Source organism: Streptomyces sp. NPDC057137 (genome assembly GCF_042670825.1).
Taxonomy (GTDB): Bacteria; Actinomycetota; Actinomycetes; order Streptomycetales; family Streptomycetaceae; genus Streptomyces.
This window is the reverse complement of sequence record NZ_JBHUUW010000011.1, coordinates 110,529-166,001: the sequence shown is the minus strand read 5'-3', so window position 1 is coordinate 166,001 and position 55,473 is coordinate 110,529. Positions and strand designations below refer to the sequence as shown.

General features: G+C 71.4%; 50 protein-coding genes, 2 tRNA genes and 2 pseudogenes (2 of these 54 running past the window's edge). 36 read left to right on the top strand and 18 right to left on the bottom strand.

Translation table 11 applies throughout. The annotated features are described in order from the left end of the window. Positions 1–476: the 5' portion of a TetR/AcrR family transcriptional regulator gene (locus ACFT9I_RS12695; RefSeq protein WP_382563466.1), read on the bottom strand. It extends 136 nt beyond the left edge of the window; the window shows 476 of its 612 coding nt (coding positions 1–476); the start codon lies at positions 474–476; its stop codon lies off the left edge, out of view. Positions 477–597: 121 nt separating this feature from the next. On the opposite strand from ACFT9I_RS12695, the gene ACFT9I_RS12690 reads away from it, so the two are divergent. The 6 genes from ACFT9I_RS12690 (at position 598) to ACFT9I_RS12665 (ending at position 8,056) form a co-directional block, all read left to right on the top strand. Beyond that, positions 598–2,229, top strand: coding sequence for a carboxyl transferase domain-containing protein (locus ACFT9I_RS12690; RefSeq protein ID WP_382563465.1), 1,632 nt, complete (start codon positions 598–600; stop codon positions 2,227–2,229). Between the two features lie 58 nt (positions 2,230–2,287). Next, entirely contained in the window at positions 2,288–4,279 is a 1,992-nt protein-coding gene (locus ACFT9I_RS12685) for an acetyl/propionyl/methylcrotonyl-CoA carboxylase subunit alpha (protein ID WP_382563517.1), read from the top strand. Further along, positions 4,276–5,211, top strand: a complete 936-nt coding sequence (locus tag ACFT9I_RS12680; protein WP_382563464.1) for a hydroxymethylglutaryl-CoA lyase — start codon at positions 4,276–4,278, stop codon at positions 5,209–5,211. The genes ACFT9I_RS12685 and ACFT9I_RS12680 overlap by 4 nt, the downstream gene beginning before the upstream one ends. Before the next feature lie 2 nt (positions 5,212–5,213). Next, positions 5,214–6,368 carry an acyl-CoA dehydrogenase family protein gene (locus tag ACFT9I_RS12675; protein ID WP_382563463.1) on the top strand — a complete coding sequence of 385 codons (1,155 nt, stop codon included), beginning with the start codon at positions 5,214–5,216 and terminating at the stop codon, positions 6,366–6,368. A 174-nt stretch (positions 6,369–6,542) separates the two neighbouring features. Continuing rightward, complete coding sequence (locus ACFT9I_RS12670; RefSeq protein WP_382563461.1) at positions 6,543–7,325, top strand: DUF899 family protein; 783 nt, start codon at positions 6,543–6,545, stop codon at positions 7,323–7,325. An 86-nt stretch (positions 7,326–7,411) separates the two neighbouring features. Next, the gene (locus ACFT9I_RS12665; RefSeq protein ID WP_382563515.1) at positions 7,412–8,056 is read left to right on the top strand and encodes a DNA alkylation repair protein; all 645 of its coding nucleotides are present in this window, start codon (positions 7,412–7,414) and stop codon (positions 8,054–8,056) included. Positions 8,057–8,079: 23 nt separating this feature from the next. Here the strand turns inward: ACFT9I_RS12665 and ACFT9I_RS12660 are convergent, their stop codons facing one another. Further along, positions 8,080–8,433 carry a VOC family protein gene (locus ACFT9I_RS12660; RefSeq protein ID WP_382563459.1) on the bottom strand — a complete coding sequence of 118 codons (354 nt, stop codon included), beginning with the start codon at positions 8,431–8,433 and terminating at the stop codon, positions 8,080–8,082. A 151-nt stretch (positions 8,434–8,584) separates the two neighbouring features. Between ACFT9I_RS12660 and ACFT9I_RS12655 the strand changes: the two genes are divergently transcribed. Together ACFT9I_RS12655 and ACFT9I_RS12650 are read left to right on the top strand one after the other, a co-directional pair. Continuing rightward, positions 8,585–9,616 carry an ABC transporter substrate-binding protein gene (locus ACFT9I_RS12655; protein ID WP_382563457.1) on the top strand — a complete coding sequence of 344 codons (1,032 nt, stop codon included), beginning with the start codon at positions 8,585–8,587 and terminating at the stop codon, positions 9,614–9,616. A gap of 3 nt (positions 9,617–9,619) precedes the next feature. After that, positions 9,620–10,477 (top strand): siderophore-interacting protein, encoded by an 858-nt coding sequence (locus tag ACFT9I_RS12650; RefSeq protein ID WP_382563455.1) that lies wholly within the window; start codon positions 9,620–9,622, stop codon positions 10,475–10,477. A gap of 9 nt (positions 10,478–10,486) precedes the next feature. Here ACFT9I_RS12650 and ACFT9I_RS12645 read toward each other — a convergent pair whose 3' ends face one another. The 3 genes from ACFT9I_RS12645 to ACFT9I_RS12635 form a co-directional block, all read right to left on the bottom strand. Then, positions 10,487–11,167 carry a lysophospholipid acyltransferase family protein gene (locus ACFT9I_RS12645; RefSeq protein ID WP_382563454.1) on the bottom strand — a complete coding sequence of 227 codons (681 nt, stop codon included), beginning with the start codon at positions 11,165–11,167 and terminating at the stop codon, positions 10,487–10,489. Positions 11,168–11,320: 153 nt separating this feature from the next. Then, positions 11,321–11,548 carry a hypothetical protein gene (locus tag ACFT9I_RS12640; RefSeq protein ID WP_382563452.1) on the bottom strand — a complete coding sequence of 76 codons (228 nt, stop codon included), beginning with the start codon at positions 11,546–11,548 and terminating at the stop codon, positions 11,321–11,323. A gap of 124 nt (positions 11,549–11,672) precedes the next feature. Further along, positions 11,673–13,469 (bottom strand): beta-N-acetylhexosaminidase, encoded by a 1,797-nt coding sequence (locus ACFT9I_RS12635; RefSeq protein ID WP_382563450.1) that lies wholly within the window; start codon positions 13,467–13,469, stop codon positions 11,673–11,675. A gap of 141 nt (positions 13,470–13,610) precedes the next feature. Between ACFT9I_RS12635 and ACFT9I_RS12630 the strand changes: the two genes are divergently transcribed. The 3 genes from ACFT9I_RS12630 (at position 13,611) to glmS (ending at position 16,836) form a co-directional block, all read left to right on the top strand. Then, positions 13,611–14,504 carry a DUF4429 domain-containing protein gene (locus ACFT9I_RS12630; protein WP_382563448.1) on the top strand — a complete coding sequence of 298 codons (894 nt, stop codon included), beginning with the start codon at positions 13,611–13,613 and terminating at the stop codon, positions 14,502–14,504. A gap of 135 nt (positions 14,505–14,639) precedes the next feature. Continuing rightward, positions 14,640–14,921: a hypothetical protein gene (locus tag ACFT9I_RS12625; RefSeq protein ID WP_382563447.1), complete on the top strand. Its 282-nt coding sequence runs from the start codon at positions 14,640–14,642 to the stop codon at positions 14,919–14,921. An 85-nt stretch (positions 14,922–15,006) separates the two neighbouring features. Further along, on the top strand, positions 15,007–16,836 hold the full coding sequence (gene glmS / locus ACFT9I_RS12620; protein WP_382563445.1) for a glutamine--fructose-6-phosphate transaminase (isomerizing): 1,830 nt from the start codon (positions 15,007–15,009) through the stop codon (positions 16,834–16,836). Positions 16,837–16,858: 22 nt separating this feature from the next. On the opposite strand, the gene ACFT9I_RS12615 is transcribed toward glmS, so the two are convergent. Continuing rightward, positions 16,859–17,380, bottom strand: a complete 522-nt coding sequence (locus ACFT9I_RS12615) for a universal stress protein (RefSeq protein WP_023541541.1) — start codon at positions 17,378–17,380, stop codon at positions 16,859–16,861. A 366-nt stretch (positions 17,381–17,746) separates the two neighbouring features. On the opposite strand from ACFT9I_RS12615, the gene ACFT9I_RS12610 reads away from it, so the two are divergent. From ACFT9I_RS12610 to ACFT9I_RS12575, 8 genes are all read left to right on the top strand, one after another. Beyond that, positions 17,747–18,085, top strand: coding sequence for a hypothetical protein (locus ACFT9I_RS12610; RefSeq protein ID WP_382563443.1), 339 nt, complete (start codon positions 17,747–17,749; stop codon positions 18,083–18,085). A gap of 386 nt (positions 18,086–18,471) precedes the next feature. Further along, complete coding sequence (locus ACFT9I_RS12605; RefSeq protein WP_382563441.1) at positions 18,472–19,695, top strand: GlxA family transcriptional regulator; 1,224 nt, start codon at positions 18,472–18,474, stop codon at positions 19,693–19,695. Positions 19,696–19,705: 10 nt separating this feature from the next. Further along, positions 19,706–20,299 (top strand): oligoribonuclease, encoded by a 594-nt coding sequence (orn, locus tag ACFT9I_RS12600; RefSeq protein ID WP_382563439.1) that lies wholly within the window; start codon positions 19,706–19,708, stop codon positions 20,297–20,299. Between the two features lie 161 nt (positions 20,300–20,460). Beyond that, a tRNA-His gene (locus ACFT9I_RS12595) sits at positions 20,461–20,533 on the top strand. A 141-nt stretch (positions 20,534–20,674) separates the two neighbouring features. Then, entirely contained in the window at positions 20,675–22,048 is a 1,374-nt protein-coding gene (locus tag ACFT9I_RS12590) for an ABC transporter substrate-binding protein (RefSeq protein ID WP_382563437.1), read from the top strand. Positions 22,049–22,053: 5 nt separating this feature from the next. Next, positions 22,054–23,079, top strand: coding sequence for a carbohydrate ABC transporter permease (locus ACFT9I_RS12585; RefSeq protein WP_382563513.1), 1,026 nt, complete (start codon positions 22,054–22,056; stop codon positions 23,077–23,079). Beyond that, on the top strand, positions 23,076–23,942 hold the full coding sequence (locus ACFT9I_RS12580; protein ID WP_382563435.1) for a carbohydrate ABC transporter permease: 867 nt from the start codon (positions 23,076–23,078) through the stop codon (positions 23,940–23,942). The genes ACFT9I_RS12585 and ACFT9I_RS12580 overlap by 4 nt, the downstream gene beginning before the upstream one ends. 66 nt (positions 23,943–24,008) lie before the next feature. Beyond that, positions 24,009–25,433, top strand: a complete 1,425-nt coding sequence (locus ACFT9I_RS12575; protein WP_382563434.1) for a glycoside hydrolase family 1 protein — start codon at positions 24,009–24,011, stop codon at positions 25,431–25,433. Between the two features lie 204 nt (positions 25,434–25,637). On the opposite strand, the gene ACFT9I_RS12570 is transcribed toward ACFT9I_RS12575, so the two are convergent. Beyond that, a complete protein-coding gene (locus tag ACFT9I_RS12570; RefSeq protein WP_382563433.1) occupies positions 25,638–27,041 on the bottom strand; it encodes a sensor histidine kinase in 1,404 nt (467 codons plus the stop codon). Further along, the gene (locus ACFT9I_RS12565; RefSeq protein ID WP_382563431.1) at positions 27,038–27,769 is read right to left on the bottom strand and encodes a response regulator transcription factor; all 732 of its coding nucleotides are present in this window, start codon (positions 27,767–27,769) and stop codon (positions 27,038–27,040) included. Before ACFT9I_RS12565 ends, ACFT9I_RS12570 begins: the two co-directional genes overlap by 4 nt. A 50-nt stretch (positions 27,770–27,819) precedes the next feature. On the opposite strand from ACFT9I_RS12565, the gene ACFT9I_RS12560 reads away from it, so the two are divergent. Continuing rightward, complete coding sequence (locus tag ACFT9I_RS12560; RefSeq protein WP_382563429.1) at positions 27,820–28,386, top strand: hypothetical protein; 567 nt, start codon at positions 27,820–27,822, stop codon at positions 28,384–28,386. A gap of 44 nt (positions 28,387–28,430) precedes the next feature. Here the strand turns inward: ACFT9I_RS12560 and ACFT9I_RS12555 are convergent, their stop codons facing one another. Together ACFT9I_RS12555 and ACFT9I_RS12550 are read right to left on the bottom strand one after the other, a co-directional pair. Next, a complete protein-coding gene (locus ACFT9I_RS12555; RefSeq protein WP_382563428.1) occupies positions 28,431–29,315 on the bottom strand; it encodes a spermidine synthase in 885 nt (294 codons plus the stop codon). A gap of 93 nt (positions 29,316–29,408) precedes the next feature. Beyond that, on the bottom strand, positions 29,409–29,861 hold the full coding sequence (locus ACFT9I_RS12550) for a hypothetical protein (protein WP_382563426.1): 453 nt from the start codon (positions 29,859–29,861) through the stop codon (positions 29,409–29,411). Positions 29,862–30,146: 285 nt separating this feature from the next. Between ACFT9I_RS12550 and ACFT9I_RS12545 the strand changes: the two genes are divergently transcribed. Next, complete coding sequence (locus ACFT9I_RS12545) at positions 30,147–31,535, top strand: tetratricopeptide repeat protein (RefSeq protein WP_382563424.1); 1,389 nt, start codon at positions 30,147–30,149, stop codon at positions 31,533–31,535. Between the two features lie 32 nt (positions 31,536–31,567). Here the strand turns inward: ACFT9I_RS12545 and ACFT9I_RS12540 are convergent, their stop codons facing one another. Continuing rightward, the gene (locus tag ACFT9I_RS12540; RefSeq protein ID WP_382563422.1) at positions 31,568–32,164 is read right to left on the bottom strand and encodes a histidine phosphatase family protein; all 597 of its coding nucleotides are present in this window, start codon (positions 32,162–32,164) and stop codon (positions 31,568–31,570) included. Between the two features lie 234 nt (positions 32,165–32,398). On the opposite strand from ACFT9I_RS12540, the gene ACFT9I_RS12535 reads away from it, so the two are divergent. The 7 genes and pseudogenes from ACFT9I_RS12535 (at position 32,399) to ACFT9I_RS12505 (ending at position 39,014) form a co-directional block, all read left to right on the top strand. Further along, a complete protein-coding gene (locus ACFT9I_RS12535; protein WP_382563420.1) occupies positions 32,399–33,400 on the top strand; it encodes a phosphatase PAP2 family protein in 1,002 nt (333 codons plus the stop codon). After that, positions 33,300–34,538, top strand: coding sequence for a hypothetical protein (locus ACFT9I_RS12530; RefSeq protein WP_382563419.1), 1,239 nt, complete (start codon positions 33,300–33,302; stop codon positions 34,536–34,538). The genes ACFT9I_RS12535 and ACFT9I_RS12530 overlap by 101 nt, the downstream gene beginning before the upstream one ends. Continuing rightward, positions 34,529–36,079 (top strand): annotated as a pseudogene (locus tag ACFT9I_RS12525) (hypothetical protein); the annotation flags it as partial. The gene ACFT9I_RS12530 and the pseudogene ACFT9I_RS12525, both read left to right, overlap by 10 nt. Before the next feature lie 188 nt (positions 36,080–36,267). Next, positions 36,268–37,614, top strand: a complete 1,347-nt coding sequence (locus ACFT9I_RS12520) for an AAA domain-containing protein (RefSeq protein ID WP_382563511.1) — start codon at positions 36,268–36,270, stop codon at positions 37,612–37,614. A gap of 92 nt (positions 37,615–37,706) precedes the next feature. Continuing rightward, positions 37,707–38,054, top strand: coding sequence for a hypothetical protein (locus tag ACFT9I_RS12515; RefSeq protein ID WP_382563417.1), 348 nt, complete (start codon positions 37,707–37,709; stop codon positions 38,052–38,054). 128 nt (positions 38,055–38,182) lie between these two features. Continuing rightward, positions 38,183–38,950: pseudogene (locus tag ACFT9I_RS12510) on the top strand (hypothetical protein). Beyond that, a tRNA-Lys gene (locus ACFT9I_RS12505) sits at positions 38,941–39,014 on the top strand. The pseudogene ACFT9I_RS12510 and the gene ACFT9I_RS12505 overlap by 10 nt, the downstream one beginning before the upstream one ends. Positions 39,015–39,083: 69 nt before the next feature. Here the strand turns inward: ACFT9I_RS12505 and ACFT9I_RS12500 are convergent. After that, complete coding sequence (locus ACFT9I_RS12500) at positions 39,084–40,358, bottom strand: M6 family metalloprotease domain-containing protein (RefSeq protein ID WP_382563509.1); 1,275 nt, start codon at positions 40,356–40,358, stop codon at positions 39,084–39,086. A 315-nt stretch (positions 40,359–40,673) separates the two neighbouring features. Here ACFT9I_RS12500 and ACFT9I_RS12495 point away from each other — a divergent pair, with 315 nt between their 5' ends. Next, positions 40,674–42,626, top strand: a complete 1,953-nt coding sequence (locus tag ACFT9I_RS12495) for a putative bifunctional diguanylate cyclase/phosphodiesterase (RefSeq protein WP_382563415.1) — start codon at positions 40,674–40,676, stop codon at positions 42,624–42,626. An 18-nt stretch (positions 42,627–42,644) separates the two neighbouring features. On the opposite strand, the gene ACFT9I_RS12490 is transcribed toward ACFT9I_RS12495, so the two are convergent. The 3 genes from ACFT9I_RS12490 to ACFT9I_RS12480 form a co-directional block, all read right to left on the bottom strand. Beyond that, positions 42,645–43,706 (bottom strand): LLM class flavin-dependent oxidoreductase, encoded by a 1,062-nt coding sequence (locus ACFT9I_RS12490; protein ID WP_382563413.1) that lies wholly within the window; start codon positions 43,704–43,706, stop codon positions 42,645–42,647. Between the two features lie 113 nt (positions 43,707–43,819). Beyond that, positions 43,820–44,539: a decarboxylase gene (locus tag ACFT9I_RS12485; RefSeq protein ID WP_382563411.1), complete on the bottom strand. Its 720-nt coding sequence runs from the start codon at positions 44,537–44,539 to the stop codon at positions 43,820–43,822. Continuing rightward, positions 44,536–45,522 (bottom strand): decarboxylase, encoded by a 987-nt coding sequence (locus tag ACFT9I_RS12480; protein ID WP_382563409.1) that lies wholly within the window; start codon positions 45,520–45,522, stop codon positions 44,536–44,538. Before ACFT9I_RS12480 ends, ACFT9I_RS12485 begins: the two co-directional genes overlap by 4 nt. A 130-nt stretch (positions 45,523–45,652) precedes the next feature. Between ACFT9I_RS12480 and ACFT9I_RS12475 the strand changes: the two genes are divergently transcribed. Further along, positions 45,653–46,603, top strand: coding sequence for a D-2-hydroxyacid dehydrogenase (locus ACFT9I_RS12475; protein ID WP_382563408.1), 951 nt, complete (start codon positions 45,653–45,655; stop codon positions 46,601–46,603). After that, positions 46,596–48,005, top strand: coding sequence for an amidase (locus ACFT9I_RS12470; RefSeq protein WP_382563406.1), 1,410 nt, complete (start codon positions 46,596–46,598; stop codon positions 48,003–48,005). The genes ACFT9I_RS12475 and ACFT9I_RS12470 overlap by 8 nt, the downstream gene beginning before the upstream one ends. Positions 48,006–48,082: 77 nt before the next feature. Here the strand turns inward: ACFT9I_RS12470 and ACFT9I_RS12465 are convergent, their stop codons facing one another. Continuing rightward, entirely contained in the window at positions 48,083–48,583 is a 501-nt protein-coding gene (locus tag ACFT9I_RS12465) for a DUF3830 family protein (RefSeq protein WP_382563404.1), read from the bottom strand. A gap of 173 nt (positions 48,584–48,756) precedes the next feature. Between ACFT9I_RS12465 and ehuB the strand changes: the two genes are divergently transcribed. The 5 genes from ehuB (at position 48,757) to ACFT9I_RS12440 (ending at position 52,975) form a co-directional block, all read left to right on the top strand. Beyond that, positions 48,757–49,689, top strand: a complete 933-nt coding sequence (gene ehuB, locus ACFT9I_RS12460) for an ectoine/hydroxyectoine ABC transporter substrate-binding protein EhuB (RefSeq protein ID WP_382563402.1) — start codon at positions 48,757–48,759, stop codon at positions 49,687–49,689. Then, complete coding sequence (gene ehuC, locus ACFT9I_RS12455) at positions 49,686–50,435, top strand: ectoine/hydroxyectoine ABC transporter permease subunit EhuC (protein WP_382563400.1); 750 nt, start codon at positions 49,686–49,688, stop codon at positions 50,433–50,435. Before ehuB ends, ehuC begins: the two co-directional genes overlap by 4 nt. Continuing rightward, positions 50,435–51,085: an ectoine/hydroxyectoine ABC transporter permease subunit EhuD gene (ehuD, locus tag ACFT9I_RS12450; protein WP_382563399.1), complete on the top strand. Its 651-nt coding sequence runs from the start codon at positions 50,435–50,437 to the stop codon at positions 51,083–51,085. The genes ehuC and ehuD overlap by 1 nt, the downstream gene beginning before the upstream one ends. 88 nt (positions 51,086–51,173) lie before the next feature. Beyond that, on the top strand, positions 51,174–51,929 hold the full coding sequence (gene ehuA, locus ACFT9I_RS12445; RefSeq protein ID WP_382563506.1) for an ectoine/hydroxyectoine ABC transporter ATP-binding protein EhuA: 756 nt from the start codon (positions 51,174–51,176) through the stop codon (positions 51,927–51,929). A 287-nt stretch (positions 51,930–52,216) separates the two neighbouring features. Then, positions 52,217–52,975: an IclR family transcriptional regulator gene (locus tag ACFT9I_RS12440; protein ID WP_382563397.1), complete on the top strand. Its 759-nt coding sequence runs from the start codon at positions 52,217–52,219 to the stop codon at positions 52,973–52,975. A 147-nt stretch (positions 52,976–53,122) separates the two neighbouring features. On the opposite strand, the gene ACFT9I_RS12435 is transcribed toward ACFT9I_RS12440, so the two are convergent. Both ACFT9I_RS12435 and ACFT9I_RS12430 read right to left on the bottom strand, forming a co-directional pair. Further along, a complete protein-coding gene (locus ACFT9I_RS12435) occupies positions 53,123–53,716 on the bottom strand; it encodes a lytic polysaccharide monooxygenase (RefSeq protein ID WP_382563395.1) in 594 nt (197 codons plus the stop codon). Positions 53,717–53,943: 227 nt separating this feature from the next. Then, a protein-coding gene (locus ACFT9I_RS12430) for an SPFH domain-containing protein (RefSeq protein WP_382563393.1) crosses the window boundary here: on the bottom strand, positions 53,944–55,473 show its 3' portion. It continues 648 nt past the right edge of the window; the window shows 1,530 of its 2,178 coding nt (coding positions 649–2,178); the start codon falls outside the window, past its right edge; the stop codon is at positions 53,944–53,946.

Sequence of the window (55,473 nt, the reverse complement as noted above, 5' to 3'; positions counted from 1 at the left end):
CCGAAGACGGCGTGCACGGCGCCGCGGGCGACCGGCTCGGGAAGGTCCTGGTGGATCTCGCGCACGACGCCGACCCACAGCTCCACGTACTGCCGCTGGAGCTGCCGTACGAGCTTGCGGTCGCTGTCCCTGAGCCGGTCCAGTTCGCGGTCGTGGAGCGTGATCAGCGGGCGGTCGTCCAGGGCGAAGTCGATATGGCCGTCGATCAGCGAGGCGAGCACGGCCGCCGGATCGCCGGTCGAGGCCGCCACGCGCTTCCTGCCGCCGTCCAGCAGTCGGCCGCTGATGCCGACGAGCAGTTCGGCGAGCATGGCGTCCTTGCCCGCGAAATGGCGGTACAGGCCCGGCCCGCTGATACCGACGGCCGCCCCTATCTCGTCGACGCCCACCCCGTGGAAACCGCGCTCGGCGAAAAGCCTGGCGGCCTCGTTGAGGATCTGCTCGCGGCGCGTCGGTGCCGCGGTCCTGGTGCTCATGGAAATCCATTCTAGACAGGACGGTTAGCGGTCGTTAACCTGAGACCGAAACGTTAACGCTCACTAACCACGCGTGGTGAACGGGCGGGACCGGGAAAGACGGAGCGAGGGAGCTCGACCGATGCAGCAGGCACCCGTGCTGGCGAGCGCCGCCGACCCGGCGTCCGAGGCCTGGCGCGCCAACGAGGCGGGGCATCAGGCGCTCTCGGACGCCCTGCGCGACCGGCTCGCCGCCGCCCGGCTCGGCGGCGGTGAGAAGTCCCGCGCCCGGCATGTGGCGCGCGGGAAGCTGCTGCCCCGCGACCGGGTGGACACCCTGCTGGATCCCGGCTCGCCCTTCCTGGAGCTGGCCCCGCTGGCGGCGGAGGACATGTACGGCGGCCAGGCGCCGGCGGCCGGGGTGATCGCCGGGATCGGCCGGGTCAGCGGCCGCGAGGTGGTCGTGGTCGCCAACGACGCCACGGTCAAGGGCGGGACGTATTACCCGATGACGGTGAAGAAACATCTGCGCGCCCAGGAGGTCGCGCTGGAGAACAGGCTGCCGTGCGTCTATCTCGTGGACTCGGGCGGCGCCTTCCTGCCGATGCAGGACGAGGTCTTCCCCGACCGTGACCACTTCGGCCGGATCTTCTACAACCAGGCGCGGATGTCCGGCGCCGGTGTCCCGCAGATCGCGGCCGTCCTCGGTTCCTGCACGGCGGGCGGCGCCTACGTGCCCGCGATGAGCGACGAGGCCGTGATCGTCCGCGACCAGGGCACGATCTTCCTGGGCGGCCCGCCGCTGGTGAAGGCGGCGACCGGCGAGGTCGTCACCGCCGAGGAGCTGGGCGGCGGCGAGGTCCACTCCCGTACGTCGGGGGTCACCGACCATCTCGCCGAGGACGACGCGCACGCGCTGCGCATCGTCCGCACGATCGTCTCGACGCTGCCCGAGCGCGGCCCGCTGCCCTGGCTGGTCGAGCCGGCGGAGGAGCCGAAGGTCGACCCCGCGGGGCTGTACGGGGCGGTGCCGGTCGACTCGCGCACGCCGTACGACGTCCGTGAGGTCATCGCACGGCTCGTGGACGGCTCGCGGTTCGCGGAGTTCAAGTCCGAGTTCGGTACGACGCTGGTCACCGGCTTCGCGCGGATCCACGGCCACCCGGTGGGGATCGTCGCCAACAACGGCATCCTGTTCTCCGAATCGGCCCAGAAGGGCGCGCACTTCATCGAGCTGTGCGACCAGCGCGGCATCCCGCTCCTCTTCCTCCAGAACATCTCCGGGTTCATGGTCGGCAAGGCGTACGAGGCGGGCGGCATCGCCAAGCACGGCGCGAAGATGGTGACGGCCGTGGCGTGCGCGCGCGTGCCGAAGCTCACCGTCGTGGTCGGCGGCTCCTACGGCGCGGGGAACTACTCGATGTGCGGCCGGGCCTACTCCCCCCGCTTCCTGTGGATGTGGCCCAACGCCAAGATCTCGGTGATGGGCGGCGAGCAGGCCGCGTCCGTCCTGGCGACGGTCAAGCGCGACCAGATCGAGGGGCGCGGCGAGGAGTGGCCGGCCGAGGAGGAAGAGGCGTTCAAGGACCCGGTGCGCGCGCAGTACGAGACACAGGGCAACGCCTATTACGCGACGGCGCGGCTCTGGGACGACGGGGTGATCGATCCGCTGGAGACCCGTCAGGTGGTGGGTCTGGCGCTGACGGCCTGCGCCAACGCCCCGCTTCCCCAGAAGGACAGCACCGCCCCCGGCTTCGGCGTCTTCCGGATGTGAGTGACAGATGACCACCAGGACCACCACGACCAGCACGACCGCCCGGCCCCTCGGCGGCATGTTCGACACCGTCCTCGTCGCGAACCGCGGCGAGATCGCGGTCCGCGTCATCCGTACGCTGCGCGCGCTCGGCATCCGTTCCGTCGCGGTCTTCAGCGACGCCGACGCGGACGCCCGGCATGTACGGGAGGCGGACATCGCCGTCCGGATCGGCCCGGCGCCCGCCTCCGAGAGCTATCTGGTGAGCGACCGGCTGCTGGAGGCCGCGGCCCGTACGGGCGCCCAGGCGGTCCACCCGGGCTACGGCTTCCTCGCGGAGAACGCGGCCTTCGCGCAGGCGTGCGCGGACGCCGGGCTGGTCTTCATCGGCCCGACCGCGTCCGCCATCTCCCTGATGGGAGACAAGATCCGTGCCAAGGAGACCGTGGCGGCGGCCGGTGTTCCGGTGGTGCCGGGCTCCTCCGGCAGCGGTCTGACCGACGACCAACTGGCCGACGCGGCCAGGGAGATCGGGATGCCCGTGCTGCTGAAGCCGTCGGCGGGCGGCGGCGGCAAGGGCATGCGGCTCACGCGGCTGGAGTCGGCCCTGCGGGACGAGATCGCGGCGGCCCGGCGCGAGGCCCGCGCGTCCTTCGGCGACGACACGCTCCTCGTCGAGCGGTGGATCGACCGGCCGCGCCACATCGAGATCCAGGTGCTGGCCGACGGGCACGGCAACGTGGTCCATCTCGGCGAGCGCGAGTGCTCGTTGCAGCGCCGCCACCAGAAGATCATCGAGGAGGCGCCGTCCGTCCTGCTGGACGAGAAGACGCGCGCGGCGATGGGCGAGGCGGCGGTGCAGGCGGCGCGCTCCTGCGGCTACCGGGGCGCGGGGACGGTCGAGTTCATCGTCCCGGGCGAGGACCCCGCGTCGTACTTCTTCATGGAGATGAACACCCGCCTCCAGGTGGAGCACCCCGTCACCGAGCTGGTCACCGGTCTGGATCTGGTCGAGTGGCAGCTGCGTGTCGCCGCCGGTGAACGGCTTCCGTTCACCCAGGAGGACATCACCCTCACCGGGCACGCGATCGAGGCCCGGATCTGCGCGGAGGACCCCGCGCGCGGCTTCCTGCCGTCGGGCGGCCGGGTACTGTCGCTGCGCGAGCCGGAGGGCGACGGCGTCCGTACGGACTCGGGCCTGAGCGAGGGCACGGAGGTCGGGAGCCTGTACGACCCGATGCTGTCGAAGGTGATCGTGCACGCCCCCGACCGCCCGACGGCGCTGCGCAGGCTGCGGGCGGCCCTGGCGGAGACGGTGACGCTGGGCGTCCCGACGAACGCCGGCTTCCTACGGAGGCTGCTGGCACACCCCGCCGTGGTGGCGGGCGAGCTGGACACGGGCCTGGTGGAGCGGGACGCGGACTCGCTGGTGCCGACGGAGGTTCCGGCGGAGGTGTACGAAGCGGCGGCGGCGGTACGGGAATCGGCCCTGGCCCCCGCTCCGAGCCCGGTCACCGGCTGGACCGACCCCTTCTCCGTACCGAACGGCTGGCGGATGGGCGCCGCGCCCCTCCCCGTCACCCACCAGCTGCGAGTGACGGGACATGAACCCGTTACTCACCGACTGCTCGGCTCCGGCCCATCGGCGCGCGTGGAGCCCGGCCGGGTGACCGTCACGGTCGACGGGATGACGCACACCTTCCACCGGGCGGACGACTGGCTCGGCAGGGACGGCGACAGCTGGCACGTACAGGACCACGATCCGGTCGAGGCGGCGCTGCTCGGCGCCGCCGGCGCGGGTGGTCTCGACGCGCTCACCGCCCCGATGCCCGGCACGGTCACGGTCGTCAAGGTGGCGGTCGGGGAGGAAGTGGTGGCGGGTCAGGGCCTGTTGGTGGTCGAGGCGATGAAGATGGAGCACGTCATCTCCGCCCCGCACGACGGCACCGTCACGGAGCTGGACGTCACGGCGGGCTCCACCGTCGCCATGGACCAGGTGCTGGCGGTGGTGGCCCCGGCCGCCTCCGCCGAGGCTCCTGAGGTTCCTGAGGCTCCCGAGGAGGAGAGATGACACTCCCGATGACCGTCATGGACGAGGGCCTGCCGACCCGGATCCGTATCCACGAGGTGGGCGCGCGCGACGGCCTCCAGAACGAGGCGACGATCGTCCCGACGGAGATCAAGGCGGAGTTCATCCACCGACTCGCCGCCGCCGGGCTCACCACCATCGAGGCGACCAGCTTCGTCCACCCCAAGTGGGTGCCCCAACTGGCCGACGCCGAGCAGCTGTTCCCGATGGTGCGCGACCTGGAGAACGTACGGCTGCCCGTCCTCGTACCGAACGACCGCGGTCTCGACCGGGCGCTGGCCCTCGGTGTCCGTCAGGTGGCGGTCTTCGCCAGCGCGACCGAGTCCTTCGCCAAGGCCAATCTGAACCGGACGCTGGACGAGTCCCTCGCCATGTTCGAGCCGGTCGTCGCCCGCGCCCGCGCGGAGCGGCTCCATGTCCGGGGCTATCTCTCGATGTGCTTCGGCGACCCGTGGGAGGGGCCCGTCCCCGTCGACCAGGTCGCCCGGATCGTCAGGACGCTGGTCGACATGGGCTGCGACGAGGTGAGTCTCGGCGACACGATCGGCGTGGCGACCCCCGGCCATGTGCAGAGCCTGCTCGCCACGCTCATCGAGGAAGGCGTGCACGTCTCGAAGATCGGCGTGCACTTCCACGACACGTACGGCCAGGCGCTCGCCAACACCTTCGCCGCGCTCCAGCACGGCGTGACCACCGTCGACGCGTCCGCGGGCGGCCTGGGCGGCTGCCCGTTCGCGAAGAGCGCCACCGGGAATCTCGCCACCGAGGACCTCCTGTGGATGTTGCAGGGCCTCGGTATCGACACCGGGGTCGACCTCGGCCTCCTCACCGCCACCAGCGTGTGGATGGCCGAGCAGTTGGGGCGACCCAGCCCCTCCCGCACCGTAAGCGCTCTCTCCCACAAGGAGTCCTAGCCATGTCCCTGGACCACCGGCTCTCACCGGAGCACGAGGAACTGCGCCGTACCGTCGAGGCGTTCGCGCAGGACGTCGTCGCACCGAAGATCGGCGACCTCTACGAGCGGCACGAGTTCCCGTACGAGATCGTGCGCGAGATGGGCCGGATGGGCCTGTTCGGCCTGCCCTTCCCGGAGGAGTACGGCGGCATGGGCGGCGACTACATGGCGCTCGGCATCGCCCTGGAGGAGCTGGCCCGCGTCGACTCGTCCGTGGCCATCACCCTCGAAGCGGGCGTCTCGCTCGGCGCGATGCCGCTGCACCTCTTCGGTACGGAGGAGCAGAAGCGGGAGTGGCTGCCGCGCCTGTGCTCCGGCGAGGTCCTGGGCGCCTTCGGTCTGACCGAGCCGGAGGCGGGCTCGGACGCGGGCGGCACGCGCACGACGGCCGTACGCGACGGCGATGAGTGGGTCATCAACGGGTCGAAGTGCTTCATCACCAACTCGGGCACGGACATCACCGGCCTGGTCACGGTCACGGCGGTCACCGGCCGCAAAGAGGATGGCCGCCCGGAGATCTCCTCGATCATCGTCCCGTCCGGCACCCCCGGCTTCACGGTCGCGGCCCCGTACTCGAAGGTCGGCTGGAACGCGTCGGACACCCGCGAGCTGTCCTTCTCCGACGTCCGCGTCCCGCTGACGAATCTGGTCGGCACGGAGGGCCGTGGGTACGCCCAGTTCCTCCGGATCCTGGACGAGGGCCGCATCGCGATCTCCGCGCTGGCGACGGGGCTGGCGCAGGGCTGCGTGGACGAGTCGGTGAGATACGCGAAGGAGCGCCACGCCTTCGGCCGCCCGATCGGCGCGAACCAGGCCATCCAGTTCAAGATCGCCGACATGGAGATGCGCGCCCACATGGCCCGCCTCGGCTGGCGCGACGCGGCGTCCCGCCTGGTCCACGGCGAGCCGTTCAAGAAGGAGGCGGCGCTGGCGAAGCTCTACTCCTCCACGGTCGCGGTGGACAACGCCCGCGAGGCCACCCAGATCCACGGCGGCTACGGCTTCATGAACGAGTACCCGGTGGCCCGTATGTGGCGCGACTCCAAGATCCTGGAGATCGGCGAGGGCACGAGCGAGGTCCAGCGGATGCTGATCGCGAGGGAGTTGGGGCTGTAGGGTCCCGCCGGGTCACCCGTTCCAGCGGCGCGTGACCAACCGACGGGCTCCGGGAGGCGACTCGCCGAGGGCGCCCGCTGCGGCGATGAGTTCCGGACGGCGCGGGAGTCTGTACTGGTGACCGGCGGAGAACGTCGTACGACGGTCACCCGCACGAGACACCACGGAGGACCCATGACGACCACGCCGAGTGACCCGAACGCCCCGCTCCCCGGCCGCCCGCCCATCGCCGACCTGGCCACCTGGCAGGCCGCCCGTGACGAGCTGCTGGTCCGCGAGAAGGCCCACACCCACGAGGGCGACGCCATCGCCGCGGCCCGCCGCCGGCTGCCGATGGTGGAGTTCGACGGGACGGTCGAGGTCGTCGGGGCCGACGGCCCGGTCCCGTTCCTGGACCTGTTCCAGGGCCGCGACGAGCTGGTGGTCTACAAGCACATGTGGTGGGACGGCGCGCCGCACCAGGGGCAGTGCGAGGGCTGCACCGTCACCGCGTGGCACCTGAAGGACGCCGTCTACCTCAACGCCCGCGGCGTCTCCTCCGCCATCCTGACCACGGGCCCGTGGGAGGAGGTGGCCTCCTTCGTCGATTTCATGGGCTACACCCAGCCCTGGTACTCGGTACGCGGCGTGGACGAGCCGATCGGCGGCGCCATGGGTTACCTCACCAGCTTCCTGCGCGACGGCGACCGCGTGTTCCTCACCTACTCCACGACGGGCCGTGGCACCGAACCGGCCAGCGGCTCCTTCGCCCTGCTCGACATGACGCCCCACGGCCGCGGCGAGGCGTGGGAGGACAACCCCGAGGGCCGGCCCGAGGGTCAGGGCCCGTGCTGGTACTGGCGCGCGGACGCGGACGGGAACGCCACCTGGGGCCCGACCGGCCGCCCGGTACCGCAGTGGACGCGCCCCGGCGCGGGTCCCGAGGACACCCTCGGCCGGCAGGGCGACCACCACTGACCGGCGTCGTACGCTGGGCACCCGCACCCGCACCCGCACGCGACGGACAGGAGGCCGAGGTGACCGACACGAGCGTGGCCGAGGTCATGGCCGAGCTGGCCGCCCTGGAGGACCCGAGGGCGCGCGCGGTGAACGAGAAGCACGGTGACGATCACGGGGTGAACCTCGGCAAGCTGCGTGCACTCGCGAAGCGGCTGAGGACACAGCAGGAACTCGCCCAACGGCTTTGGGAGACGGACGACACCGCGGCGAGAATGCTGGCGCTGCTGATCTGCCGCCCGAAGGCGTTCGGGCGCGACGAGTTGGACGCCATGCTGCGCGAGGCGCGCGCGCCCAAGGTGCACGACTGGCTCGTGAACTACGTGGTGAAGAAGAGCCCGCACTCCGAGGAGCTGCGCCTGGCGTGGTCCGCCGATCCGGATCCGGTGGTCGCGAGTGCCGGCTGGGCCCTGACCACCGATCGCGTGGCGAAGAAGCCCGCCGGTCTCGACCTCGCGGGGCTGGTCGATGTCATCGAGGCGCGGATGAAGGACGCACCGGACCGCTTGCAGTGGGCGATGAACCACTGCCTGGCGCAGATCGGGATCGAACATCCCGGGCATCGCGCCCGTGCGATCGACATCGGTGAGCGCCTGGAGGTGCTCAAGGACTACCCGACGCCGCCGGGGTGCACGTCCCCGTACGCCCCTGTCTGGATCACCGAGATGGTGCGCCGACAGCAGGCCACGTAGTTGTACACCCCTGGGGCCGGTCGTCAGCGGTGGCCCAGCACGTTGACCACCCGGCCGCTGGGGTCGCGGGCGAAGAAGCGGCGGACGCCCCACGCCTCGTCCCGCAGCGTGTGCACGATCTCCGCGCCGCTCGCCAGCACGGCCTCGTGGGCCGCGTCCACGTCGGCCACCTCGATGCTCATGTCGGGGACGACGGGCGCGGTCGCGTCCTCGGTGAGGAAGCTGACCTGGGCGGCGGGGGTGGACGGGGAGGCGAGAGTCATGATCCACCCTTGGTTCATGACCTCCTCGAAGCCCAGGAGGCCGTAGAACTCCCGGCTCCGGTCCAGCTCTTCGGGCTGTACGTGGACGTTGGGCACGACGCGGCGAACGGACATCTCTGGCTCCTGTCGAGAGGCGGGACGACTCCCCCCACTCTGCCCGGGGCCTCTGACACTCGCCCCGTACGCAACGGTAAGCAAGGTTAGGCTAACCTACCTGAACCGGCCCATCGGCCGGTCTCCGGCGCGTACGAAAGCGGACATCGACATGCCCAACGCCCTCAGCTCGCCCCTCAGCCGTCGCGGCATCCTCGCCGCCGGTGGTGCCGTCGGTCTTGGAGTCGCGCTCGCCGCCTGCGGGAACGGCGACGACGACAAGGAAAGCGCGGGCGCGGGCGGCGACGCGAAGGCGGGGCCCTGGTCCTTCAAGGACGACCGCGGTGAGACGGCGAAGGCCGACAGCGCCCCGAAGAGCATCGTCGCCTTCACCGGCACCGCCGCCGCGCTCCACGACTACGGGATCGAGGTCAAGGGCGTCTTCGGGCCGACCACCACCAAGGACGGCAAGCCGGACATCCAGGCGGGGGACCTCGACGTCACGAAGGTCGAGATACTCGGCAACGTCTGGGGCGAGTTCAACGTCGAGAAGTACGCGGCGCTCGCCCCGGACCTGCTGGTCACCGCGCAGTGGGTCGAGGGCGAACTCTGGTACGTCCCCGAGCAGTCCAAGGACAAGATCCTCAAGCTGGCCCCCAGCGTGGCGCTCCTGGCGGCGGAGACCACCGTCCCCAAGGCGGTCCAGCGCCACGCGGACCTCGCCGAGTCCCTGGGCGCGGATCTGAAGGCCGCGAAGGTCACCGCCGCCAAGGCCAGGTTCGAGAAGGCGGCGGGCCGGCTGCGGGCGGCGGCGAAGTCCAAGCCGGACATCAGGGTGCTGGTCGGCTCGGCCAGCCAGGACCTGTTCTACGTCTCGCTCGCCAAGATGTCCGCCGACACCCTCTACTTCCAGGAACTCGGCGTGAGGTTCGTCGAGCCGAAGGTGAACGCGCAGGGCTTCTTCGAGGAGTTGAGCTGGGAGAACATCGACAAGTACCCGGCCGACATCATCATGATGGACAACCGTTCCTCCGCCCTCCAGCCCAACGCGCTCTCCTCGAAGCCGACTTGGGCGAGGCTGCCCGCCGTCGAGGCGGGCCAGGTCGTCCCCCGTGTCACGGAGCCCATCTACTCGTACGACAAGTGCGCGCCGATCCTCGAAGATCTCGCCGCGGCGATCGAGAAGGCCCGGAAGGTCGCCTGACCCATGACGACCGCGACGGCTCCGTTCAGGTTCTTCGCGCTTCAGGTCGTACGGACACGGCGGCTCGGGCCGTCGCTGGTCCGCGTCACGTTCGGCGGCGACACCCGGTCCGGCGACACCCAGCGCAACAGTGGCCTCACCGACTTCGCCGCCGGCGGGCGCGACCAGAGCCTGTCCCTGTTCCTGCCCCTGCCGGGGCAGTCGGCGCCCGTCGTCCCCGTCGAGCAGGGCGACGGCTGGTGGGCGGCCTGGCGCGCGCTGCCGGAGGACGTACGGGCCGTGATGCGCTCGTACACGGTGCGCGAACAGCGCCACGACCCGGCGGAGTTGGACATCGACTTCGCCCTGCACCCGGACGGCGGGCCGGCCTGCCGCTGGGCGGGCGGCGCGGTGCCCGGCGACCGCGTGCTCGTCCTCGGGCCTGCCGTCGCGGACAACACGGCGGTCCGCTTCCGGCCCCCGGCCGGCACCGACTCCGTACTGATCTGGGCCGACGAGACGTCCCTGCCCGCGGCCGCCGCCATCCTGGAGTGGCTGCCCGCCGGGACAAGGGCGCGGGTGTGGCTCAGCGTGCCGTACGCCGCCGACCGTACGGAGCTGCCGACGGCGGCCGACGCCACCGTCCACTGGCTGGCGGCCGACGAGGGCGCCCTCTCGGCCGTGGAGGCGGTACGCGCCGCCGAGCTGCCCGGCACCGCGCCGTACGCGTGGCTCGCGGGCGAGGCCGGGACGGTGCGGGAGCTGCGCCGCCATCTCGTACGGGAGCGCCGACTGGACCGCGGGCACGTCACGTTCGTCGGCTACTGGCGGCGGGGGCTGAGCGAGGAGCAGTTGCGGGAGGAAGCGGCGAAGGCGCCGTGACCGAGCCCCTCAGACGGTCGCCGCCCCCGCCGCGACCGGGGGCGGGGGCGCCACGGACCGGCCGGCCGCGGTCAGCCACGCCGCGGTGACCGCGGCGTGGGCCTGCGTCGTGGCGGTCGGCAGATCGCCCGTCAGCCGCACCGGGGCGCCGATGTGCACCCGCAGGTCCGGGCGGCGCAGCGGCGCGGTGGCCAGGACCGCGAGCTGCCTCGGTCCACTGCCCGACATCACGCGCCGGGCGCCGGTCTGTCCGAGCGGGACGACCGGGGCGCCGGTGGCGGCGGCGAGGCGGGCCAGGCCGCTGCGGAACGGGCGGGGAGGCGTCTCGGTGGCGAGGGCACCGTCCGGGATGCCGCCCTCGCCGTAGATGAGGACGATCCGGCCCCGGGCGAGCGCGGCGGCGGCGTCTTCGAGGCAGCCGGCGGCCCGTGGGTCGGCACGGCGGACGGGGACGTGCCCGCCACGGGCGAGCGCCCGCCCCAGGATCGGTACGCGCCACAGTCCCGCCGCCGCCATCATGACCGGTTCGACGCCCTGCCGGCGCAGCGCGGCGAGCACGATCGCCGGGTCGCTGAGCGACGTGTGGTTCGCGGCGACGATGCTCCCGGGCGCCAACTCGGCGTCCCCGTCCAGCGTGACCGTGAGCCGTCCGAAGAACGGCACCAGTGCGGCGGCTGTACGGCTGAGCATGAGGGGCCTCCGGGGTGGATGGCGTGCGATGGCGTGCGATGTCTCTCATGGTCGCCGGGAGCGCGGACCGACGGCGTGAGTACCCGTACTCAACCACCCGCCCCAACCGCCCAGCGCCACAGCCCCGTTACCGCCCACCCGGCCCAACCGGCCCTAGTTTTCGTCCGGATACCCCCACTCCAGACCCACCGCGGCCGTCGGCGCCGCGCCCCGTACCGCCTCCGTCACATCGCGCTCGAACGCCGTGCTCCACGCGCCGAACTTCCGCACGCTCAACGGCCACTTGCCCGTTGTCACCTTGACCGACAGCGGCTCCCGGAACTTCCGGAGAGTTGTCTCGCGCTCGATCCCCTGTTCCTGCAGGATCTTCGCCAGTGCCACCCTGACGGCCGCCGCCTCACAGACATGAGCGGCACCCTACCGAGGGCCGTCGAGCGACCCGGCGGGCGCCCGTGCTCGCGCGTGGTACGGCACGGGCGCCCGTCTGATCAGCGGTGACCCGGGCTCACTCCGCGGGCCACGGCACCACCGGCGAGCGGTAGTAGTCGATCCCCAGAGCCGTCAGCCGCGGCCCCTGGGCCGCCAGCCGCTTCTTGTACGTGTCCCAGTCCCGCGCCGACTGCGGGGACCAGCCGATCTCCGCGACACCCGGCAGCCTCGGGAACGCCATCCTCTCGATGTTGTCGCTGGTCACCAGGGTCTCCGACCAGAGCGGCGCCTCGACGCCCAGCACCGCGCCCGGGTCGACCCCCGCGTCGGCGAGATAGGCCGCCGGGTCCCAGTCGTACGAGCGGTCCACCTCCACCAGACCGGCCCAGCTCTGGCCCAGGTCGGTGTTCCGGTCGTACTTCATGTCGAGGTAGACCCGGTCGGCAGGCGACAGCACCAGCTTCGTGCCGGCCTTCGTCGCCTCGGCGACCTGCGCGCGCTCGGCGGCGCCCGTGGCGTCGTAACCCCAGTACTGCGCGACCGCCCCCTTCACCGGGTCGGCGCCGGTCAGCTGGTGCCAACCCATCACCTTCTTCCCGTACTTGGCCACCACCGCCTGCGTCCGCCGCATGAACTCCACATAGTCCGCATGGCTGGTGGAGTGCGCCTCGTCGCCGCCGATGTGCAGATATCTGCCGGGGGTCAGCGCGGCCAGCTCACGCACCACGTCGTCCACGAAGTCGTACGTGACCTCCTTCGGCGCGCACAGCGAGCTGAAGCCGACGGCCGTGCCGGTGTAGAGCGGCGGCGCGACGCCGTCGCAGTTCAGCTCGGCGTACGAGGCGAGAGCCGCGTTCGTATGGCCCGGCATGTCGATCTCCGGGACGACTTCGAGATGGCGGGACGCCGCGTACCGCACCAACTCGCGGTACTGGGCCTTGGTGTAGTACCCGCCGGGGCCGCCGCCGACCTGGGTCGAGCCGCCGTACGTGGCGAGGCGCGGCCAGGAGTCGATCGCGATGCGCCAGCCCTGGTCGTCGGAGAGGTGCAGATGCAGCGTGTTGATCTTGTAGAGGGCCAACTGGTCGATGTAGCGCTTGACTTGGTCGACACCGAAGAAGTGCCGTGAGACGTCGAGCATCGCGCCCCGGTACGCGTAGCGCGGCTTGTCGGTGATGGTGCCGCCTGCGACCTTCCAGGGGCCGCGCTGCCGGCTGTCGCGCTCCACGGCGGCCGGGAGGAGCTGCCGCAGGGTCTGGACGGCGTGGAAGAGTCCGGCGGGCTTGCGGGCCGTGAGGGTGACCCCGTCACGGTCCGACTCCAGACGGTAGCCCTCGTCGCCGAGCGCGCGGTCCCGGTCGCCGGACGTCAGCCGCAGCCGGATCCCGTCGTCGCCGCGCCCCCGGTTCCGGTCGTCGTCGGTGATCCGCAGGTCGTAGCCGGTGGCGGGCCGCAGCAGCCCCGCCAGATAGGTACCGACGCGCCGTGCCTCGCGGGAGTCGTCGTCGACCCGGATCCGGGTCGAGGCGGTGATGGAGTACGGCGTGCCGCCCGGCCGCACCGAGGCGGGCACGGGGATGACGTCGCCGAGCGGCCTGGTGGTCGAGCCGGCTCCGGCCGTCGCCGCGCCGGGCCCGGGAGCCGCGACGGCCCCGGAGGCGGCCACGCACGAGAACAGGGCCACGGCGACGAGCAGCGGTCCGGAGAGGCGGCGGGAAGACAGGCGGCGGGAAGCGAGTCGGGAGGGTGACGGGGACGTGGGGGGTGTGGAGGATGTGGGGGGTGTTCCGTGCTGTCTCACAGGCTTGCCCCTTCGACGGAGTTCACGACTGTGGATCCACGACTGTGGTGCGTAGCGACCGAACCTTCCCATCGGAACCCCGAGCCCCATCCGTGGTCAAGGTGTAGACCATTTCTTGGACACCTTCTTCGGCACTTCTTCGACACCTTCTTCGGCGCCTTCTTCGGCGCCTTCTCGGCACCTGCTCCGGCACCTCGATGGAAGAATCGGCTCATGGCGGAAATCATCCAGAGGGACGGCACCTGGACCTTCGACGGCGACACGGTGCGCATAGTGCCCGGCAGCGACAAGCGGGTGAGTCTGCTGCGCAAGTCACTCGGCGAAGTCGCCGTGCCGCTGCGGGCGTTGGCGGGGGTCACCTTCGAGCAGGGCCGTAAGTCCGGGCGGCTCAGGCTGCGGCTGCGCGACGGCGCCGACCCGCTCACGAGGGTCGCCGGGGGCAAGCTGGACGACGGCTCCGATCCGTACCAACTGACCGTGGAGAACGACCGCGCGGGCGTCGCCGAGTACTTCGTCGACGAGGTGCGCAACTCCCTGCTGCTCGACGAGGTCGACTCGGGTCCCACCGAGCACTATCTGCTGCCCGGTCCGTCCCTGCCGATCACGATGAGCGCGGGTGACGGGACGGCCACCTTCGACGGCGAGGAGATCCGGCTGGAGTGGAACTGGAAGACCGAGGAGTCCAAGTCCTCTCAAGGCACCACCACCCTCTCGCTCGGCGACGTGGAGGCCGTGGAGTGGCGGCCGAGCGCCGGCATGGAGAACGGCTTCCTGCGCTTCCGGGTCGGCCGGGGCAATTCCCCGGCCCCGAAGTACGACCCGCACGCCGTGGAGCTGTACGGCTTCCGCAAGGACCCGCTGATGGCGCTGGTGGCCGCCGCCGTGGTCGCCCGGCTGCCGCACCCGAACGCGGACGCCCACGCGCCCGCCCTCCTCGCCAAGACACCCGAGCCGGCCGACGCCGTCCCCGTGCCCGCCCCCGCGAGTGGCGACGACCATGACGCGCTGCTGCGCAGGCTGCGTGAGCTGGGCGAGCTGCACCAGGCCGGGATCCTGACGGCGGAGGAGTTCACGACCGCCAAGCAGGCAGTACTGAAGCGCCTCTGAAGCCTCTCTGAATACGGCTCCAAATACGGCTCCGAGAGCGCCCCTACCCAGCACCACACAAGAGATCATGGACAGTCCTGCCCGGAATCGGGCAGGATTCTTGCAAAGAGCCCCGCGCGCCCGCAGTATCTACGGGTGCTCGAACGCCGTTCACCCTCGTCCCACGACGACCTCGTCGACCATCTGGTCCGCAGCACCGCGCTCCCGCGCGGCGAGGCGGCCCGGGTGATCCTGGACGTTCTGGCGTACTTCGACGAGACCACCGAGGAATTCGTCCGGCGCAGACACCGCGAGCTACAGGCCGGCGGCGCCACGAACCCGGAGATCTTCGAGCGGATCGCGGCCGAACTGCCGCACCGCGCGGTGGCACCGCCGGAGCTGTCCCTCAGACAGCTCCGGCGCATCGTCTACGGCTGAGCCGACCGAACCGGCCGAACCGGCTGAACCGGCTGAACCGAGCACCGCATCACCACGGAACATCGACGGAGGGGCAGAGACTGATATGTGCGGGATCGTCGGTTACATCGGAAGGCGCGACGTCGCTCCACTGCTGCTTGAGGGCCTGCAGCGGCTGGAGTACCGGGGTTACGACTCCGCCGGCCTGGTCATCACCGGCAAGGCGACGGCGGGCAGGCCCGCGGCCCTGAAGATGGTCAAGGCCAAGGGCCGCGTCCGCGAGCTGGAGTCCCGCGTCCCCAAGCGCTTCGCGGGCACCACCGGCATCGCGCACACCCGCTGGGCCACCCACGGCGCCCCGAGCGACGAGAACGCGCACCCGCACCTCGACCCCGAGAACAAGGTCGCCCTCGTCCACAACGGGATCATCGACAACGCCACCGAGCTGCGCGTGAAGCTGGAGGCCGACGGTGTCGTCTTCCTCTCCGAGACCGACACCGAGGTCCTCACCCATCTCATCGCGCGCTCCCAGGCCGACACGCTGGAGGAGAAGGTCCGCCAGTCGCTGAAGCTGGTGGAGGGCACGTACGGCATCGCCGTCCTGCACGCCGACTTCGCGGACCGTATCGTCGTCGCCCGCAACGGCTCGCCCGTCGTCCTCGGCATCGGCGAGAAGGAGATGTTCGTCGCGTCCGACGTCGCCGCGCTGGTCTCGCACACCCGCCAGGTCGTCACGCTCGACGACGGCGAGATGGCCACCATCAAGGCCGACGACTTCCGTACGTACACCACCGAGGGCTCGCGCACCTCGGCCACGCCGACCACCGTGGAGTGGGAGGCCGAGTCGTACGACATGGGCGGCCACGACACGTACATGCACAAGGAGATCTCCGAGCAGCCCGAGGCCGTGGACCGGGTGCTGCGCGGCCGGATCGACGACCGGTTCTCGACCGTGCACCTGGGCGGCCTGAATCTGGACGCGCGCGAGGCGCGCGGGGTGCGGCGCATCAAGATCCTCGGCTGCGGGACCTCGTACCACGCGGGTCTCATCGGCGCCGGGCTGATCGAGTCGCTGGCGCGGATCCCGGCGGACGCCGAGCCCGCGTCCGAATTCCGTTACCGCAACCCGGTCGTGGACCCCGACACGCTCTACATCGCCGTGTCGCAGTCGGGCGAGACGTACGACGTCCTGGCCGCCGTGCAGGAACTCAAGCGCAAGGGCGCCCGGGTGCTCGGCGTGGTCAACGTCGTCGGCTCGGCGATCGCCCGCGAGACCGACGGCGGCGTGTACGTGCACGCGGGCCCCGAGGTCTGCGTCGTCTCCACCAAGTGCTTCACCAACACCGTGGTCTCCTTCGCGCTGCTGGCGCTGCACCTGGGCCGGATCCGCGATCTGTCGGTCGCCGACGGCAAGCGGATCATCGCGGGGCTGCGCAGGCTGCCCGCGCAGATCGAGGAGATCCTGGAGTCCGAGGCGGAGATCAAGAAGGTGGCGGAGGAGTACGCGGACGCGAAGTCGATGATGTTCATCGGCCGGGTACGCGGCTATCCGGTGGCACTTGAGGCCTCGTTGAAGCTCAAGGAGATCTCGTACATCCACGCCGAGGCCTACCCGGCCTCGGAGTTGAAGCACGGCCCCCTCGCGCTCATCGAGCCGGCGCTGCCGACGGTGGCGATCGTGCCGGACGACGATCTGCTGGAGAAGAACCGCGCGGCGCTGGAGGAGATCAAGGCGCGCAGCGGCCGGATCCTGGCGGTCGCGCACCAGGAGCAGCCGAAGGCCGACCAGACGATCGTGGTGCCGAAGAACGAGACGGAGCTGGACCCGATCCTGATGGGGATTCCGCTTCAACTGCTCGCCTATCACACGGCGTTGGCGCTGGGCCGGGACATCGACAAGCCGCGTAACCTCGCGAAGTCCGTGACGGTGGAGTAGGGCCGACGTCGAGGACGTGCGGCTACGGGATGACCACGACGGGCCGCCTGGCCCGTCGTGCCAGCCGCCCCGCCACCGTGCCGAAGATGCGACCGACGATGCCGTGCGTGGAGCCGACGACGATCGCGTCGGCCGAGTACTCCTGGCCGACCTCTTCGAGTTCGTGGCAGATGTCGCCGCCGCGCTCGACGAGGATCCACGGCACCTCGGCGAGGTAGTCGGCGCAGGCGAGTTCGAGGCCGAGCACTTCGGTGCGGTGGTCCGGCACGTCCACGAAGACCGGCGGCTCGCAGCCCGCCCAGACGGTGGTGGGCAGCCGGTTGGCCACATGCACGATGATCAGGGCGGAGCCCAGCCTGCGGGCCATGCCGATGGCGTACGCCAGCGCGCGCTCGCTCGATGTCGAGCCGTCGAAGCCGACGACCACTCCGTGCCGGAAGGCGGGATCACAGGAGTGGCGCGTCTCTTCGGCCGCTTGCAGGTCCGACGCGGGGTCGGTCAACTGCTCGCGGTCAGCGGGTTCGGGGATTTCGTGACCGGCCATCGATGTCTCGGCGAGGAAGGTCCTTGTGTGAAGGAGCAACAATTGACGGGGCAACGGAGCTGTGTCTGGGAATCATCTTCCCAACCCCTTACCCCCAAGGGTACGGCGACACTCCTCTTTTTCGCCCAGGGACCGCCGCCGCGGTCGCGGCGTCCCACGGGAGCATGCCCGAGCCCGTCAGGGATCGCAACGCCGGATGGCAGGTACACAGGGACCCGACGCGGGATGTGACCGGGGACCCGGGAGGGCGGCCACCCGGGGGGTGGTAAGTGACCGGACGGCCGGACGCCTCGTTGATCATGGGTCCCCCGTCGTCGACGCAGTCACTCCAGTCACCACAGCCACCCCCGTCACCAGGGAGCTCACGTGTCCGTACGACCGCACCACCACGCCTCCCCCTCGGGGCCGGAGTCCGCGTCGGCCACATCGGGCGCGTCCGCGGCGTCCGCCGAGTCCGCGAGCGATGTGGTTCGCTGGGCCGCGTTCAGCTGTGTGCTCGTGCCGGTGGTGCTTGTCGTTTTCGGCACTTCCGTCGGCGGGGCGGCCGTGCCCGCGCTCGGACTTCTCGCCGTGACGGCGGTCTGCCGGCTCCTGCTGCGCCGCTCGGAGCAGTCCCTCCGTGCCCAACGTACGGCGGGTAACACCAGGCCCCAGGGGGCGCATCGGGGCGCGCGGACGCGTGGCAGGGGCACGCCGGGAGACTGACGCTTCCGGGCCCGCGCACCCGTAAGTTTTCAGCCAACTTCACCCCTGAGGCCCATCCTTGGCGAAATGGCCTGCCAACCCCCTTGCCACCAGGGCAGAGAGCCTCTTTCCGGCCGCGAAGAGCCTACGGGGACGGGCCATGCGCGCGAGGCGCACTTCCCTGTGGGCCGTGCGGGTGGAACGCTTCGTGATCGAATGCTTCGCGCCAAGTTGCCTTGTCGACATAGCGCCGGATGGAGAACTTGTCACGCCGGCACCACGGGACGCAGTAGATTCGATCATGAGTAGCGAAGAGTGGGGTCCCGTGCAAAACCGAGGGGAATCGTGCAGGAGCGAAAGACCCGACACGAACGGGGAGACGCGAACACCGAGGGGGGCTTAGCGCCATGAGCCAGGACTCCATTGCCGCACCGGAGTCAGCACGGAAGCTTTCCGGCCGTCGCCGCCGGGAAGTCGTCGCTGTGCTGCTGTTCAGTGGTGGGCCCATCTTCGAGAGCTCCATTCCGCTCTCTGTGTTCGGCATCGACCGCCAGGATGCCGGGGTTCCGCGATACCGGCTGCTCGTGTGCGGTGGGGAGGAAGGCCCGCTCCGCACGACCGGCGGGCTCGAACTCACCACGCCGTACGGCCTGGAGGCGATCGGCAGAGCGGGCACGGTGGTGGTTCCCGCCTGGCGGTCGATCACCTCGCCGCCGCCGCCGGAGGCGCTCGACGCGCTGCGCAGAGCGCACGAGGAAGGCGCCCGGATCGTCGGACTGTGCACCGGCGCGTTCGTGCTCGCCGCGGCCGGCCTGCTGGACGGCCGACCGGCGACCACGCACTGGATGTACGCGCCGACGCTGGCCAAGCGGTATCCGTCCGTCCATGTGGATCCGCGTGAGCTGTTCGTCGACGACGGCGATGTGCTCACCTCCGCGGGGACGGCGGCCGGAATCGATCTGTGTCTGCACATAGTGCGTACGGATCACGGGACGGAGGCCGCCGGGGCACTGGCGCGCAGGCTCGTCGTCCCGCCGCGGCGCAGTGGCGGTCAGGAGCGCTATCTGGACAGGTCTTTACCAGAGGAAATCGGCTCCGACCCGCTCGCCGAGGTCGTGGCCTGGGCGCTGGAGCATCTGCACGAGCAATTCGACGTGGAGACTCTGGCGGCCCGCGCCTACATGAGCCGCAGGACGTTCGACCGCCGCTTCCGTTCGCTCACCGGCAGCGCGCCGCTGCAGTGGCTGATCACGCAGCGCGTGCTTCAGGCACAGCGGCTGCTGGAGACCTCCGACTACTCGGTCGACGAGGTCGCCGGCCGCTGCGGCTTCCGCTCGCCGGTGGCGCTGCGCGGGCACTTCCGGCGTCAGCTGGGTTCGTCCCCCGCCGCGTACCGGGCCGCCTACCGGGCCCGCCGTCCGCACGGGGACCAGCTCGCGTCGGCGCCGGTGGACCACGTACCGGCGCAGGCCTCCCCGCAGCTCCGGCGGACAGCGGCGGCAGCCGCCCCGTCCGGTTCCGCGTCGGCCTCGTCGTCGGTGCCGGAGCCGGAGCCGGTCAAGTCCTACTCGGAGGCGTTCGCCTCCGGTCAGGGCCGCCCGAGCCTGCCCGGTCAGCGGAGCGCACCGTAGGGTAAGGCGCATGAACGATCGAATGGTGTGGATCGACTGCGAGATGACCGGGCTCTCGCTGACGGAGGACGCACTCATCGAGGTGGCCGCCCTGGTCACCGACTCGGAGCTGAACGTGCTCGGCGAAGGGGTCGACATCGTCGTGCGTCCCCCGGACGCGGCGCTGGAGACCATGCCCGAGGTGGTGCGGCAGATGCACACCGCCTCGGGCCTGCTCGACGAGCTGGCCGGCGGCACCACCCTGGCCGAGGCCGAGCAGCGGGTGCTGGAGTACGTACGCGAGCAGGTCAAGGAGCCGGGGAAGGCGCCGCTGTGCGGAAACACGGTCGGCACCGACCGCGGCTTCCTGCTGCGGGACATGCCGGAGCTGGAGGGCTACCTCCACTACCGGATCGTCGACGTCTCGTCGGTCAAGGAGCTGGCGCGCCGCTGGTACCCGCGCGCCTACTTCAACAGCCCGGAGAAGAGCGGCAACCACCGGGCGCTGGCGGACATCCGCGAATCCATCGCGGAGCTGCGCTACTACCGCGAGGCGGTCTTCGTGCCGCAGCCGGGCCCGGACTCGGACACGGCGAAGGCCATCGCGGCGAAGCACGTGCTGTGACGTACACGGCGACGCACGCAGTGACATACGCCGTGACGGGTACGCGGTGAGGTGTACGGGCCGCAGGGCCCCTCGGTCCCCGGAATAACTCGGGCGCGAGCACCCTCGCGGACCCTGTACACTTTTTCTCGGCCGGTCGGGCACAGGATTGACCGGGCATGGTGGGTATAGCTCAGCTGGTAGAGCACCTGGTTGTGGTCCAGGATGTCGCGGGTTCAAGTCCCGTTACTCACCCTGACGAATGAAGGGCCGGTTCGCGCGAGCGGACCGGCCCTTCGTCGTGTCGCCGCCCGGTCCCTTGACACCTCCCATGTGAGCGGGGACGCTCGACCCGTTCTATGGGAGCGCTCCCATGTCCGTCCAGGGAAGGACGTCATGCGCACACATTCCCGTGCGTCCCGTCGGCTGGTGGGCCTCGCGGTCGTCGCCGCGCTCGGGGCCGGGCCGCTCACCGGATGTGCCGAGGACCCGGCCGAGCCCGCGGTCGGCGTCGCGACCAGCGGCGGCACAGGCGGAGGCGGCACGAGCGGCGGCGGTGACGGCGGTGACGGCAACGGCGGGACCACGCTCACCGTGGGGGTCTTCGGGGCCTTCGGTCTCAAGGAGGCCGGGCTGTACGACGAGTACATGAAGCTCAACAAGGGCGTCGTCATCAAGCAGACGTCCATCGAGCGGAACGAGAACTACTACCCGCAGCTCCTCACCCACCTCGGCAGCGGCAGCGGACTCGCCGACATCCAGGCCGTCGAGGTCAACAACATCGCCGAGATCACCGCCACCCAGGCCGGCAAGCTCGTGGACCTGGGCCGGACCGAGGGCGTACGGAAGGACAGCTTCCTGCCCTGGAAGTGGTCGCAGGCCACCACCGCCGACGGGAAGACCGTCGGCCTCGGCACGGACATCGGGCCCCAGGGCATCTGCTACCGCAGGGACCTCTTCGCCAAGGCCGGGCTGCCGACCGACCGTACGGCCGTCGGGAAGCTGTGGGCGGGCGACTGGCGGAAGTATCTGGCGGTGGGGAAGCGGTTCAAGGCGCGGGCGCCCAAGGGGACGGTCTTCGTCGACTCGGCGTCCGGGGTGATGGCGGCGATCACCGGCGGGAACGAGAAGCGGTTCTACGACGCGGACGGCAAGGTCGTCTACAAGACCAACCCGGCCGTACGGCAGGCCTGGGACACCGCCGCCGAGTTCGCCCGCGAGGGACTGACCGGCAGACTCCAGCAGTTCACGCCCGCGTGGGACCAGGGCTTCGCCAACGCGACCTTCGCCACCGTCTCCTGTCCCGCGTGGATGCTCGGCTACATCCAGGACAAGGCGGGCGCCGCGGGCAAGGGCAAGTGGGACGTGGCGGCGGCGCCCCGGCCGAGCAACTGGGGCGGCTCGTTCCTGACCGTGCCGGCGGCCGGGCGGAACAAGGCGGCGGCGGCCAGGCTCGTGGCCTGGCTGACCGCGCCCGCGCAGCAGGCGAAGCTGTTCGAGCGGCGCGGCAGCTTCCCGAGTGCCCAGGCCGCGTACGACCTGCCGGCCGTCTCCGGCGCGCGGCACGCGTACTTCGGCGACGCGCCCATGGGGCGGATCTTCGCGGGTGCGGCGGAGGGCGTGCCGGTCCAGATCGTGGGCCCGAAGGACCTGATCATCGCCCAGAACCTGGCGGACGTCGGCATGTTGCAGGTCGACCAGAAGGGCCGGTCGTCGAAGCAGGGCTGGGACGCCGCGGTGAAGGCGATCGACAACGCGCTGGACCAGTGAGCGACATGACGGGCGTGGCGGGTGACGCGACCACGGTGGCGCCCTCCGGGTGGGAGGAGGGCACGGCGCCGCTTCCGGAGCCGGCCGGCCGGCCGGACCGGCGGCGGGAAGAGCGGAAGCGGGAGCGGCGCGGCCGGTGGCACCGCAGGGACACACGGTGGAGCCCGTACGCCTTCGTCGCGCCCTTCTTCCTCTTCTTCGCCGTCTTCGGCCTCTTCCCGCTCCTCTACACCGGCTGGGCCTCGCTGCACCGGGTCGAACTCACCGCGCCCGACGACATGGAGTGGGTGGGCCTGCGCAACTTCTCGCGGCTGCTCGGCGACGAGTTCTTCTGGAACGCCCTCCGGAACACCGTGACCATCGGGCTGCTCTCGACCGTCCCGCAGTTGCTGATCGCGCTGGGCATCGCGCATCTCCTCAACTACCGGCTGCGCGGCTCGATGTTCTTCCGGGTGGCCGTCCTCACGCCGTACGCCACGAGTGTCGCCGCGGCCACGCTGGTCTTCGTGCTGCTCTTCGGCCGCGACCACGGAATGATCAACTGGGGTCTGGGGCTGGTCGGGTTGGACGCGGTCGACTGGCAGAACGGCACGTGGACGTCCCAACTGGCGGTCTCCACCATCGTCGTGTGGCGGTGGACGGGCTACAACGCGCTGATCTATCTGGCGGCGATGCAGTCGATCCCCGACGAGCTGTACGAGTCGGCGGCGCTCGACGGGGCCTCGCGGCGCCAGCAGTTCCTGCATGTGACGATCCCGTCCCTGCGGCCCACGATCCTCTTCACCTGTGTCGTCTCGACGATCGGCGCGACCCAGTTGTTCGGTGAGCCGCTGCTGTTCAACGGCGGCGCGGGTGCGACGGGTGGCTCCGACCACCAGTTCCAGACGCTGGGGCTCTATCTGTACGAGCAGGGCTGGGTGAATCTGCATCTCGGCCGGGCCTCGGCGATCGCCTGGGCGATGTTCCTGATCCTGCTGATCATCGGCGCGGTGAACTGGCTCGTCGCCCGCCGGCTGCGGAGGAGTTCATGACGTCCGGCGGAACGACGACGACGGCCCGGCGCGGCGCCGGGCGGCACCGGTACGCGGGGCGGATCACCTACGCCGTACTGATCCTGTTCGCCGCCGGTTCGCTGTTCCCCCTCGTCTGGACGGCGATCGCCGCGTCCCGAAACACCACCCGGCTGGCACAGACTCCCCCGCCCTTCTGGTTCGGCGGCAATCTCGTCCGCAATCTCCGGATCGCCTGGACCGACGCCAACATGGGTACGGCGCTGTTCAACACGGTCCTGGTGGCGGGCACCGTGGCCGCCGGGACGGTGCTGTTCTCGACGCTCGCGGGCTTCGCCTTCGCCAAGCTGCGCTTCCGGTTCAAGAATCTGCTTCTGCTGCTGGTGATCGGCACGATGATGGTGCCGCCGCAGCTCGGCGTCGTACCGCTGTACATGCTGATCGCCGAGCTGTCCTGGACCGACCGGCTGCAGTCCGTCGTGCTGCCCACGCTGGTCAGCGCGTTCGGGGTGTTCTTCATGCGGCAGTATCTGGTGCGGGCGCTGCCGACCGAGCTGGTCGAGGCGGCGCGGGTGGACGGCGCGAGCAGTTGGCGGGTCGTGTGGCACGTCGTCTTCCCGGCGGCGCGGCCGGCGATGGCGGTGCTGGGCATGCTGACCTTCGTGCTGGCCTGGAACGACTTCTTCTGGCCGATCATCGCGCTCACCCAGAACGGCAACCCCACCGTGCAGGTGGCGCTCACGGGCCTCGGCCGCGGCTACATTCCCGACCAGTCGGTGATCATGGCCGGTGCCCTGCTCGGCACGCTCCCGCTCCTGCTGGCCTTCGTGATCTTCGGCAGACACATCGTCGGTGGCATCATGACAGGTGCGGTCAAGGGCTGACCGCGCGTTTCCCCCGGTTCGCCGACCCGCGACCGACCCGCCCACTCCCCGACCCGGAGCGCACCCATGTCCCTCAGTTTTCCGTCCGACTTCATATGGGGCACCGCCACCGCCGCCTACCAGATCGAGGGCGGCGCGCGGGAGATCGGCCGTACCCCGTCGATCTGGGACACCTTCAGCCATACGCCCGGCAAGGTCGAGAACGGCGACACCGGTGACACCGCCGCCGACCACATCCACCGCCGGGCCGAGGACGTGCGCCTCATGGCGGACCTCGGGGTGAACGCGTACCGCTTCTCGGTCTCCTGGTCACGCGTCCAGCCCATCGGGCGGGGCCCGGCCGTGCAGCGCGGTCTCGACTTCTACCGCAAGCTCGTCGACGACCTGCTGGAGCGCGGCATCCGGCCCGTCCTCACCCTCTACCACTGGGACCTGCCGCACGATCTGGAGACGGCGGGCGGCTGGCCGGTGCGCGAGACGGCGTTCAGGTTCGCGGAGTACGCGCGGATCCTCGGCGACGCGCTCGGCGACCGCGTCGACCGGTGGGTGACCCTCAACGAGCCCTGGTGCAGCGCCTTTCTGGGGTACGCCTCCGGTGTCCACGCGCCCGGCCGTACGGATCCGGTGCTGGCGCTGCGGGCCGCGCACCATCTCAACCTCGGCCACGGGCTGGCCACGCAGGCGCTGCGGACGGTGCTGCCCAGGCGCGCCCAGGTGACCGTCTGCCACAACGCGGCGGCGATCCGGGCCCGTTCGCAGTCGCCGGACGATCTGGACGCCCAGCGCCGTATCGACGCGCTGGCGAACCGGATCTTCACCGGGCCGATGCTGTCGGGCGCGTACCCCGAGGATCTGTTCAAGGACACCGCGCGGATCACCGACTGGTCCTTCGTGAAGCCCGCCGACACGGCGACGATCCACCAGCCGCTGGACTGGCTGGGTATCAACTACTACACGCCGCACCTGGTGTCGGCCGCGGCGGGCACCGGCGCGGACGCGTCCCGCCGTGACAGCCACGGGCACGCGCACGGCGCGGGCGAGAAGTCCCCCTGGCCGGGCGCCGAGTCCGTGACGTTCCATCAGCCGCAGGGCGAGGTCACGGAGATGGGCTGGTCGGTCGATCCGACCGGGCTGTACGACGTGCTGATGCGCTACACCCGCGAGGCGCCCGACGTGCCGCTGGTGATCACCGAGAACGGCGCGGCGTACGACGACAAGCCGGACGCGGAGGGCGTCGTGCACGACCCGGACCGGATCCGCTTCCTGCACGGGCATCTGTCGGCGGCGCACCGCGCGATGGCCGACGGGGCGGATGTACGTGGCTACTTCCTCTGGTCGCTGCTGGACAACTTCGAGTGGGAGCGGGGCTACGGGAAGCGCTTCGGCGCGGTGCACGTCGACTACGAGACGCAGTCGCGTACGCCGAAGTCCAGCGCCCGCTGGTACGCGCGCCTGACGGAGACGGGCGTCCTGCCGGACCCGCCCGCGTAGGACGTGTCTGGGGCGCGTCCCGGCCGGGTGGGGGGTTGGTCGGCCGGCCGGGACGCGGCGGGGTGGCGACCGGTGGGGGGACGGCAGCCGCGCGGTTGGTGCGCTCTCGCCTCAGCACGCTAGCCGCCCCGATCCGGACAAGTCACCGATAGCGGGCGGGTGTTGCCGTTCTTGAGGCCCCCTTAAGGAACCATTGGGAGCGGATTAATGATCGGCCGGCCTCAGGCCGTTCCCCCGCCGCCGCAGCCGGTGCCCCCGGCGCTCCCCCGTGGACCGCGTGGCGCCCCGTCCGCCGAGCCCGATCCAGATCCGTACCTCCGTGCCGCCGAGCATGGAGCGCCCGATGCGTACGTCTCCGCCGGTCGACTCCGCGACCCTGCGCACGATGTCGAGTCCGAGCCCCGTCGAGCCCTCGCCGGCACCGCTGTTGCCGCGGACGAGGGCCGCCTCGGGGTCCGCGATCCCGGGGCCCGCGTCCGAGACGAGGACGATCACGGCGCCGTCGGCGTGGTGGACGTCGACGGCGAAGGCGGTGCCCTCCGGGGTGTGCCGGAAGACGTTGCCGAGCAACGCGTCCAGCGCGGCGGCCAGTTCGGGTCTGGCGACCGGGATGCGCACCGGTCGGCCGACCCCGGCCAGCCGGACCGTCCGGCCCTCGTCCTCGGCCAGCGCCGACCAGAAGTCCATCCGCTCCCGGATGACTTCGGAGACATCGCACCCCACGCCGGGTGTCGTCGCGCGGGTCTGCGGCTTGGCCTTGCGGGCCGTACGGATGATGGTGTCGACCTCGCGCTCCAGCTGCGCGACGGCCGCCCGCGTCTGCTCGGCGGCCGGACCTTCGCCCAGTGACGCGGCGTTGAGGCGCAGCACGGTGAGCGGGGTGCGCAGGCGGTGCGAGAGGTCGGCGGCCAGTTCCCGTTCGTTGGCGAGGAGTTGGACCACCTGGTCGGCCATCGAGTTGAAGGCGATCGCGGCGGACCGCAGCTCCGTGGGGCCCTTCTCCGGGACCCGGGCGCCGAGCCGGCCCTCGCCGAGGTCATGGGCGGCGCCGGCCAGTTGCTGGGCGGGCTGGACCATCCGTACGCCGAGGCGGTCGGCCACGGCGACCGAGCCCACGATCAGCGCGATGCCCACGCCCGCGAGGACCATCCAGGCGGTGGCGACGCCGTTGGAGACCTCGTCCTCGGGGACGAACACCTCGATGATGGCGATCTTCCCGGTGGAGATCGCGATCGGCTGGAGCAACGAGGACCCGCCGCTGACCTCGGCTATGGAGGCCCTGCCCAGCTCCTCGGTGGCGCGCAGGTCCTGCTGGGCGGCCCGGCGGGTGCCGATCTCCATGGGCACGCTGCCCGGCTCGCCGGAGGCCGGCACATGGACGGCCAGCTGTCCCGTGTCGCCGATGGGGCTGGACTCGACGGCCCACTCCAGCTGTTCGCGGCCCTGGGCGATGGAGAGCACGGGGCCGAGGGTCGCCGCCTGCCGTTCGGCGTTGGAGAAGGCGCGGTCCTTGGCCATCTCCTTGATGACGAGCCCGAGCGGGACGGCGAAGGCGAGCACGACCATCGCGGTCACCGCCAGCGAGACCCTGACCAGCGCCCATCTCATGACAGTGGTTCGTACGCGCCGGGGCCGGACGACGGTGCCCGGGGGGCCGGGGGCTCCAGCTTCACGCCGACGCCGCGAAGGGTGTGCAGATAGCGGGGCCGGGCCGCCGTCTCGCCCAACTTCCTTCGCAGCCAGGACAGATGGACGTCAATGGTCTGGTCGTCGCCGTACGACTGCTGCCACACCTCGGCCAGGAGTTCCTTGCGCGCGACGACCACACCGGGCCGTCCGGCGAGGAAGGCGAGGAGGTCGAACTCACGCCGCGTCAGATCCAGTCGCGCGCCGTCGAGTTCGACCTGGCGGCGCAACGGGTCGATGGCGAGGCCGCCGACGCGGATGACGCGTGAGGGCGGGTCGTCGGCGGTGGCGCGCGAGCGGCGCAGCACGGCGGCCATCCGGGCCGACAGGTGTTCCACCGAGAACGGTTTGGTGAGGTAGTCGTCGGCGCCGTCGTTCAACAGCCGTACGATCTCCGCCTCGTCGTCCCGCGCCGTGGCGATGATCACCGGTACGTCGGTGATCCCGCGCAGCATCTTCAGCGCCTCGGACCCGTCGAGATCGGGCAGTCCGAGGTCGAGGATGACCACGTCGAAACGGAAATGGGCGACCTCGCGCAGCGCCTCCAGGGCGGTACCGACGCTGCGTACGGTGTGCGACGCGTCGGTCAAGTGCCTGATGAGGGCGGAGCGTACGAACTGGTCGTCCTCGACCACGAGCACACTTGGCATGGGCGGCACCGTACGCCATCCGGGGACAGGCGCGGGGCGGGTGGTGCAGTATGGCCCCGATGCGCAGAGGACTCGTACATGCCATGGCGTGGACGCTCGCGACCGGGGCGGCGGTCACGCTGTCGTGGTGGGGCGTGCACACGGTCGTGGTGGGCACGGTGTACGACAGGCCGCGGGCACTTCCGATCACCGGGGACAACGCGACGACGCAGCGCGCGCGGCCGCAGTCGTCCTCGACACACCGCCCGCCGAGCCCGCCGCCCTCACCCTCGCCGTCGGCCACCGCGTCCCCGGAGCCGTCCAGGACCTCCGACGACAAGCCCTCGGCGACCCCGCCCGCGAAGCCCTCGGAGAAGGACCCACCGCCGGACGCGGGCGCCGACTCGGCCGCGAACGGCGATGTGCGGAGCTATCCGGTCGACGGCGGGCGGGTCGTCTTCGATCTCGGCACCCACTCGGCCGAGTTGGTCTCGGCGACGCCGGAGGCCGGCTGGCAGATGCAGGTGTGGAAGCAGGACTTCTGGATCCGGGTGACGTTCACACAGGGCGACCGGGAGATCTCGGTCTTCTGCACATGGCACGACTCGGCGCCGCGGGTACAGGTCGACGAGCGATAAGTCCCTTACCGTGCACGGGTGTTGCGCGGGTGTTGCGCGGGTGTTCAGTCGAAGGAGCCGGCGGGCGGTACGGGTGACGGCTTGGCGTTCGCGTCGGTGACGGGCGCCGCGCCGCCGGTGAAGTCCGTGAGCGACCGCCCGTATTCCACCCGCCCCGGATGCGGATCGCCCGCGACCCGGCGCGTCAGCTCGGCGACCGGCAACTCCCGGTCGGACGCGAGGAGTACGGCGTTGCCGAAGCGCCGGCCGCGCAGTACGGCGGGGTCGGCGGCGAGCGCCAGCTCCGGGAAGACGGTGGCGGCCGTGGCGATCTGGGACCGCACATGCGCGAGTGGCGGCCCGTCGGCGAGGTTGGCCGCGTAGGCGCCGCCGGGGCGCAGCACGCGCCGTACGTCGGCGAGGAATTCGGCGCTGGTGAGATGCGCCGGGGTACGGGCTCCGTCGAAGACGTCCGTGATCACCAGGTCCGCCCAGTCGTCGGGCACCTTGGCGAGTCCGGCCCGCGCGTCGGTGGAGCGGACCCGGATCCGGGCGGCCGGGTCCAGCGGCAGTTCCCTGCGCACGAGTTGGACCAGCGGTGCGTCCAGCTCCACGATCTGCTGGGTGGACCGGGGGCGGGTCGCCGCGACGTAGCGGGCGAGGGTGAAGGCGCCACCGCCGAGGTGCACCACGTGCAGCGGCTGGTTGGCGGGTGCGACCAGGTCCGCGATATGACCGAGTCTGCGCTGGTAGGCGAAGGAGAGATGGGTCGGCTCGGCGAGGTCGACGTGCGACTGCGGGGCGCCGTCGATCAGCAGCGTCCAGGCGCGGGAGCGCTCACGGTCGGGCACCAGCTCGGCGAGTCCGCCGTCGACCGGCTCGGTGACGGTCTCGGGCCCGGGGGCACCTCGTCCACGTCGCCTGTTCTTCGCCGCCGGATTCTTCGCCACCGGTCCATTATCGCCCGGCGGCGCTCAGCGGCACGCTCTCATCGGCACTTGCTCACCGGCCCGCTCGCACCGGCACGCTCCCACCTGCACGCGCTACCGGTGGCCGTCCGCCGCCTCGATCAGCCGGGCCGCCTCGCCGAGCGCCTCCCGCAGCACCGCCGGGTCCGTGACCTCCCCGGTGTCGGCGTCGGGCGGCAGCAGCCAGGCGCCACCGGTGACGGGCGGCTCGGCCGGGACACGCAGCCCCCGGCCGGCCGTCTCCGTACACGCGCTGCCGGGCATGTCCCAGCCCGCCGCCGTGCCGGGCGGCACCAGGAACCCGAGGTTGTCGCAGTTGACGTCGAGGAGCACGGGCCCCACCCCCGGAGCCTCGCCCGCGCCGCGGCGCAGGATGTCGACGGCCTCCAGCCCCTGGCGGGCCGGCACGGTCACCAGATCGCACGGCACGCCGTGGTCCCCGTCGGAAGCGTCGCCGGGCGGCAACTCGCTCGCCTCGGCCGTGGGCTTGTGCTGAGCAGTCGTCCATGAGCTGTCACTGGTCTTCATACCGACCTCCAACTCCAACAAGGGAACCCTCCTCGCCGAGGAAACACATGGCGCGTCTCCACATGGTTCAACGCGCCACGGCGTCAACAGCTACGGCAGGAGTCCGCCGCAAAGGATGGCAGTTCATGGCAGATCGTGGGTGAGATATCCGGTTTGTAGCCAAACCCTGTGTAAGCAACTCGTTACAACAGGTACGTTCTTGGACGCCGGAACGCCGGAGCACCGGACCCGGTCGCCGGCTGAACCGGTACGCACGACCAAGGTGTTCCAAGAGAGGTCTCGGCCATGGTGTCGACCCGGGCGGTTCCCAATCACACCTTCCGCCGGCTGCGCGGCCCTCGCTCACCGGGCGAGTTCGCGGCGGCCGTACGCAGGTCCGCGCGGGAGATCGGTGAACAGGTCGCGTGCGACGCACGTTATATCGGTCGGGTGGAGGCCGGCGAGATCCGCTGTCCCAACTACGCGTACGAACGCGTCTTCCTCCATATGTTCCCCGGCCTCACCCTGGCCGACCTGGGCTTCTCGGCCCGCGAGAGCGTACGCGGCCGGGCGTCCGGAGCCACGGCCGACGCCCGCCCGGCGCCGGCCTCCCTCTCGAACCCGACCCCGATGTACAGCGACACCGGTGACATCAGCGAGGAGAGCGACGTGCGGCGTCGCGCATTCATGACCAACGGCACGGCGTCGATGGCGTCCGTCTCTCTCAGCCTCGGCGTCGGCATCGGCGCCCCGCCCGCGACCGCCGCCGTGCCCGGCCCCCGGCGGGCGGGCGAGGCCGAGGTGGGCGCCCTGGAGGAGGCGGTACGCCGGATCCGGCTGCTGGACGACCGGCACGGCGCCGACGGCCTGTACCGGCGGGCGGCGCAGCCGCTGCGCACCGCGTACGCGCTCCTCGACGCGGGCACCGTCTCCCACGGCGCGACGGCCGACCGGCTGCACGCGAGCGCGGGCGAACTGGCGATCTCGGTGGGCTGGCTGGCGCACGACTCGGGCCGGTTCGAGGACGCGCGTTCGCACTACGCGGAGGCGCTGGCGACCGCCCGGGTCGCCGGTGACCCGGGACTTGAGGCGCACGCGTTCTGCAACACGGCGTTCCTGGCGCGGGACGCGGGCAGACACCGCGAGGCGGTACGCGCGGCGCAGGCCGGCCGGCGCGCGGCACGGGACCTCGCCTCGCCGCGGCTGCTGTCGCTCCTCGCGCTGCGCGAGGCGGGCGGCTGGGCCGGGCTCGGGGACCGTACGGGCTGCGAGCAGTCCCTCGGGCAGGCGCACACGCTCTTCGAGCGCGGTACGTCGGACACCGACCCCGAGTGGATGTCCTTCTTCGGCGAGCCCGAGCTGGAGGCGCTGGAGGCGCAGTGCCGGGCGGCGCTGGGCGACTGGTCGACGGCGGCCCGGCACGCGTACCGGGCCACGATCCTGCAGGACCCGCACTTCACCCGCAATCTCGCGCTCTACCGGGCGGAGTTGGCCACGGACCTGGCGCGCGCGGGCCTCCTGGACGAGGCCGCGGCGACCGGGCACCAGGTGCTCGACCTGATGGACGAGGTCCAGTCGTCCCGTATCCAGGGCATGCTCGCGGGCATGGTGCGGGTGCTGCTGCCGAGGCGGCGTACGGCGGAGGTGGGCGGCTTCCTGGACCGCCACGCGTCGACGTCGAGCCGGGGACGGTGAGGGCCCGTCCGGCGATGGTGGGCCTTCGGGCCTCAGCCCGCGAGGTGCCCCGTGTCGTTCCAGATGTCGATCGCCGGAGCCCCGTACGCCCAGTCCAGGACCGACAGCGACGTCGGCGCCAGCCGGATCCGGGACGCGAAGGACACGTCCTCCCCCAGCCACCGCGCGCCGATCGCGCGCAGGATGTGGCCGTGCGCGAACACCAGCACGTCACGGTCGGCCGAGCGCGCCCACGCCACGACCTCGTCGGCGCGCGCGGCGACCCCGGCCAGGGTCTCGCCGTCGGGGACGCCGTCGCGCCAGATGAACCAGCCCGGCCGCACCGCCTGGATCTCGGCCGGGGTCATGCCCTCGTACGCGCCGTAGTCGAACTCCATCAACGCGTCCCACGGCCGCGCCCGGCCGCCGAACCCGGCGAGTTCGCAGGTGTCGCTCGCGCGCAGCAGCGGACTGGTGCGGATCTCCGCGTCGGGCAGGCCCGCCCACGGCTCGCGGTCCAGCCGCTCCCCGAGCAGCTTGGCGCCGCGCCTGCCCTCGTCGAGCAGAGGGACATCCGTCCTGCCGGTGTGCCTGCCGGACAGCGACCACGCCGTCTGACCGTGCCGGGCGAGGAGGATGCGCGGTGCCATGGAAGCTCTCCCTGAGGTTCACAACAGGTGCCGTCCCATCATCCCGTACCTGAACGGCGGGCAACCTCCGGGACGATCTCGGCGTCCCCATGGACAGCCGACGGTCGGTCCCCCGGGGGTTACGTTGGCGCACGAGGGTTCGTAGGGGGACCCCTCGCTTGCGCGTGACGGCCTACACCGTACGGTTGAACGTCGGCGGAAGGCCGCGTAAATAGATGAGGGAGAGCGTTCCGGATGCCGCAGACCGCCCGTGCGCGCACCGCCCACCGGCCCCGTTGGTGGGCCGAACTGCTGCTCCTGGCAGTGGTGTACGCGGCGTACTCGGCGGGTCGGTTGCTGGCGCGCGGTGACGTCTCGACGGCCGTCGATCACGGTCTGGCGATCCTCCGAATAGAGAAGGCGCTCTTCCTCAACGCCGAGCATCCGCTCAACCGGCTCTTCACCAGCACGCCGGCCATCGGCATACCCGCCGACTTCGCGTACGCCTCGCTGCACTATCTCGTCACACCGGCCGTGCTGATCTGGATCTTCCGCCGCCGCCCCGCGCACTACCGGGCGGCCCGTACCTGGCTGATGCTCTCCACGCTGCTCGGCCTGATCGGCTTCACCCTGCTTCCGACGTGCCCGCCGCGGCTGCTCGACGCCGGCTACGGCTTCGTCGACACGATGGCGCAGTACAGCTCGTACGGCTGGTGGGGCGCCGAGGCGAGCGCACCGCGCGGGCTCGGCGGGATGACCAACCAGTACGCCGCGATGCCGAGCCTGCACGTCGGCTGGGCCCTGTGGTGCGGGGTACTCCTGTGGCGGCACGGCAAGGCGCCGCTGCTGCGGGTCATCGGCCTCGTCTATCCGGTGCTCACGGTGATCGTCGTGATGGGCACCGCGAACCACTACTTCCTCGACGCGGTCGCCGGCGGCGCCGTGATGGGGGCGGGCGCGCTGCTGACGGGTCCCGCGCTGCGGGCCGCCGACCGGGGCTGGGCACGCGCCGCCGGCCGGTACGCGTTCGTGGCGAGACTCGCGCTGCTGCCGGGCCCTGGGCGGGCGTCCGTCGCGGTCGCGAAGGGTTCGGCGACTTCGGCCAACTCCCCGGTGAAACCTCCGATTGTCAGTGACGGATGCGAGACTTCCGCGGGTGAGCGATTCCCCGGGCAGCGCACCCGCACCAACAGCAGCACCGGCAACCCCAGCGGTTCCGGAGCCGCGACCGACGACGCTCCGGCAGCGGCTCGCTGAGCTGCGCGGACCGGACGTCGCGCCGCATCCGCTGGACGCCCGCGCGCTGGCCGCCCTGGCGGCCAATCCCGGCTGCGGGCGCCGTGCGCTGCTGGACGGCGCCGGGGTCGACAAGACGGCGCTCGCGGCGGCGCTCGGCTCCCCCGCGCCGTTCGGGCAGTCGCAGTTCGCGTTCATGCGCGGCAACGCCTTCGAGGCGCGCGTCAAGGCCGACGGCGGTACGGAGCTGATGCGGCTGCTGCACGAGCGCATGGGCGCGGGATCGCAGCCGCCGGTGCCCGGTGAGGTGCTCGTCCCCGACCTGTCGGCGGCCGGTCCCGAGGGGCGTGCCGCGCGTACGGCGCTGGCGCTGCGCGAGGCGACCGGCGCCGAGGCGAAGCCCGGCGCGTCCGGCGCGTGGACGCTGCTCGTGCACCCGCTGCTCGCGCTGGAGGTGGCGGGCTCGCCCGCCTATCTGGAGCCGGACGCCGTGGTGGTGCATCCGGACGGGCGGTGGACGGTCGTGGAGATCAAGTCCTTCCCGATGATCGACAGTTCGGCCGACCCGTCGAAGGTGGGCGCCGCCGCGCGGCAGGCCGCCGTGTACGTGCTGGCGCTGGAGCGGGTCGCCGCGCGGGTGACCGGCGCCCGGGTGGACCACTCGGTGCTGCTGGTCTGCCCCAGGGACTTCTCCAACCTGCCGACCGCCTCGGTCGTGGACGTACGCAAGCAACTGTCGGTGACCCGTCGGCAGCTGACCCGCCTCACCAGGATCGAGGACATCGCGGCGACCCTGCCCGAGGGCACCAGCTTCGACCTGGAGCGGTGCTCCCCGGCGGAGCTGACGGCGGCGGTCGACTCGGTGACGGCGGCGTACGCGCCGGAGTGTCTGGCCGCGTGCGAGCTGGCGTTCCACTGCCGGGGCCGGGCGCGCTCGGCGGGGGCCGTGGAGGCGCTGGGACGGGGTGTACGGGGCGAGTTGGGCGGCCTGACGACGGTCGGCGCCGTCCTGGCGGCGGCGCGCGGCGAGACGGCGGGGACGGACTCGGGCGCCTGGACCGACGACGACCCGACGGTCGTGGCGCTGCGCCGGGCCGCCGCGCTGCGCGCCGAGGCGCTGGGGTCCGTCCCTGAAGGCGCGGTCGCCGAATGTCGCTGATCAACACGCTGGCCCGGCTGGAGGCGGTGGAGAGCGGGCGCGCGCAGCCGCTGGCCACCGTGTGCCACCGGCGGCTGTCGGACCGCCCGCTGGTGTTCGTGCCGCTCACGACGGCCGGTGAGGCCGGTGCCCCGCTGGGCGCACTCGTCGGTACGGACCGCGAGTCGCCCCGGCTGCTGACCGTGGCGCAGCCGCGCGACCGCGATCTGCGCTTCGCGTTCCTCGCCGATCTGGCGGAGGCGCTGCTGCCGCATCTGGACGCGTACGCGGACGACGTGGAGCCCGCCGAGCGGAGCGAGACCGACCCGGAGACAGGCAAGCGCGTCAAGGTCGAGGTCGATCTGTGCGTGGACGCGCCGCAGTTGATCGTGCCGAACCGGCCGGGGGTGGACTTCGTACGGCTGCTGGGGCGTTCGATGCGGTTCCGGCGTACGGCGGACCAGGACCCGGACACGCCGTATCCGGCGCCCGCGCGGGTGCCGCTGCTGGGCCGCTGGCTGACGCACTACGGCGAGCGGGCCCGGGTGCCGGGTTCGTCGTTGCTGCTGGCGGCGACCGATCTGCTGAACAGGCACTGGGCGACGGGGCAGTCCAATCTGGAGGACCAGCATCTGGGGGCGCTGCTGGCCTGGATCGACCCGCCGGACGGCGGCTCGGGCCGGGACGCGGCGCTCCGCGCGGAGACGGACCGGGACCGCCGCGGTCAGCTGCTGTGCCCGCCCGCCGGTCCGGCGACGGACCCGGCCTTCGACAACAGGCTGCTGGCGCCGGCGATCGACGAGTACGACCGGGCGCGTCAGTCGCTGGGCGCCGCCGAGGACGGCCTGGGCGCGGACGAGCAGTTGGGCAGGCTGACCCGGGCCGAGCGGGAGATCCGCACGCTCCTGGAGAGCCAGTTGCGGCCGACGTGGGACGCGGTGTGGCAGGGGCTGGACCTGCTGCGGGAGTTGCCGGAGGGGGCGCGGGTCGCCGACCGGTGGACGCGTGACCGCTGGTCGTTCACGGGCCACCGCGACCGGGTGCGGTCCGGCGAACCGCCGCAGCCCCGGCACGACGACGCGGTGACGGCGGCGCAGAAGCTGGCCTCGCGGGAGACGGCGCAGGCGCAGCTGGAGGCACAGGAGGCGCTGGACGACCCGCTGGTGCTGGCGGGGCGCCGCCTCTCGGGCGAGGCGTTCATCGGGGAGGTGACGGACGTGGTGATGGCCTACAGCGAGAGCAAACGCCCCAGCCCGCGCCCCCTGATCACGCTGTACAGCGAGGACCACCCTCAGCTCGGCGAGCGTACGAAGGTCTACCGCTCGCTGGACGGCAAGCCGCAGTCGGCCGAGTTCGTGGGCCTGGAGCCGGACGGCACGCTGGTGGTGCGGCTGACGGACCGGATGGGCCGTGGCAGGGAACCGGTCGAGGGGTCGCTCCCGGAGAAGGGCGACCGGATCGCCTGGACCCTGTTCGAACACGACCAGCGGGGTGGCCCGAAGCTGCCGTCGACGGAGGAGACGCCGTGGACGCACGGGGGGCCGCCGGGCGTGGAGGGGGCGGGGGCCGTTCCTGCCACCGGGGTCGCTCCCGCCACCGGGGCCGGTGGCGCCGACGTGCCCGGTCCCGTCCTCGGAGCCGTACACCTGCCTGAGTCCCGTACGCCCGCCGACGACGCGCCCGCGCCGCCGCTCGCCCTCCCCCCGCCATTTCCCGACCCGGTGACCGAGGAGGACTTCCTGTGACCGCCATCACCGCATCCGACCGCGCCGGTTTCGACCCCGGCGCCGAGGCCGCGCGGGCGACCGACGCGATCCTGTACGACACGTTGTACGGGGCGTACCGGGGCGTGGTCGTCGACTCGCCGCCCGGGGCCGGGAAGTCGACGCTCGTGGTGCGGGCCGCGCTCGAACTGGCCACCGCGGGGCGGCCGTTGATGGTCGTCGCGCAGACCAACGCCCAGGTGGACGACCTGGTGACCCGGCTTGCCGAGAAGGCCCCCGACCTGCCGGTGGGCCGGCTGCACAGCAACGACCCGGACCCTTACGACCCGTCGCTCAACGAGCTGCCGTCCGTACGGAAGTCGGCGAAGGCGGCCGATCTCGCGGGCCTCGACGTGGTCGTGTCGACGGCCGCCAAGTGGGCGCACGTGCAAGGCGTCGAGCCGTGGCGGCACGCGATCGTGGACGAGGCGTACCAGATGCGTTCGGACGCGCTGCTCGCCGTCGCCGGGCTGTTCGAGCGGGCGCTGTTCGTGGGCGACCCGGGCCAGTTGGACCCGTTCAGCGTGGTCGGCGCCGACCAGTGGGCGGGGCTGAGTTACGACCCGTCGGCGAGCGCGGTCGCCACGCTCCTGGCGCACAATCCCGAACTGCCGCAGCACCGGCTGCCGGTGTCGTGGCGGCTGCCGGCGTCGGCCGCGCCGCTGGTGTCGGCCGCGTTCTACCCGTACACGCCGTTCCGCAGCGGTACGGGCCCGGCGGACCGGCGGCTCACCTTCGCCGTGCCGTCCGACGGCTCGGGCCCGGACCGGGTCGTGGACGAGGCGGCGGCGTCGGGCTGGGGACTGCTGGAGCTGCCCGCGCGGCGTACGCCCCGTACGGACCCCGAGGCGGTACGGGCGGTGGCCCTGGTCGTCCGCCGGCTGCTGGACCGGGGCGGCGCGACGGTCGGCGAGCGCGGCCCGGACGCGGCGCCGCTGACGGCCGACCGCGTGGCCGTCGGGACGGCGCACCGCGACCAGGCGGCGGCGATCCGCGCGGCGCTGGCGGAGCTGGGGGTGACGGGGGTGGCCGTGGACACGGCGAACCGGCTCCAGGGCCGTGAGTTCGACGTCACGGTCGTCCTGCACCCGCTCTCGGGCCGCCCGGACGCGACGGCGTTCCACCTGGAGACGGGCCGCCTGTGCGTGCTCACGTCCCGCCACCGCCACGCCTGCATCGTGGTCTGCCGCGCGGGCGTCCCGGAACTGCTGGACGAACACCCGTCGACGGAGCCGGTGCAGCTGGGAGTGACGATCAAGTTCCCTGATGGGTGGGAGGCGAACCACGCGGTGCTTTCGCACCTGTCGGAGCACCGGGTGTCGTGGCAGCCCTGAGGCCCCCTTGCGCGGGGCGGGACAATGGACGGTGGCCGAAGCCGTACGGACGACAGCACAGCCACCCGCATCAGGAGCAGTAGGAGGACCACATGGCGGAATCCGAGTCGAGTCAGCGACGGCTGCGGCCCGCCCCGCTGCTGTTCGAGCCGTCGGAGGCGGCCTCCGATCCGGAGCACTTCTTCGACCTGGAGTCGATCGACGACCCGGGCGCGCTGCTGGACCGGGCCACCGAGCTGACGCTCGCCTTCCGGGCGGCGACCGACCGGGCCGTGGAGTTCCAGGCCGTCGCCGCCGCGCAGCTCGCCGATCCGCGGCGGTTCGACCGGCTCACGGCCGCGGACATCGCCGAACGGGCGCAGTGGACCGAGGACTATGCCAAGAAGATGGTGGAGTTCGGCCGCGACCTGCTGCGGAACGGGCGCACGCCCGGGGAGTGAGGGGCGCGCATTTCCGGCCACCCGCCTGGCATATGCCGAGGCGTAGGTTACGCCCTCCCGCACCACCCTGTCCCGGTTTCCGACAACTCCCCGGAACGGGACAGTTACTCCAGGTAGACGTAGTCGCCATGAGCGCATGGCTGCGAGATGAATCCCCCCTGAGCCCGGGAGCTTGCGACGACGAGCGCCGGACCGACATCTTCAACTACCTCCGCGAGGAGGGGCACCATCACACCGCGCAGGTGACCGCCGCCGGCGCCGGATGGCTCGCCTCCGCGGGGCCGTACCCCCGCTCCACGCTCTCCCTCTGGGAAGCCAGGCCGACCGCCCCGGGCGTGCTGCCCTGCGGCGGCGTCTTCGACGTCGTGAACGTGCCCGCGATCTTCGGCAGGCGCATGCTCGACCGGCTGTGGTCCGAGGGTCCGGGCTCCGGGCCGGTCGCCACGCACCGGGGGCGGATGATGCTGTTCGCGGCGCCCGGCACCGCCCAGCGGCTGCCGTCGCTGCTGTCCTGGGAGGACTGGGGGCGCTCGGCCCCGGAGGGTGCCGCGCCCGCCGTTCCGCCGCTGCTCTGCCACGGCTCAGGCGACGCGGTGACCGTGCCGTCGCTGGTCCCCGGCGGCGGTCCGGCGCCGCGCTGGGTGGTGGCGCCCGACACCCGTCATCCGTGGCTGCCGGGCCCCGAGGTGCTGCTCTGGGCGTGTGTACGGGCGAGCCGTCCCACGGTGCGGACGGCGGTCACCCGGCCACGGACCGGCGCGGTGCCGAGCGTGCCGGGTTCCCGCCCCTGAGCAGCGCGGCGGCGTCGTTCGGGGCCTGCCCCGGGGCCTGTCATATCGATTTTTCTTCGCACCGATCCTGGTGCTAAGGTCTACGACGTCAGCAGGCGCCGCTAGCTCAGTTGGTTAGAGCAGCTGACTCTTAATCAGCGGGTCCGGGGTTCGAGTCCCTGGCGGCGCACAGACAGGAAAAGCCCCTCGCGAGAGCGAGGGGCTTTTTCGTGTCCGCACACCCACGAGCGGGGCTCCGTCACACCCCCGTCGTGACCTTGACCGTCCACGCTCCGGTCCGTGTACGGTCGGCCACCTCCACCTTCGTGCCCTCCCCCGGCACCGTGAACGTCTCCCCGATCTCCAGCGGCGCGTCCGCCAGCGGTGGGTAGACCGACTGGTCCCAGCAGGCCTCGCTGTCCGGGTGCGTGTCCACCACCTCGATGGGGCCGCCGCCCGACTCCGCCTCGCCCCGCACCCGGTAGATCAGCACGCCCTCGGTGCAGGTGGTCGCGTCGTTCCCGGTCGAGCCGCGCGCCTCGATCGCCAGGGCCGAGTGCTCGCCCGTCCTGACCACCGCGAGCCGGGTCCCGGCGCTCGCGCCGGCCGGGGGCGCGGCGTCCAGCGGTTCCAGGGTGAGCATGCTGGTGCCCGTCGGCTTCACACAGCTGACCTGCCGCCGTTCCAGCCAGCCCAGCTTCCACTTGTGCCAGCCGAACAGGTCGGGCGCCAGGCCGAATTGACTGCCCATCACATCCCAGTCGCCGACGTGGGTGTCCCAGTCGCCCTTGCCGTCGGTCGGCCGGTGGTAGAGGTCAGGCAGGTCGAAGACGTGCCCGGTCTCGTGGGCCAGTACGTTGCGGTCCGGCGGGTGCCGCTCGAAGACGGTGACAACACGCTTGATGTCCGTGCCGTCCGCGCTCAGGGGGTGATCGAAGTTGACCACCTTCGTCGCGTCGGAGTCCACGCCGGGCGCGTCCGGGTCGGCGACCAGATAGACGACGTCGTACCGCGAGAAGTCGATCACCGGATCGGCGACCGCCAGCGCGTCCCGCAGGTACGCCGTGCGCATCGCCGGGTCCCAGTCGCGCTTTATGGCGTAGTCCGTGGAGGCGCGGGGCATGTCGATCCACTGGAGCCGGGGGTGCGGGTGCAGGGCGAACTTCCCGTACGACGCCCGCTCGAAGAATCTGCTGGTCGTCGGGAAGTGGTCGGCCACCAGATCGGCGGGCTCGGTCCGCGGCACGGCGTCCGGGAAGGACAGGAAGACCATGACGGCGTCGAGGGTCCTGGCCGGGCGGGGATAGGAGGCGTTCCAGGTGTCGAGACCGAGCGAGTGGTGCGCGGTGGTACGCGGCAGGGCGCACGGCCCCGCGGAGTTGGCGGCCACGGCGGGACCGGCCACCAGTGAGGTGGCGGCGACCGCGACGAGGGAGGTGAAGGCCGCGGCCGTACTGCGCAGGCGCGGCCGTTCCACTCCCCCGGGTGTCAGGCGACGCTCCACGTGGACCTCCGGCTGCGGAATGCGGGACAGCTCACCCACCTTGTGCCGGTTTGCTCCTGTACGCCCTGTTCCGCTGGCCCAGTTGGGTGAGCGAGCCGACACCCCCGACGGATCACGGAAAGTCACAATCGATCAGACCGAAGACATCCGGAGACATCCCGCGCCGCAGCCGTGCAGAAACGATCGCCCACCGACCGGCGTCGACATCGTGCGCCCCGGTTCACCACCGGGGAGCTGGAACGGCCGACCGGCCAGCCTCTATGATCGGCACACTTTCCTGCTTTCCTGCGCCGATCATCCCGAATCACACCCCTGTACGACACCACTGCACCGCGGGAGCGAGCCGTGAGCGGAACCTCCGAAGGGCCGCGGCCTGCGGCAGTCGCGGCACCCGATTCCAGCACGCCGTCGGTCACGGAACGTGATGCTCTGGGCAGGCCGGACGGTACGGGCTTCGCACTCGGCGAACCGCGGACCGCGGACGGCTCCCGCGAGGCCCCCGACCGACGCGACCAACCCGGCCGACGCGCTCCCCGCGACAAGAGCGACCGCCCCGACCACCGCGAAAAACCCGACCACCGCGACCGGAGCGACTACCGCGCCGCCTTCAACGCCTCCCAGCTCCCCATGGCCGTCGTCGACCGCCGCGGCACCGTCGTCACCGCCAACGACGCCCTCGCCGAGCTGATCGGCACCGAGCGCGCCTCGCTGCGCGACCGCGCCGCAGCCGACCTGGTCGACCTCGCCTCCGACGACCGGACCTGGCACGCGTACCACGAGGTCCTGCGCGGCCGGCGCTCCCGCTTCCGCTGCACCCGCCGCCTCAAGCACCCCGACGGCCGCACGCTCTGGGCCGAGGTGACCGTCGCGCCCCTGCCCGACGGCGGCAGCGTCCTGCTCTCCCTCACGGACATCAGCGAGCGCCGCGAACTCCAGGCCAGGCTCCGCCATCTCCAGATGCACGACCCGGTGACCCGGCTGCCCAACCGCACGCTGTTCTTCGAGCGGCTGTCGACCGCGCTCGAATCGTCGTACGACCATGGCAGAACAGGGCGGATCGGTCTCTGCTATCTGGATCTGGACGGGTTCAAGGCCGTCAACGACACCCTCGGGCACCGCGTCGGCGACCGGCTGCTCGCCGCCGTCGCCGCCCGGCTGACCGAGTGTGCCGACAACGACCCGCACAGCCGCGGCGGCCATCACCTCGTCGCGCGCCTCGGCGGCGACGAGTTCGCGATCCTGGTCGAGGACTCGGCCGGTACGGAGCAGCTCGCCGATCTCGCCCGCGCCGTGCTCGCCGCGCTCCAGCTGCCCTTCGACCTGGCCGGGCAGCGGCTCTCGGTCTCGGCGTCCATCGGCGTCGTCGAACGGGCCGCCGACGGCACCACACCCACCGGTCTGATGCAGGTCGCCGACACGACGCTCTACTGGGCGAAGGCGGACGGCAAGGCGCGCTGGACCCTCTTCGACCCGGAGCGCAACGCGCACCGGATGACCCGCCAGGCGCTGTCGTCCACGCTGCGCCCGGCCGTCGAGCGCGAGGAGTTCGTGCTCCAGTACCAGCCGCTGGTGGGGATGGCCGACGGGGTCGTCCAGGGCGTGGAGGCGCTGGTCCGCTGGAACCACCCGCAGTTCGGCATCCTCGCGCCGAACCGCTTCATCGGGATCGCCGAGGAGGACGGCTCGATCGTGCAGCTCGGGCGGTGGGTGCTCCGTACGGCCTGTCTGCAGGCCCGCCAGTGGCACCGGGACCACCCGGCGGACCGGCCGCTGTTCGTGAGCGTCAACGTCGCCGTACGGCAGGTCTGGGACTCCGACCTGGTGGCCGACGTGGCCGCGATCCTCGCCGAGACGGGTCTCGCGCCGCATCTGCTGCAACTGGAGCTGACCGAGTCGGCGGTGATGGGCTCGGCGGGCAGGCCGCTGCAGGCACTCCAGGCGCTGAGCGACATGGGCGTACGGATCGCCATCGACGACTTCGGGACCGGCTACTCGAACCTCGCGTATCTGAGCCGGCTGCCCGTCTCCGTACTGAAGCTGGACGGCTCCTTCGTACGAGGCTTCCGCTACGACGAGGGCGTGCACCCCAATCCGGCGGACGAGACGATCGTGGAGACGCTGGTCCATCTCGCGCACCGGCTGGGTCTCACGGTCACGGCGGAGTGCGTGGAGACGGCGGGGCAGGCGGCGCGGCTGCGCCGGATCGGGTGCGACACCGGGCAGGGCTGGCTGTACTCCCGGGCGGTGTCGCCGGAGCGGATCGCGGAGATGATCGGGGTCAGCCCGCCGCCGGTCTGACCCCGTACGCGGAGCCGGTCAGGCGGGCAGGCCGTACGCGTCGGCGATCAGGCCGTAGCTGCGCAGCCGCGCCTCGCCGCCGTGGGCGTTGGCGGTGAGCATCAACTCGTCGGCGCCGGTGCGCTTCTGGAGGTCGTCGAGTCCGGCGCGGACGGCGTCCGGGGTGCCGTGGACGATGTTCGTCAGCCAGCCGTCGACGAAGTCACGCTCCTGAGGGCTGAAGCTGTACGCCTCCGCCTCCTCGGGCGTGGGTACGAGCCCGGGGCGCCCGGTGCGCAGCCGCAGCATCGACAGCGCGCCGGTCAGGACCTGGCGGCGGGCCTCGTTCTCGTCCTCGGCGGCCAGGGCGGCGACGCCGATCACCGAGTACGGGGCGTCGAGCACGGCGGACGGCCGGAAGGACTCGCGGTAGAGGTCCAGCGCGGGGACGGTGTTCTGCGCCGAGAAGTGGTGCGCGAAGGCGAACGGCAGCCCGAGCGTGGCGGCCAGCCGGGCGCTGAACCCGGAGGAGCCGAGGAGCCAGATCGGCGGCCGGGCGGCGGGGCCCTGCACGGGCCCGGGGACGGCGTGGATACGGGAGTACGGGTGCCCGTTCGGGAAGTCGTCGTCCAGGAAGCGGGTCAGTTCGGCGAGCTGCTGCGGGAAGTCGTCGGCGCCCTCGTTCAGCCGGTCGGTACGGCGCAGCGCGGCGGCCGTGGCCCCGTCGGTGCCGGGCGCCCGCCCGAGCCCGAGGTCGACCCGCCCGGGGGCGAGGGCCTCCAGGGTACCGAACTGTTCGGCGATGACCAGCGGCGCGTGGTTGGGCAGCATGACGCCGCCCGAGCCGAGCCGGATGCGCTCGGTGTGGGCGGCGAGATGGGCCAGGATCACGGCGGGCGACGAGGAGGCGACGCCGGGCATCGAGTGGTGCTCGGCGACCCAGTGCCGGTGGTAGCCCCGGCGCTCGCCGAGCTTGGCGATCTCGACACTGGTCCGCAGGGACTCGTGCGCGGTGCTCCCGCTGCCGACGGTGACCAGATCCAGTACGGACAGCGGCACGGGCGCGCTGCCCAGCGCCGTACCTCGAATTGCGTCAACCACCGGTGCGGGCCCTTCTGGTGCGGGATCTATGTACAAGCCGCACCAACAGGAGGCCCGCTCCGTTTTATTCCCGGGACCGGCTCAGAACCGCGCGGCCTGCGGACGAGGGGGCTCTAGGGCTTGCTCGCGAACAGCGTGCCCAGCTTCGGCGCCCACGCCCGGCGTTCCACCAGCCGCAGGCCCTCCCAGACCGTCACCTGATTCGCGGTGAGGACCGGTTTGCCCAGGGTTTCCTCCAGCTCCGGGAGGTACGCCGCCGTGTGCAGCGCCGTGTCCGGGAGGAGGACCACCTCCGCGTCCGGATGGTCGCCCTCGCGGGCCAGGGCCAGTACCTCGTCCCGGCCCCACGTGCCGACCTCGGCCGCCGTGATGATGCCGCTGCCGCGTGTGGAGACCACCTCGATGCCCGCCGCCTTCAGGAAGGCGGCGAAGTAACCCGCCACGTCGTCCGGATAGGTCGCGGCGACCGCGACCCGGGTCGCGCCCAGCGCCTGCACCGCGTGCGCGAAGGCGAAGGACGTGCTCGAAGCCGGCAGTCCCGCCTCCAGCGCCAGTTTCCGCGCCTGCTCGTGCGCGCCCTCCCAGCCGTACACGAAGCTGCCGCTCGTACACGCCCAGACCACGGACTCGGCGCCCGCCATCCGCAGCTCCTCGACGCCGTCCGCCAGCCGCTGCGCCGCGCCCATTTCCAGGAGCGCGTCGACCCGGTGGGCGTCCTCGCCGATGTCGGTGTGGACGAGGGGCAGTCTGATGTCGCTGTCGAAGAGCATCTCCAGACGGGGGTAGTCGTCCTCGGCGGAGTGGCCGGGGTAGAGAAGTCCGACGGTCGTCATGTCCACCCTTCCTGTTCCTCGGTCGGAGCGTCCGGCTGGGGGGGCTGCGCCCACTCACCGGGCTGGACCGGCTGGCTGTCCTGCATCTGCTGGACCGGTTCCATCCGCCCCATCTCCGCGATACCGGGGATGTCGCTGATCTCGGAGATCTCGTTGATCTGCGCGATCTCGGCGATCGGGACCTCGGAGATTCCCGAGATCTCGGGAAGTTCTCCCATCCCCTCCAGCGTAGGCACATGGCGCACCGGAGGCGGGTTGAGCAGCAGGCCCTGGTACGGACCGACCGCGTGCGCGCCGATTCTGCGCAGGGCCGCCCACATCGTGACCTGGTTCGCCGACAGCACCGGCATCCTCAGCTCAGCCTCCAACTGCGGGATCGCGTCATACGTCGGCAGGTTCGTACAGCTGATGAACAGCGCGTCGGCCGCACCGACGACGGCCTGCCGCGCCATGTCCACGACCGACCGGTACGGCACCTTCCAGATGTGCCGGGTCAGCCCCAGAAAAGCGCGACCCGTGACGGTTACCCCGGCCTCCGCCAGGTACTCCTCCAGCGACTCGGTGACCGACTCCGTATAGGGCGTGACCAGCGCGATCCGTTTCGCGCCCAGCTCTTCGAGCGCCTCCAGCAGCGCGCCCGAGGTCGTGAGCGAGGGCACCTCGCCCGCTGTGTCCATCGCCTCGCACATGGCCCGCTCGCCGCCGATACCGCCGACGAAGCTGCCTGATGTGCAGGCGTACGCGATCACCTCTGGTTCGGACGCGCCCAGGGCCCTCACCGCCTCTCCGAGGGTCTCGTGCTCACTCACGAGCCTGGCCAGGTCCAGCGACACCTCGACGGGGACGTAAGGGGTCCTCGTCAGGCGTAGCGAGATCTCGTCAGGCATCCAACGCCAGAGTTCGCGGTCGAGAGCGAAATCGAATGGGGCGACCACACCGACACCACGCTGCGGCTGTGGTCCGCCCAGAAAGGAGACATCCATCGCACGGCCCCCTTTGGCTGTTGTTGACGACGGTAGGAGCTGAATGCGAGCGTGGTCAATCCGCACAGGAAATACGTTGCACCGAATTTTCCTCGGGGAAATCCCCGCCCCGCTCAGAAGGGCCCTCCCGATGGCCGAACCGACGCTTCTCGTCCTGGGTGCCGACCCGCCGCCGCGCCTCGGCCGGCTGACCGGCCGGGCCCGGATCCGGTACGCGGACGACTCCGACCTCGCCGCCCAACTCCCCCTGGCCGACGTCCTGTTGGCGTGGGACTTCACTTCGGACGCGATCCGTCTCGCCTGGCCGGGGGACGGCCCGCGGCCGGGCTGGGTCCACACGGCGAGCGCCGGAGTGGACCGGCTGCTCTGCCCGGAGTTGATCAACTCCGAAACATTGGTGACGAACGCCCGGGGCATCTTCGAGGAGCCCATTGCCGAATACGTGGCAAGTCTTGTGCTTGCCATGGCCAAGGATCTGCCGGGAACTCTCGAACTCCAGCGGCAGCGGCGCTGGCGCCACCGCGAGGGACTGCGGGTCGCGGGCAGCCGCGCGACCGTCGTCGGCGCGGGTCCGATCGGCCGGGCGATCGCGGAGACCCTGAAGGCGCTGGGCGTGACGGTGGCGATCACCGGGCGCACGGCGCGCCCGGGAATCCACGGCGCCGACCAGCTCGACCGGCTGCTGACCCGCTCGGACTGGGTGATCTGCGCGGCGCCGCTCACGGAGAGCACGCGCGGCATGTTCGACGCGCGTCTCTTCGGTCTGATGCAGCCGTCGGCGCGCTTCATCAATGTGGGGCGCGGCCAGCTCGTCGACGAGAACGCGCTGGTGGACGCCGTGTCCAAGCGCTGGATCGCGGGCGCCGCCCTCGATGTGTTCGAGGCGGAGCCGCTCGACCCGGACAGCCGTCTGTGGGATGTGCCCGGACTGATCGTGTCGCCGCACATGAGCGGTGACACCGTCGGCTGGCGGGACCGACTGGGCGAGCAGTTCGTCGGTCTTTACGACATTTGGGCGTCCGGAGAGCCATTGCCTAACGTGGTGGACAAGAAACGTGGGTACGTCCCCATGCATGACTGAGTCCATGTTCCTCACCGATCTCACCGCACGACAGCTGCTGGCCGGCTACGAGAAGGGCGACTTCTCGCCGGTCGACGTGGTGCGCGCCACCCTGGAACGGATCGAGGCGGTCGAGCCGCTCGTCAACGCCTTCGTCCGGGTCGACGCCGACGAGGCGCTGGCCGCCGCCGAGGCGTCCACCGGCCGATGGCGCGGGAAGGCGCCGCAGGGGCTGCTCGACGGGGTCCCTGTCTCGGTGAAGGACATGTTCCTCCAGCGCGGCGGGCCGACCCTGCGCGGTACGCGGACCATCGACCCGGCCGGTCCCTGGCCGGAGGACGCGCCCGCCGTGGCCCGGCTGCGTGAGAACGGCGCGGTCCTGGTCGGCAAGACGACGACCCCGGAGTTCGGCTGGAAGGGCGTGACGGACTCGCCGCTGAGCGGGGTGACCCGCAATCCGTACGACCTGTCGCGGACAGCGGGCGGATCGAGCGGCGGCAGCGCGGCGGCGGTGGCGCTCGGCGCGGCTCCGCTGTCGATCGGCACGGACGGCGGCGGCTCGGTCCGGATCCCGGCGTCCTTCTGCGGCATCTTCGGGCTCAAGCCCACCTACGGGCGCATCCCGCTCTATCCGTCCAGCGCGTTCGGCACGCTGGCGCACGCCGGGCCGATGGCGCGCGACGCCGCCGACGCCGCGCTGCTGCTCGACGTGATCAGCGGCGCGGACTGGCGCGACTGGTCGCAGCTCGCCCCGGCGCCGGGTGTCCGCGCCGCCCTGTCGCAGGGGGTGGCGGGGCTGCGGATCGGGTACTCGCCGTCGTTCGGCGGCCAGGTCGCGGTGCGGCCGGACGTGGCGGCGGCGGTACGGCGCGGGGTGGGTCGGCTCGCGGAGCTGGGCGCGTACATCGAGGAGGCCGACCCGGACATCTCGGACCCGGTGGAGGCGTTCCACACGCTGTGGTTCACGGGCGCGGCGCGGGTGACGCAGTCGCTGGGCGACGAGCAGCGCGCGCTGCTCGATCCGGGGCTGCGGGAGATCGTGGCGGCCGGGTCGCGGGCGAGCGCGCTGGACTATCTGGCGGCGGTGGACGCGCGGATGGAGCTGGGCCGGCGGCTCGGCCGGTTCCACGAGACGTACGATCTGCTGGTCACGCCCACCCTGCCGATCACCGCCTTCGAGGCGGGCGTCGAGACGCCGAAGGACTCGGGGCACCGCCGCTGGACCGGCTGGACCCCGTTCACGTATCCCTTCAACCTGACCCAGCAGCCCGCGGCGACCGTGCCGTGCGGGGTGGACGCGGACGGGCTGCCGATCGGCCTCCAGCTGATCGGCGCCCGCCACGCGGACGCGCTGGTGATGCGGGCGGCACACGCGCTGTACGAGTCGGGAGCGACGTCACTCCCGGCCCCGACGGGGGCGTAGGTCCTGTGGCCGGGGGATCGCCGACCGGGCCCGCCCGGCGATTGAGGGCGAGCCGGGCCGGCGGGCGGGCCCGGCGCTCAGGCCCGGCGGAAGTTCAGGGTCTCCCCCACCGCGCCCGCGCGCCACAGGTCCTGGCACGCCTCCGCCATCTCGTCGAGCCCTTCGACGACCGAGCCCCAGACGATGCCGGGGATCCACCCCGTGTCGCCGTTGATCAGCAGGTTGTTGCGCTCGTAGAACAGCGCGAGGTCGACGACGGTGCGGCGGCCCCGGTGGGCGGCCTGCTCCTCGTACCCGTACGACGTGGTGCCCAGCACCGTGTCGGAGAAGGTGAAATAGCACAGATCGCCCGGAATGGGGGTGACCGTCGGGTTCTCCAACGGCGGCTCCTCCGCGGCGAACCCGGGCATCAGCGCGTAGATCTCGTTCCGCGCGTACTTGGCGTGATAGACGTCACCGCCCAGCGGCAGCGCGTCCCACACCGCGGCGCAGGTGATCGGGGCCAGGTCGTCGAGGAGTTTGGCGGTGCAGCGTACGCCGCGCTTGTCCAACGACACTTCGATGAAACGGTCGCTCATAGGTTCTTCGCGCCCTTCTCGTCGGTTCGGTTCAGCCTGTGTCCGGCCATGAATACCCGCCCCGGCCGTGCGAATGCCGGGCCGGACGGACCCGACTCCCCGCTGGTAACGATAGGCATATCGGTCCGAAAATGATCCGCATACCCTCGGGCGATCCGGGTAGCCGCGCGCCTATGGCTCCACTAAAGGGGAACAACTCAGGAAGCACGGGAAGCACGGGAAGCAGACTCCGGCGCCGTTCGCTGCTCGCGGGTGCCGCGGCGCTCGGTGTCGCGGGGGCGGTCGGGGCCACGAGCGGCTGCAGCCGCGTGGCCACCGCCGACACCGGGGACGGGGGGACCCTCCTGGACCAGTTGCGTGCCAAGGGGACCGTTCGCCTCGGGCTGGCCGGTGAGCAGCCGTACAGCTACATCGGCAAGGACGGTGAGATGACCGGCTCCGCGCCGGCCATCGCGTCGCGCATCTTCAAGGAGCTGGGGGTGGACAGCGTCCAGCCCTTCGCCACGGAGTTCGGTTCGCTGATCACCGGGCTGAACTCGCTCCAGTTCGATGTGGTCGCCGCCGGGATGTACATCAACCCGGAACGCTGCGAGCAGGTGATCTTCGCGGACCCCGAGTACCAGATGCTCGACGCGTTCATCGTGCCGAAGGGCAATCCGAAGAATCTGCACAGCTACCAGGACATCGCCGAGGCCGGCGCCAAGATGGCGACGGGTGTCGGTTACGCGGAGATCGGTTACGCGGAGGAGGCCGGGGTCAAGAGCATCACGACCCTGCCCGACCAGCTGGCCGGGCTGCTCGCCGTCGAGCAGGGCCGCGTCGATGTCTTCGCCGGCACGGCGGTCACCGTGTTCAACGTCATCAAGGAGGCGGAGAGCACCCGGGCCGAGGCGACCAAGGAGGTCACGCCGATCGTGGACGGCAAGCCCGTCATCGACGTCGGCGGCTTCGCCTTCCGGTCCCCGGAGACCAACCTCCGCGACTCCTTCAACCGCGAGCTGCACAAGCTCAAGAAGAGCGGCGAACTCCTGGAGATCATGCGGCCCTTCGGCTTCACGAAGGACCAGATGACGACCATCACGGCGAAGGAGAAGTGCGCGCCATGAGTGAGATCACCTGGGGCCTGTGGAAGCTTCTCCTCGAAGGTGTCTGGATCACCGTCCAGCTGACGATCTTCAGCGCGGCACTGGCCGCCGTGGTCGCGCTGGTCGTCGGACTCGCCCGCTCCCACCGGCTGTGGATCGTGCGCTTCATATCCGGGGCCTACTTCGAGATATTCCGCGGCACGTCCGCGCTGATCCTGATGTTCTGGATCTTCTTCGTACTCCCGCTGGGCTTCGGCTGGCAGCTCGTCCCGCTGTGGGCGGCGACCCTGGCGCTCGGGCTCACCTACGGGGCGTACGGCTCCGAGGTCGTCCGGGGCGCGGTGCAGGCCGTGGCTCCCGCCCAGCGTGAGGCGGGGATCGCGCTGAGCTTCACGCCCGCGCAGCAGCTACGGAAGATCATCCTGCCGCAGGCCTGGCCGGAGATGATCCCGCCGTTCAACAACCTGCTGATCGAGCTGCTCAAGGGCACGGCACTGGTCTCCATCATGGGCGTGGCCGACATCGCCTTCGGTGCGTCGCTGGTGCGTAACGCGACCGGTCAGAGCGCGCCCGTCTACACGGTCATCCTGCTGATGTACTTCGTGCTCGCCTTCGTGCTCACGCGCGGTATGCGCGTCCTGGAGCGGCAGGCGAAGGCCGGGATCGGTCAGCGCCCCGAGAAGACGTCATGGTGGGCCGGGCGCAAGGCCGAGATCCCCCAGCAGAAGCAGGACGCCGTTCCGGCGACCGCGGGAGGTGAGCGCTGATGCAGTGGAACTGGTCCGCGGTCGGCGACTTCATGCCGATGTTCTGGGACGGCCTGCTCGTCACGCTCCAGGCACTGGTCCTGGGCGCGCTGCTCGCCTTCGCGCTCGGTCTCGTCTGGGCGATGGCCCAGCGATCCGGCCCGGCGGTGGTGCGCTGGCCGGTGAACATCGTCACCGAGTTCGTCCGCAACACCCCGCTGCTGGTGCAGCTGTTCTTCCTCTACTACGTGCTCCCCGAGTGGGGTGTCACGCTCAGCGCCATGGTCACCGGTGTGGTCGGCCTGGGCCTGCACTACTCGACGTACACCGCCGAGGTCTACCGGGCCGGCATCGACGGCGTCCCGGCCGGCCAGTGGGAGGCGGCCAAGGCGCTCAACCTGCCGAGGTCCCGCACCTGGGGTGCGGTGATCCTCCCGCAGGCGATCCGCCGGGTCGTGCCCGCGCTGGGCAACTACGTCATCGCGATGCTGAAGGACACTCCGATGCTCTTCGTCATCGGAGTACTGGAAATGCTCGGCGAGGCACGGCAGTTCGCCTCCGAGACCTTCCTGACGGTCGAGGTCTTCACCGTCGTGGGTGTGGCCTTCATCGTCATCTCCTATCCGGCATCCCTTCTCATGCGAGCATTGGAGCGTCGCCTTGTCCGCTGACAGCACTCCCCTCAACACCTCGAAGGAAACGGCCGGCAAGGAAACAGCCGGCAGGGAAACGGCCAATCCCGCCGCCGACGGCAGCGAGCTGATCCGCTTCGACAAGGTCACCAAGCGCTTCGGGTCCAACACGGTCCTGGACTCACTGGACTTCACGGTCAACTCCGGCAAGCACGTGACGCTGATCGGCGCCTCCGGATCGGGCAAGACGACGATCCTCAGACTGCTGATGACGCTGATCAAGCCGGAGGAGGGCACCATCAAGGTGGCCGGCGACTACCTCACGCACGAGGAGAAGGACGGCAGGCTCGTCCCCGCCGGCGAGCGCCATGTCCGTGAGGTGCGCAAGAACATAGGCATGGTGTTCCAGCAGTTCAATCTCTTCCCGAACATGAAGGTGCTGCGGAACGTCACCGAGGCGCCGGTGCATGTGCTCGGTCTGTCCACGGACGAGGCCGACGAGCGGGCGCGCGGGCTGCTCGACCTGGTGGGACTCGGGGACCGCTGCGACGCGTATCCGAGCCAGCTGTCGGGCGGGCAGCAGCAGCGGGTGGCCATCGCGCGGGCGCTCGCGATGCGGCCGCAGGTCCTGCTTCTGGACGAGGTCACCTCCGCGCTCGACCCGGAGCTGGTCGCGGGCGTCCTCGACGTACTGCGGGACATCGCCCGCACGACGGACATCACGATGCTGTGCGTGACGCACGAGATGAACTTCGCGCGCGACATCTCCGACGACGTACTGATGTTCGACGCCGGTCGGGTCATCGAGTCGGGGCCGCCGGAGAAGATGTTCAGCGAGCCGGAGCACGAGCGCACCAGGGAGTTCCTGAGCGCCGTTCTGTAGCGGTGCGGATGCGTGCCGTAGCGGCGCCACAGGCGTACGCCCGGCGCATTCACGCAGGCGAGACCTCGCCGAATTCGGGGGAACCCGGTCCTCGTTCCGCGGACCGGGTTCCCCCGTTTCCACGGCCGGCCTCCGCCATGGTTGTGACTCTGGCATATGCCAAGGTGATACGCCCCAGATGGGGCCACCGGGAAGGGCGTCATTCTGGTCAACAGCCGCCCCGGAAAGGGCCCTTGACGGCTATCGTGATAGGGAAGCTTGCGGTCACAACCTGCTAGGGGGAAACCGTGGCGCTGAAGCCAGAGCCGACCGCGCCGTTCCACTCGGTGCAATATGTCCTGCGCGTCCTCGAAACGGTTTCCAAGCACGCCGGTGGCGTCATGGATCTCCAGATCGCCCGCGAGACGGGCCTGCCGACCGGGCATCTCGCCCCGCTGCTGGCGATGTTGCGGCGCGAGGGCTATGTGGAGCAGGTCACGGACGGCGCGTATGTCATAGGGGACTCGCTGGTCCTGCTCGGCTCCGGCACCACCCGCGAGGAGGCCCTGGAGGCCAAACTCCAGGACACGCTCGGCGAGTTGCGCGACTCGGTCGGGGCGGCGGTCTACATCAGCCGGTACATCGACGGCGAGGTCAAGATCACGCAGTTCGCCGACGGGCCGGACGCGCCCGCGGTCAACGAGTGGGTGGACTTCCGCTCGGCGGCGCACGCGAGCGCGGTCGGCAAGTGCCTGCTCACGCAGCTCGACCAGAACAGCCGCCGGGACCATCTCTCCCGGCACAAGATCGCGCGACTCACCTCACGGACCATCACCAACGAGCGTGTGCTGTTCTCCAAGCTGGACAGCCAGCCGGCGACGGTGCCGATCCTGGACCTCCAGGAGTACGCGGTGGGCACGGTCTGCGCGGCGGTGCCGCTGACGGCGGGTTCGGCGGTCGGCTGTCTGGCCCTGTCGATGCCGATCGAGCACGCGCACCGGCTGCGCTCGGCGGCGGACACCCTGAACCGGGGCGCGGCGCCGATGGTGCTCTCGCTGGCCATCTGAAGCAGAACCGGGCCGTGGTACGCGGGTTGCGGCACACACCCCACGTACGACGGCCCGGCCCGTCAGCGATGAAGCAGACCCTCGCCGGTCACATGCTGATGGAACTGCGTCGTGCGGAACTTCCCCGGGCGGGACTGCCCGGGTGGATCAGAACTTGACGTCCGAGCAGGCGTAGAACGCGTTGGTGGTGTCCGCGACGTTCCAGACAGCCAGGACGACGTGCTTCCCGGTCTTTCCGGCGGGCATCGTGCCCTGGTGGACGAGCGTGGCCGGCGGCTGCTGGTTGCCGTACGGCACGGTCATGAACGGCTGCGGGTCGAGAGCCGCGCGGGTGAGCGGCTTGGTCGGGTCCCATCCGTTCTTGGTGATGTAGTAGCGGAAGTCGGACGTGGAGTGCCGGGCGGTGAACTGCCAGCGGAAGCTGTAGCCCTGCCCGCCCGTGACGTTGGTGGCGGGCCAGTTGCCGCCACGCGGGTCGTCGAGCTGCGCGAACTGGCCGTTGCCGCCCGCGCAGATCTTTCCGTCGGCGGGACCCGCGGCCGGGAAGCCCTTGGGCCCCTCGACGCTCTGCGGTTCCCACTGGATGTTTCCGCAGCCGGTGACGGCGCCGCTCTGACACAGCTTCTGACGGCTGATCGGTGAATCGGTGTAGCCGTGGCTGGTCGCGCTTCCGGTGGCGAGCAGGGACACGCCTGCCACCGCGAGACCGAGTACGGCGGCGCTGATTCTCTTCTTTCGCATGCTCTCGCTCCAGGGACCGTGGGGAGTTCGGTGAGCCGTGCTGCACGCGTGCGGTGAATCGGTGGTGCGGTGGTGCGGTGGTGCGGATGCTGCTGGTGACGCGGTGGTGCGGTGACTCCTGACTGCGCAATCAGGTCTAGACCAAGGCACAGAGTATTGACCGAAGTTGACCGTGTCCATAACAACGACCAAGAAAGGTCCAGACCAATCAGCCGTCAGCGGAACGGTCAGTTCCCCTCGTTCAGACCGTGCCTGCCGGTGTAGAACGCCACGGTCAGATCCTTCACGAGGACCTTGCGCTCGTAGTCGTCCAGCTCCACGAGCCCCCGCGACGTCAGCCGGTGCACGGTGTCGTCCACCGCGTCGACCACCGACGTCAGCACGGTGTCCCGGTGCCTGGCGTCGATCGCCGCGATCCGGCTGCGCTGCATCGCGGCCGAGATCTCCGGCGCGTACTCGATCCGCGTCGGCTGCGCCGAGAAGACGTCCAGCCCGACGGGCCGGCACTCGGCCGACAGCATCCGGGTCAGCGCCTCGCCGACCACCTCGGCGTTACGCAGCGTCGGCGCGGCCTCGTTGAAGGCGTCGGCGGGCAGCTGCGAGAGCACGCGCGCCATCGCCGCCTCGACCTGCTCGCGCAGATACTCCTCGTGGTCGCGCACCCCGAGCGCCGCCCGGACGGTGTCCCTGACCCGCCAGACGACCAGGACCACGACGCGCAGCGCCGTACCGTTCGCGTCGACCGCGGGCATCGGCTCGCTGCGCCAGTGCCGGAGCCGTACGTCCACACGCCGGCGCAGCAGGAGCGGGCTGACCCAGAGAAGTCCCGTACGCCGCACGCTCCCCCGGTACTCACCGAACAGCGTCAGCACCCAGGCGTGACCGACCCGGCCGCGGCCGAGCCCGCCGAAGGCGAAGAGCGTGAGCGTCACGGCGACGGTGAGCAGCGCCCACATGCCGATGCCGATGCCGTAGTACGGATTCGAGACCAGCCCGAACATCTCCGTCAGCGCCTCGGGCACGGCCCCGACCCACCAGAGCACCACCGCGCAGCCGAACAGCCCGGCGACACCGACGAGCGCCGCCGTCCAGCCGGGCAGCGTGGGCCCCGGCCGCTCGACCAGCTTCGTGTCCACGGGCGTCGCGGGGCGCGAGGTCGCGGCGGGGGCCAGAACGGGCGGCAGGACGGGGGCGGAGACGACGGGCGCGCGGCGGGCGCGCGGGCGTCCGGCGGCCGGGACGGGCGACTCGTCGTCGCGGAAGAGGAGATGGACGGGGATCTCGTGGGTGGCCTCACCGACGATGAGCGGGCTCCAGCGGTGGCTGTCGAAGGTGACAGAGGCCCGGGTGGGAATGGCGGCCCCGGACCCGGCCCGCACGGAGACGTCCCACACGGGGGCGGGGATCCCGCTGAGCGCGGGCGACGCGGCGGCGCCTCCCAGGGCCGGCGGACCGTCGTCGGTCGCGAGCACCTGGGCGGGCGCGGCCACGCTCTCGTCGGCCGGGACGGCGTCCTGATCCGCATACGGCGCTGACGGACCGTCAGCGGCCGTGGGCGCGGCGACGTCCACGTCCTCGCCGGCCGTGTCCACGCCCGGAGGATCGTTCTTCGTGGGCAACGCCCAGGACTCGCCCCGCGAGTGCGGCACATCAGCCGCCTCCGGCTCCACGACCGCCTCGGTCGGTACCGACTCCTGGGCCTCGCCCGACTCCGGCGCGGGCCCGACCTCCGACTCCGCGTCGGCGGTGTACGGCGA

What these genes read in the sequence shown, in the direction of transcription:
- ACFT9I_RS12690 (WP_382563465.1), top strand. Translation starts at nt 598, where the DNA reads ATGCAGCAGGCACCCGTGCTGGCGAGCGCCGCCGACCCGGCGTCCGAG.
- ACFT9I_RS12685 (WP_382563517.1), top strand. Translation starts at nt 2,288, where the DNA reads ATGTTCGACACCGTCCTCGTCGCGAACCGCGGCGAGATCGCGGTCCGC.
- ACFT9I_RS12680 (WP_382563464.1), top strand. Translation starts at nt 4,276, where the DNA reads ATGACACTCCCGATGACCGTCATGGACGAGGGCCTGCCGACCCGGATC.
- ACFT9I_RS12675 (WP_382563463.1), top strand. Translation starts at nt 5,214, where the DNA reads ATGTCCCTGGACCACCGGCTCTCACCGGAGCACGAGGAACTGCGCCGT.
- ACFT9I_RS12670 (WP_382563461.1), top strand. Translation starts at nt 6,543, where the DNA reads ATGACGACCACGCCGAGTGACCCGAACGCCCCGCTCCCCGGCCGCCCG.
- ACFT9I_RS12665 (WP_382563515.1), top strand. Translation starts at nt 7,412, where the DNA reads ATGGCCGAGCTGGCCGCCCTGGAGGACCCGAGGGCGCGCGCGGTGAAC.
- ACFT9I_RS12660 (WP_382563459.1), bottom strand. Translation starts at nt 8,433, where the DNA reads ATGTCCGTTCGCCGCGTCGTGCCCAACGTCCACGTACAGCCCGAAGAG.
- ACFT9I_RS12655 (WP_382563457.1), top strand. Translation starts at nt 8,585, where the DNA reads ATGCCCAACGCCCTCAGCTCGCCCCTCAGCCGTCGCGGCATCCTCGCC.
- ACFT9I_RS12650 (WP_382563455.1), top strand. Translation starts at nt 9,620, where the DNA reads ATGACGACCGCGACGGCTCCGTTCAGGTTCTTCGCGCTTCAGGTCGTA.
- ACFT9I_RS12645 (WP_382563454.1), bottom strand. Translation starts at nt 11,167, where the DNA reads ATGCTCAGCCGTACAGCCGCCGCACTGGTGCCGTTCTTCGGACGGCTC.
- ACFT9I_RS12635 (WP_382563450.1), bottom strand. Translation starts at nt 13,469, where the DNA reads ATGGGAAGGTTCGGTCGCTACGCACCACAGTCGTGGATCCACAGTCGT.
- ACFT9I_RS12630 (WP_382563448.1), top strand. Translation starts at nt 13,611, where the DNA reads ATGGCGGAAATCATCCAGAGGGACGGCACCTGGACCTTCGACGGCGAC.
- glmS (WP_382563445.1), top strand. Translation starts at nt 15,007, where the DNA reads ATGTGCGGGATCGTCGGTTACATCGGAAGGCGCGACGTCGCTCCACTG.
- ACFT9I_RS12615 (WP_023541541.1), bottom strand. Translation starts at nt 17,380, where the DNA reads ATGGCCGGTCACGAAATCCCCGAACCCGCTGACCGCGAGCAGTTGACC.
- ACFT9I_RS12605 (WP_382563441.1), top strand. Translation starts at nt 18,472, where the DNA reads ATGAGCCAGGACTCCATTGCCGCACCGGAGTCAGCACGGAAGCTTTCC.
- orn (WP_382563439.1), top strand. Translation starts at nt 19,706, where the DNA reads ATGAACGATCGAATGGTGTGGATCGACTGCGAGATGACCGGGCTCTCG.
- ACFT9I_RS12590 (WP_382563437.1), top strand. Translation starts at nt 20,675, where the DNA reads ATGCGCACACATTCCCGTGCGTCCCGTCGGCTGGTGGGCCTCGCGGTC.
- ACFT9I_RS12585 (WP_382563513.1), top strand. Translation starts at nt 22,054, where the DNA reads ATGACGGGCGTGGCGGGTGACGCGACCACGGTGGCGCCCTCCGGGTGG.
- ACFT9I_RS12580 (WP_382563435.1), top strand. Translation starts at nt 23,076, where the DNA reads ATGACGTCCGGCGGAACGACGACGACGGCCCGGCGCGGCGCCGGGCGG.
- ACFT9I_RS12575 (WP_382563434.1), top strand. Translation starts at nt 24,009, where the DNA reads ATGTCCCTCAGTTTTCCGTCCGACTTCATATGGGGCACCGCCACCGCC.
- ACFT9I_RS12570 (WP_382563433.1), bottom strand. Translation starts at nt 27,041, where the DNA reads ATGAGATGGGCGCTGGTCAGGGTCTCGCTGGCGGTGACCGCGATGGTC.
- ACFT9I_RS12565 (WP_382563431.1), bottom strand. Translation starts at nt 27,769, where the DNA reads ATGCCAAGTGTGCTCGTGGTCGAGGACGACCAGTTCGTACGCTCCGCC.
- ACFT9I_RS12560 (WP_382563429.1), top strand. Translation starts at nt 27,820, where the DNA reads ATGGCCCCGATGCGCAGAGGACTCGTACATGCCATGGCGTGGACGCTC.
- ACFT9I_RS12550 (WP_382563426.1), bottom strand. Translation starts at nt 29,861, where the DNA reads ATGAAGACCAGTGACAGCTCATGGACGACTGCTCAGCACAAGCCCACG.
- ACFT9I_RS12545 (WP_382563424.1), top strand. Translation starts at nt 30,147, where the DNA reads ATGGTGTCGACCCGGGCGGTTCCCAATCACACCTTCCGCCGGCTGCGC.
- ACFT9I_RS12540 (WP_382563422.1), bottom strand. Translation starts at nt 32,164, where the DNA reads ATGGCACCGCGCATCCTCCTCGCCCGGCACGGTCAGACGGCGTGGTCG.
- ACFT9I_RS12535 (WP_382563420.1), top strand. Translation starts at nt 32,399, where the DNA reads ATGCCGCAGACCGCCCGTGCGCGCACCGCCCACCGGCCCCGTTGGTGG.
- ACFT9I_RS12515 (WP_382563417.1), top strand. Translation starts at nt 37,707, where the DNA reads ATGGCGGAATCCGAGTCGAGTCAGCGACGGCTGCGGCCCGCCCCGCTG.
- ACFT9I_RS12485 (WP_382563411.1), bottom strand. Translation starts at nt 44,539, where the DNA reads ATGACGACCGTCGGACTTCTCTACCCCGGCCACTCCGCCGAGGACGAC.
- ACFT9I_RS12480 (WP_382563409.1), bottom strand. Translation starts at nt 45,522, where the DNA reads ATGGATGTCTCCTTTCTGGGCGGACCACAGCCGCAGCGTGGTGTCGGT.
- ACFT9I_RS12475 (WP_382563408.1), top strand. Translation starts at nt 45,653, where the DNA reads ATGGCCGAACCGACGCTTCTCGTCCTGGGTGCCGACCCGCCGCCGCGC.
- ACFT9I_RS12470 (WP_382563406.1), top strand. Translation starts at nt 46,596, where the DNA reads ATGACTGAGTCCATGTTCCTCACCGATCTCACCGCACGACAGCTGCTG.
- ACFT9I_RS12465 (WP_382563404.1), bottom strand. Translation starts at nt 48,583, where the DNA reads ATGAGCGACCGTTTCATCGAAGTGTCGTTGGACAAGCGCGGCGTACGC.
- ehuB (WP_382563402.1), top strand. Translation starts at nt 48,757, where the DNA reads ATGGCTCCACTAAAGGGGAACAACTCAGGAAGCACGGGAAGCACGGGA.
- ehuC (WP_382563400.1), top strand. Translation starts at nt 49,686, where the DNA reads ATGAGTGAGATCACCTGGGGCCTGTGGAAGCTTCTCCTCGAAGGTGTC.
- ehuD (WP_382563399.1), top strand. Translation starts at nt 50,435, where the DNA reads ATGCAGTGGAACTGGTCCGCGGTCGGCGACTTCATGCCGATGTTCTGG.
- ACFT9I_RS12435 (WP_382563395.1), bottom strand. Translation starts at nt 53,716, where the DNA reads ATGCGAAAGAAGAGAATCAGCGCCGCCGTACTCGGTCTCGCGGTGGCA.